We start from the raw sequence: 55,383 nt of genomic DNA, 5'->3' as shown, positions 1-55,383 counted from the left end.
ACGCCGGGGGCAACGACATTGACGCGCAGAGGCTTCAGTTCGACCGCCAGGATCGGCACCACCGTCAACAGCATGCCGTTGACGGCGGCAATGCCAGCCACGCCGGGCGCCGACAATTGTGCCGACACCGCCGAGATGAAAGTGACCGATCCCGATCTGTTGAGCGTCGGCAAGGCAGCCTGCAAACAGGACAGCTGCGGCCTGACTTTCTCGTCGACGCCGCCGGCGATGTCTGAGAGATCGAGGGTTTCGAACGGCCCAAGTCCCTTGCCGCCGCTGGCAGCCAGCACGAGGTGATCGAACGGTCCGAGTTCCCCAAAGAACTGGCGGACTTCGTCCGGCTTCGAAGCATCGAAGCCCGCTTTTTCGGCGGCGCCGCCGAGGCTCTTCCAGGCGCTGGTGAGCTTGTCCTGGTTTCGTCCGGTGATGGTCACCTTCATGCCTGGGCCCAGCAGTTTTCGCGCCGTTGCCAGGCCGATGCCGGATGAGCCGCCGACGACGACCGTGTGTTCGATCTTGCCGGTCATGAATGCTGTTCCTTCGATTGTGGGGAAGCCTGGCCGACGAAGTCGAGGCTCAGGGTTCGCAATTGCTGTCTGGCCTTGGCGTCATAGGCTTGTGCTTCGGCGCGGGATTCCTTTTGGCCATGAAATAGAGGCCACTGCGGCCCTCCAGGGCGGGCGATGTCGCGAGGTTGAGAATGGCGTCGGCGCCGGTCTCGACCGAGCTCCATGGCGTCACGCCGGCTTGGCGGACCATGGTGGTGTTCATGTAGCTCGCTGGATGCAGAGCGTTGACGGTGACGCCGCTGCCTTTCAACTCTCCGGCCAGGTCGATGGTGAACAGGATCTGCGCCAGCTTGCTCTGGCAATAGGCGCGCACGCCGTCATAGGAACGTGTCAGCATGACATCGCCGAAATCGATCGCCTGCTGGCCGGCCGAAGCGACGTTGATGATGCGCGCCGGCGAACTCGCCTTGAGCAGCGGCAGCAGTTCCGAGGTCAGCAGGAAACCGGCGAGATAGTTGACCGCAAAGCGCAGTTCGAAGCCGTCGGCGCTGAGCTGTCGCTTGGCGCCGGCCGTGCCGATGCCGGCATTGTTGATGAGGATGTCGAGCCGGTCGGTTTTTGCGCGTACGGCCTCGGCGAGGCGGCGGACCTCGGCTAGCGACGCGAGGTCGGCAGCAAGGAACTCGGCTTTGCCGCCGGCGGATTCGATTTCTGCGACGGTTGCCTTGCCTCTTGCTGCATCGCGGCCATGCACCAGCACGCGCGCGCCGCCGGCGCCAAGCTGTTGCGCGACGACACGGCCGACGCCATCGGTCGAACCGGTGATGAGGATTGTCTTGTCTTTCAGATCCATATTCAGAGCCTCCATCTTTCTGGATGGAAGATGGGGCGCCTGACGCAGCCCAAACAGTTCAAACTTTATCCTGGTATCAATACTGCTATAATAGCTCTCATGGATGCCCCCACGCACTCCGCTGAAGACAGCCGCCGGCGCGAGCTTGGCGCCTTCCTGCGCTCGCGCCGCGAAAGATTGACGCCGTCCGCCACCGGCATCGCGACCGGTCTGCGGAGACGTACGCCCGGCTTGCGTCGCGAGGAAGTGGCGATGATCGCCGGCGTCGGCACCACCTGGTACACATGGCTAGAGCAGGGGCGCGAGGTCAGACCCTCGGTGGAGGTGCTAGCGGCGCTCAGCGAAGCGCTGCGCCTCGACGCCGTCGAAAGGCGGCATCTGTTCATCCTGGCAGGCCGCCAGCAACCGGAGAACCGCGTGGCTGCGCCGGAAAAGGTCGATGGCCCGCTGATGCATATGCTGGAGAGCCTGGTGCTGCAGCCGGCCTATGTCGTCGGGCGGCGCTGGGACGTGCTGGCCTGGAATCCGGCGGCGGTAGCGGTGTTCGGTGATTATGGCCTGCTAGAGGGCGACGCCCGCAACATCGTCCACATGGTGTTCACCAATCCGCATCACCGGCGCCTGCTGGTTGACTGGGAGCAATTGGCGCGCACCGTGCTGGCCTCGTTCCGGGCGGAAAGCGCCCGCTATGTGGGCGATGCGGATTTCGAGCGGCTGATCGTGCTTATGACGCGCTCAAGTCCGGAGTTTCGCGACTGGTGGCCGCAACGCGACGTGGCACGCCGATTGTCGGGGGTGAAACATGTCCGACATCCGAGCGCCGGCGCCATGACGTTCGAGCATATGAGCCTGTCGATCGACGACGGCTCGGACATGAAGCTGATCGTCTACACGCCGCTGGCCGAACAGAATTCGATCGAGAAGCTGCAGAATTTGCTTGAGGCGATGCCGGCGGAGCGCCGCAGCGCCTGACGCCCAAGGTCAGCCCTTCGGCTTCAGCCCATCAATGAACAACTGCTCCAGAAACCGCGCCGCATCCTCGAAGCGGCCGTCGCCGCCGCGATCGGGCCCAAGCACCGCGCGGACCTGGACATCGAAATCGGCATAGTGCTGCGTCGTCGCCCAGATCGAAAAGATCAGGTGCCAGGGATCGGTGCGGGCGATTTTTCCTGCGCGCATCCAGCCCTTGATGACGTTGGCCTTCTCGTCGACCAGCGTTTTCAGCTCACCCGCCAGCAGCGGCATGATGCGCGGCGCGCCTTGCAGGATCTCGTTGGCGAACAGCCGGCTCTCCCTGGGAAAATCACGCGCCATTTCGAGCTTGCGCCGGATGTAGCTCCTGAGCTCGGTCAGGGGGTCGCCGATGTCGTCGAGTTCACGTAGCGGCGCCAGCCACGTCGCCAGCAGCCGCTCCATCAGCGTTTCGTGGATGTCTTCCTTGCGGCGGAAATAATAGAGCAGGTTCGGCTTCGACATCCCCGCGGCCTCGGCGATCTGGTCGATGGTCGAGCCGCGAAAGCCGTTGGTGGAGAAGACTTCGAGCGCTGCTTCCAGGATCAGTTCGCGCTTTTCCTGCTGGATGCGGGTGCGGCGAGGGGCTGAGCCTTCCATGGCGCCGCTCACCCCTGCAAGCCTTGGCCGAGCGGGTCATCTGGACCAATTCTCTGGACCAGTTTTTCTCTTACCCGTGGAGCGCACTTCGCAGGCCGCATTTCCGCTAGTAATCCCTTGACCGCCGACAGGGCGGTGCTAACGTTTGTCCAATCGGTCAAAAATTTGCGTAGCATGAAAACGCAGCAAAGACCAAGCTTTGGAAAGACCAAGCGTTAGCCGCACCGAAACAGGTTACAAGGGGAAGTCTTGGTCATGTCCAACCGGCTGAAAGTCACGCCGAACGATCTCAGCGCATTCTGGATGCCGTTCACCGCGAACCGGCAGTTCAAACAGGCGCCACGCATGTTCGTGTCCGCCAAGGACATGCACTACACCACCAGCGACGGCCGCAAGGTGCTCGACGGCACCGCCGGCCTGTGGTGCGTCAATGCCGGCCATTGCCGTCCCAAGATCACGGAAGCGATCCAGCATCAGGCGGCCGAACTCGACTATGCGCCGGCCTTCCAGATGGGACACCCGATCGTGTTCGAACTGGCAAACCGCCTGGTCGATCTGGCGCCCAAGGGCATGGACCATGTCTTCTTCACCAATTCCGGTTCGGAATCGGTCGAAACGGCGCTGAAGATGGCGATCGCCTATCACCGTGTGAAGGGCGAGGGCGCGCGCACCCGCCTGATCGGCCGCGAACGCGGCTATCACGGCGTCAATTTCGGCGGCATCTCGGTCGGCGGCATCGTCACCAACCGCAAGATGTTCGGCACGCTGCTCGGCGGCGTCGACCACATGCCGCACACGCATCTGCCGGAAAAGAACGCCTTCTCCAAGGGCGTGCCGGAATATGGCGCGGAACTCGCCAACGAGTTGGAGCGCATCGTTGCCCTGCATGACGCCTCGACCATCGCCGCCGTCATCGTCGAACCGGTCGCCGGCTCCACCGGCGTCATCCTGCCGCCGAAGGGCTATCTGCAGAAACTGCGCGAGATCTGCACCAAGCACGGCATTTTGCTGATCTTCGACGAGGTCATCACCGGTTTCGGCCGTCTCGGCGCGCCGTTCGCAGCGGATTATTTCGGCGTCACGCCCGACATCATGACCACCGCCAAGGGCGTCTCCAACGGCGTCATCCCGATGGGCGCGGTGTTCGTGAAGAAGGAAATCCACGACGCCTTCATGACCGGCCCCGAGCACATGATCGAGTTCTTCCACGGCTACACCTATTCGGGCAATCCGATTGCGTGCGCCGCGGCACTCGGCACGCTCGACACCTACAAGGAAGAGGGCCTGCTCACCCGCGGCGAGGAACTGGCGCCGTACTGGGAAGATGCGCTGCATTCGCTGAAGGGCGAGCCGCATGTCATCGACATCCGGAATATCGGCCTGATCGGCGCGATCGAACTGGCGCCGATCGCCGGCAGCCCGACCAAGCGGGCCTTCTCGGCCTTCGTCAAGGCGTTCGAGCGCGGCGCGCTGATCCGCACCACCGGCGACATCATCGCGCTGTCGCCGCCGCTGATCATCACCAAGGGCCAGATCAACGAATTGATCGACCATGTCAGAGAAGTGCTGAGGGCGATCGATTGACAAACCGGGCGCGGATAGCCCTCCCCCTCGAGGGGAGGGTGGCCGCGAAGCGGTCGGGTGGGGTCGGTGCGACCGGACGCCGACCTGCTCTTTTGTTCCGAGGCCGCTCCTGATGCCCCGTACCCGCGTGAGCTTCGAAATGCGCCAAAAGGCGCGAGCGCTTCGAATTCACGCGACCAAGGGAGAATCGCTGCTGTGGTATGAACTGCGGGACCTGAAATCAGCCGGCATCAAGTTTCGCCGTCAGTGCCCGATTGGCCCGTACATCGTGGATTTTGCCTGCTTGGCGGTGAAGCTGATCGTTGAGGTCGATGGCGACATGCACGAACACGACAGGGGTAGTCGGCACGATGCCGTTCGCGATGCTTATCTGCGATCGCTCGGATTTGAAGTCTTCCGTGTTGACGAGCCCGATGTCATAAACAGCGCTTGGCACGTCGCGCAGGTGGTCAAAGAGAAGGTCGCGCGCGTCGCGGGCGACCCCACCCGACCGCTTCGCGGCCACCCTCCCCTCGAGGGGGAGGGGGACGCCGCCGCCCCGCAACCGATGAGGTTTTAGAGCATGGCCGCCCCAGGCGAGAATCTGCGANACCATGTCAGAGAAGTGCTGAGGGCGATCGATTGACAAACCGGGCGCGGATAGCCCTCCCCCTCGAGGGGAGGGGGACGCCGCCGCCCCGCAACCGATGAGGTTTTAGAGCATGGCCGCCCCAGGCGAGAATCTGCGAATCAATTCAGACCGTTTGTGGGATTCCATCATGCAGATGGCGAAGATCGGCCCCGGTATTGCCGGCGGCAACAATCGCCAGACCGTGACCGACGAGGACGGCGAGGGACGGCATCTGTTCAAGCGCTGGTGCGAGGCGGCCGGGCTCGAAATGGGGCTTGACGAAATGGGCACCATGTTTGCCCGCCGGGAAGGCGCTGATCCCAGCCTGCCGCCGGTTTATGTCGGCAGCCATCTCGACACGCAGCCGACCGGCGGCAAATATGACGGCGTGCTCGGCGTGCTCGGCGGGCTGGAGATTATTCGCTCGCTTAACGATCTCGGCATCCAGACCAGGCATCCGATCGTCGTTACCAACTGGACCAATGAGGAAGGCTCGCGCTTTGCCCCGGCTATGATGGCGTCCGGCGTGTTCGCCGGTGTGCTCGAGCAGGCGGACGTGTATCAGCACACCGATAAACAGGGGAAAAAGTTCGGCGAGGAGCTGGAGCGCATTGGCTGGAAGGGAACCGAGAAGGTCGGCGACCGCAAGATCCACGCCTTCTTCGAACTGCATATCGAGCAGGGGCCGATCCTCGAGGACGAAGGCATCGACATTGGCGTCGTCACCCACGGCCAGGGCCTGAAATGGCTGCAGGTAACGCTGACCGGCAAGGAGGCGCATACCGGCTCGACGCCGATGCCCAAGCGCCGTAATGCCGGTCTAGGCATGGCGCGCGTGGTCGAGCTGGTGCATGAGATCGCCATGGACTACCAGCCCGACGCCGTCGGCGCGGTCGGCCACATGGAGGTGTTTCCGAACTCGCGCAACATCATTGCGGGACGCACCGTCTTCACCATCGACATCCGTTCGCCCGAGAAGGAAGTGCTGGACGCGATGGATGGGCGCATACGCGAAGGCATCGACACGATCTGTGAGGCGCTCGACATCCAGTACAAGGTCGAGCAGGTCGGCGCTTTCGATCCGGTCACCTTCGATGCCGGCTGCGTCAAGGCGGTCCGCGACGCCGCCGAGCGGCTCGGCTATTCCCACCGCAACCTCGTATCCGGCGCCGGCCACGACGCCTGCTGGATCAACCGCGTCGCGCCGACCGCCATGGTGATGTGCCCCTGCGTTGACGGGTTGTCACACAACGAGGCCGAGGAAATCACCAAGGAATGGGCCGGCGCCGGCGCCGACGTGCTGTTCCATGCGGTGGTAGAGACAGCGGGGATCGTGGCGTGAACTAAGATCTGTATTCAAAACGACGCTCACAAGAAGCGCGAAGAGAACAAGGGAACACGACAATGACCAAAGTCATCCGAAACGGCACCATCGTCACCGCCGACCGCACCTGGAAGGCCGATGTGCTGATGCAGCACGGCAAGATCGTCGCCATTGGCTCGAACCTGCATGGCGACCATGAGTTCGACGCCAGCGGCTGTTACGTCATGCCGGGCGGCATCGATCCGCACACCCATCTCGAAATGCCGTTCATGGGCACCTATTCGGCCGACGATTTCGAGTCCGGGACGCGCGCGGCCCTTTCCGGTGGCACCACGATGGTGGTCGATTTCTGCCTGCCGGCGCCGCAGCAGTCGCTGCTGGAAGCGTTGCAGATGTGGGACAACAAGACCTCGAAGGCTGCCTGCGACTACTCCTTCCACATGGCGATCACCTGGTGGGGCAAGCAGGTGTTCGACGAGATGGCCACCGTCGTCGACAGAGGCATTACCTCGTTCAAGCATTTCATGGCCTACAAGGGCGCGCTGATGGTGGACGACGACGAGATGTACGCGTCGTTCCAGCGCTGCGCCGATCTCGGCGCGCTGCCGCTCGTTCATGCCGAGAATGGCGACGTGGTTGCGGCGCTGTCGCAAAAGCTGCTCGCCGCCGGCAATAATGGCCCCGAGGGACACGCCTATTCGCGGCCGCCGGAAGTGGAAGGCGAGGCGACCAACCGCGCCATCATGATCGCCGACATGGCCGGCGTGCCGCTCTATGTCGTGCATGTGTCCTGCGAGCAGAGCCACGAAGCCATCCGCCGCGCCCGCCAGAAGGGCATGCGGGTTTTCGGCGAGCCGCTGATCCAGCATCTGACGCTGGATGAAAGCGAGTATTTCGATAAGGATTGGGACCACGCGGCGCGCCGCGTCATGAGCCCGCCCTTCCGCAACAAGCTGCACCAGGATTCGCTCTGGGCCGGCCTGCAGGCGGGATCGCTGCAGGTGGTGGCGACCGACCACTGCGCCTTCACCACCAAGCAGAAGCGCAACGGCGTCGGCGATTTCACCAAGATCCCGAACGGCACTGGCGGGCTTGAAGACCGCTTGCCCGTGCTGTGGACGACGGGCGTCAACACCGGGCGGCTGACGATGAACGAGTTCGTCGCGGTGACTTCGACCAACATCGCCAAGATCCTCAACATGTATCCTAGGAAGGGCGCCATCGTCGAAGGCGCGGACGCCGACATCGTGGTGTGGGACCCCAGCGCCAAGAAGACCATCACCTCGAAGAAGCAGCAATCGGTGATCGACTACAACGTCTTCGAAGGTTTTGAGGTGACCGGCCTGCCGCGCTTCGTCTTTTCGCGCGGCGAATTGTCGGTCGAGGAAGCGGAGGTCAAGGCCAAGCCCGGCCATGGCGAATTCGTCGCCCGCGAGCCGAACGCGGCGGTCAACCGGGCTCTGTCGACCTGGAAGGACATTACCGCGCCGCGCAAGGTGGAACGCACCGGCATTCCGGCGACAGGCGTTTGACGTTGCGGAGCCCGGGGGCGCTCATTTCACTGGTCGTGGCGATGGTGGTCGCTGGTCCGGCAACAGGGGCCGAGAGGCTGGCCGGCTCCTGGGGCAACGATACCGGCTGTGTCTTTGCAAAGGCCGGTTTTCAGGGCCGGGACGATTATATCGTGCTGACCGCCGAAGGCATCGAGACCTATGGCAGCGGCTGCCGGTTCGCGCAGCAATTGACGTGGGCGCCGGGCACGCAATCGCTTGATGCGACCTGTTCCGCCGAAGGCGAGGCGGGGACGACGGCTGAAACCGTTGTGGTCACCAACAAGGGCGAGGGTGGGTTCTTCGTGACCATTCCCGGTCTTGAAGAAATGGGGCCGTTGCAACCGTGTTCGTGACGTTGGAGCTGGGGGAATGAGCGCGCGCGGTTTGGGGCCGTCTGTTGCGATGGTAGTCGTTCTGGCTGCGGGTCAGGCCCTTGCGGCAGGCATCGACCTGACGAAACCCTATGGGGACAAATATGGCTGCATCAACCGCAACGGCCAGGAAGTCGCCGCCGATCGGATGCTGCTTTTGACCGACGAGGCATTGGTCACCGCCGCCAGCGCCTGCACCTTCACGGACAAGCAGGCGCAGGCTGATGGGTCGCTGGTGGTGACGGCAACATGCGAGGCGGAAGGCGAAGAAGGACAGGCGCCGACCAAATTCACCATCAAGCGCAGCGCCAAGAACGCCAAGAAGCTGACGGTCGCCGACGACGACGGCAATGTCATGGGCGAAGTGGCGCGGTGCAAATGACGGCAGTCCCGTCAGCGTCAGGCCACCAGCGCATCCAGTTCCGGCAACAGGACGACGCTTTCCTGTTCATTGGGATCGGTGCGGGCGATGACGGCCGAGGACGGGGCGTTGCTCAGATTGGCCGGCAGATGCGGTACGCCGGCCGGGATGTAGAAGAGGTCGCCGGCCTTGACGACGATGTGGTTCTCGAGCCTTTCGCCATACCATGTGTGGACCTCGCCCGAGAGCACATAGATCGCCGTCTCATGGCTTTCATGCAAATGCGCCTTGGCGCGGGCGCCGGGCGGCAGGGTGAGCAGATGCATGCAGATGCCGGACGAGCCTACCGTCTCGGCGGCAATGCCGGCAAAATAGGTCAATCCCTGCTTGCCTTCATAAGTGCTTTCAGGACGGATAAGGTGACAAGTGGGTTTGGGCGACATCGGCAAGGCTCCGGGCGTCGATTGGGTGGGATTGGACGAGTGGAAAGCAACATCAACGCGAATGCAACGGCATTTCATCCTGGGCGGCTGCGAGAAGCAGGCAGCAAGCGATGACGGGACGATCGCCAGCCGTTGTCTCGGCAAGCAAACTTGGCCTTACCTTTCAGACCAATGACGGTCCGGTAGAGGCGCTCTCCAATGTCGACCTGACCATCGGCAAGGGTGAGTTCGTCTCCTTCATCGGCCCATCGGGCTGCGGCAAGACCACCTTGCTGCGCGTCATCGCCGATCTGGAGAAACCGACATCGGGCACGATCTCGGTCAACGGCATGACGCCGGAACAGGCGCGCGAGAAACGCGCTTATGGCTACGTCTTCCAGGCGGCAGCCCTTTTCCCGTGGCGCACGATCGAGCGTAACGTGGCGCTGCCGCTGGAGATCATCGGCCTTTCGAGAGCGGAGCAGGCCGAGCGCATCAAGCGCACGATGGAGCTCGTCAACCTCTCCGGCTTCGAGAAGAAATACCCCTGGCAGCTTTCCGGCGGCATGCAGCAGCGCGCTTCGATCGCCCGCGCGCTCGCCTTCGACGCCGACCTGTTGCTGATGGACGAGCCCTTCGGCGCGCTGGACGAGATCGTGCGCGATCATCTCAATGAACAGCTTCTGGAATTGTGGGCGCGCACCAACAAGACGATCTGCTTCGTCACCCATTCCATCCCCGAGGCGGTGTATCTGTCGACGCGCATCGTCGTCATGTCGCCGCGCCCAGGTCGGGTTACCGACATCATCGAATCGACGCTGCCAAAGGAGCGGCCACTGGACATCCGCGAGACGCCGGAATTTTTGGCGATCGCGGCCAGGGTACGCGATGGCTTGAGGGCAGGGCACAGCTATGATGATTGAGGGGGCGAACGACCGGCTGGCTCCTCTCCCCAACGGGGAGAGGAGGGCGCCCCGCTGGCGAGGCGCGCTAGATGGACACCTTCCGCGAAAAACTCATCCCCGTGACCTNCTTGAGGGCAGGGCACAGCTATGATGATTGAGGGGGCGAACGACCGGCTGGCTCCTCTCCCCAACGGGGAGAGGGTGGCCGGAGCGAAGCGGAGGTCGGGTGAGGGGGCGGCGCCGACGGATCCGACCAAGAGAAATGTCGGGGCAACCGCTCGCGCCCGAAAGCTGCGGTTTGACGAGACCGAAGCTGAATACCGGCTTTGGGGGGAATTGAGAGGACGTCATCTCAACGGCTACAAATTTGTGCGGCAAGTGCCGCTCGGACCTTTCATCGCGGACTTCGTCTGCCGCGAGCAGGGGCTGATTGTCGAACTTGATGGCAGCCAACACGCGGATTCACTGACCGATCCCGCCAGGACAGCCTGGCTGAACGGACAAGGTTATTCGGTTCTGCGCTTCTGGAATCACGAAGTTTTGGCTGAGCGCCGAGCGGTCCTGGATACGATCTTGGCTTGTCTCGACGGAAAGATTTCTACCCCCTCACCCGACCTCCGCTTCGCTCCGGCCACCCTCTCCCCGTTGGGGAGAGGAGGGCGCCCCGCTGGCGAGGCGCGCTAGATGGACACCTTCCGCGAAAAACTCATCCCCGTGACCTNGGGGAGAGGAGGGCGCCCCGCTGGCGAGGCGCGCTAGATGGACACCTTCCGCGAAAAACTCATCCCCGTGACCTCCATCCTCCTGGGCGTGGTGGTGCTCTGGTATGTCTTCGCCGTCGTCCTCAACGCGCCGTTCCAGCGCGACCTCGACCGGCGCGCCGGGGAAACCCACGGCACCGTCGAATTCATCGGCAAGACGCTGTCGCAGCCCAAGCCGACGCTGCCGGCGCCGCATCAGGTGGCGGTGAACTTCTTCGAGAACACCTTCCTGCGGCCCATCACATCGAGCCGCAGCCTTGTCTACAATGCCTGGGTGACCCTGTCGTCGACGTTGCTCGGCTTTGCCTTCGGCACGGCGCTGGGCATCGTCATCGCGGTCGGCATCGTGCATGTGGCGACGCTCGACCGCAGCCTGATGCCGTGGATCATCGCCTCGCAGACGATCCCCATTTTGGCGGTGGCGCCGATGATCATCGTCGTGCTGGGGGCGATCGGCATCAGCGGTCTGATCCCAAAGGCAATGATCTCGACCTACCTGTCGTTCTTCCCGGTGACGGTGGGCATGGTGAAGGGCCTGCGCTCGCCCGAACTCATGCATCTCAACCTGATGCACACCTACAATGCCAGTGTCTCGCAGACCTTCTGGAAGCTGCGGGTGCCGGCCTCAATGCCGTTCCTGTTCACGTCGATGAAGGTGGCGGTGGCGGCGAGCCTCGTCGGCGCCATCGTCGGCGAACTGCCCACGGGTGCTGTCGCCGGCATCGGCGCCAAGCTTTTGGCAGGCGCCTATTACAGCCAGTCCATCGACATCTGGTCCGCCCTTGTGGCGGGCTCGGTGGTGGCGGCCCTTCTGGTCATGGTGGTCGGCATAGCCGGGCGCCTCGTTGACCGCGCGATGGGCGGGAGGCCGGCATGAACTGGCTGAAGCCCTCCTGGCAAGCCGTGCTGGCCGTTGCGCTGTGCCTCGTCGCCGTCGCGCTCGGTGCGATGTCGAAGCCGGAAGGGGCCGCCCTTGCAGACCCGGCGGCAAGCTTCGACTACCCCTATTTCGGGATAAAGACCCCGATGATCGGCCTGGCCGTGCTGGCAGGGCTGATCTCGATGATCAGAATTTCGCCGCTGGCCGAGGCTGCGGTGCTGTTCATCGGCGCTCATCTCGTCGCCTGGATGCTGATCTCGGGCATTACAGGTTTCGAAGGCACGGCATTGGCGCCGTATTTCCTGCTGGTCGCCGCTGCCTGGCTGCTGGCCTGGCGCTGTGTGGCGGTGCTGTCGGGGCTTCGCCCGATGGCAAAAGGGGCGCGGATGGCGCTGCGCCTCATCATCCCGGCGATCTTCGGCGCCTGGATCCTGATCATATGGGAAGCGGTGACGCGTGGCGCCGGCATTCCCTTCATCCTTTTGCCGCCGCCGAGCGCCATCGGTGTGCGCATTGCCAGTTCCCTGCCGGTGCTCGGCGCCGATATCAGGCAGACCATCTTCAAGGCGGTGATCTTCGGTTATGTCATCGGCAGCGGCGCCGGCTTCCTGGTGGCGATTGCGGCCGACCGCGTGCCGTTCCTGCGCCGCGGTCTGCTGCCGATCGGCAATATGGTCTCGGCGCTGCCGATCATCGGTGTGGCGCCAATCATGGTGATGTGGTTCGGCTTCGACTGGCCGTCCAAGGCCGCGGTCGTCATCATCATGACCTTCTTCCCAATGCTGGTGAACACGGTTGCCGGTCTTGCCGCCTCCGGCCATATGGAGCGCGACCTGATGCGCACCTATGCGTCGGGCTACTGGCCAACACTCTTGAAGCTCCGGCTGCCGGCGGCAGCGCCCTTCATCTTCAACGCGCTGAAGATCAACTCGACGCTGGCGCTGATCGGCGCCATCGTCGCCGAGTTCTTCGGCACGCCTGTGGTCGGCATGGGCTTTCGCATCTCGACCGAGGTCGGGCGGATGAACATCGATATGGTCTGGGCCGAAATCGCAGTTGCAGCACTGGCGGGTTCGGTCTTTTATGGCGTGGTCGCTCTCGTCGACAGAGCCGTCACGTTTTGGCATCCCTCTGTCCGTGGTGGATAGGGCGGTGGGTTCGGGTGTTAACTTCAGAGGGTAAAAACATGAAAAGACTGATCATTCCGATGCTGGCCGGCGCGATGTCGCTGGCCGCGTTCCAGGCAATGGCCGCCGACAAGGTGACCTTGCAGCTGAAATGGGTCACGCAGGCGCAGTTTGCCGGCTACTATGTCGCCAAGGCCAAGGGTTTTTATGAAGCAGAAGGCCTCGACGTCGACATCAAGCCGGGCGGTCCCGATATCGCACCCGAGCAGGTGATCGCCGGCGGTGGCGCCGACGTCATCGTCGACTGGATGGGCGGGGCGCTCGCCGCGCGCGAAAAGGGCGTGCCGCTGGTCAACATCGCCCAGCCGTTCAAGAAGGCCGGCATGGAGCTGGTCTGCCCGAAGGATGGCCCGATCAAGACCGAAGCCGATTTCAAGGGTCACACGCTCGGCGTCTGGTTCTTCGGCAACGAATATCCTTTCTACGCCTGGATGAACAAGCTCGGCCTGAAGACCGAAGGCGGCCCGGATGGCGTCACGGTTTTGAAGCAGAGCTTCGACGTGCAGCCGCTGATCCAGAAGCAGGCGGATTGCATTTCGGTCATGACCTACAACGAGTACTGGCAGCTGATCGATGCCGGCTACAAGCCGGACCAGCTCACCGTGTTCAACTACTCGGCGATGGGCAACGACCTGCTTGAGGACGGGCTCTATGCCTCGGAAGACAAGCTCAAGGATCCGGCTTTCGAAGACAAGATGGTGCGTTTCGTGCGCGCCTCGATGAAGGGCTGGAAATATGCCATCGACAACAATGACGAGGCCGCGGGCATTGTCATGGACGGCGGTGGCCAGGACGAAAACCACCAGAAGCGGATGATGAGCGAAGTCGCCAAGCTGATCGACAATGCCGACGGCAAGCTCGACCCGGCGACCTACGAGCGCACCGCCAAGGCGCTGCTCGACCAGAAGATCATCACCAAGGCGCCGACCGGCGCCTACACCACGGCCATCACCGACAAGGCGATCAAATAAGCCTGGCCAGGCAATTTCGACCTCGAGAGCGGCGCCTTTGACCAAATGTCAGAGGCGCCGTTCCTTTATGGTGTTCATGACGAAGCTGGTCTCGATCGAAGCGACGCATTTAAGCCGCGCGATCTTTTCCTTGATGAAGCGCTCGTACTGTTCGAGGCTGCCGGTCACCACCTTCAGCACATAGTCGCGCGACCCGGTGACGAGGTGGCATTCCAGCACCTCCTCCCAACCGCGGATGGCGTCCTCGAACATGACGATCTCGTCCTCGTTCTGGCGGCTGAGCCGAACGGTGGCGATGGCGACCATGTTCCAGCCGAAGGCGGAGGGATCAACCAGCGTGGTATAGCCCCGGATAATGCCGGCCTCCTCCAGCCGGCGTACCCTCCTCAAACATGGCGACGGCGACAGGCCGATGCGCTCCGCCAGCTCATTGTTGGTGATGCGGGCGTCGGCCTGCAGCTCGCGCAGGATCTTGCGGTCGAAATCGTCGGCTATCTTCTGCTGCACTTTTGCTCTCGCTCGGCAATTTGTTGCCGGGATGCAGCCATGCGAGGCCGAAAATAGCAAGGACTGGCGGACCGGGATCGCATAAATTGCTGGACGAGACTCCTCCAGATGCAGGAAAAGCCATGACCGCGCCGCGCCCGTCGAAAACCCACATCGGCAACCACAAGCTCCATCCGGAAACGTTGATGTTGAGCTATGGCTTCGATCCGCAACTGTCGGAAGGCGCCGTCAAGCCGCCGGTGTTCCTGACCTCGACCTTCGTGTTCAAATCGGCGGAGGAGGGGCGCGACTTCTTCGACTACACATCCGGCCGCAAGGAGCCGCCGAGCGGCACGGCGTCCGGCCTGGTCTATTCGCGCTTCAATCATCCCAACTCCGAGATCGTCGAGGACCGGCTGGCGGTCTATGAGGGAACGGACGCCTGCATCCTGTTCTCGTCCGGCATGTCGGCGATCGCCACCACGCTGCTCGCCTATGCCCGTCCGGGCGATGTCATCTTGCATTCGCAGCCGCTTTACGGCGGCACTGAGACGCTTTTGACGCGCACGCTGTCCGGCTTCGGCATCGGCGCTGTCGGCTTCGCCGACGGCGTCGACGAGAAGGCGGTGCGGGCCGCTGCTGATGCAGCGGTGGCGAAGGGGCGTGTCTCGGTCATTCTCATCGAAACGCCGTCAAATCCGACCAACAGCCTGGTCGACATCGCACTGATCCGGAAGTTTGCCGACGAGATCGGCGCAAGCCAAGGATCAACGCCGATCATCGTCTGCGACAACACGCTGCTCGGCCCGGTGTTCCAGCGGCCGATCGAACATGGCGCCGATGTCTCCGTCTATTCGCTGACCAAATATGTCGGCGGCCATTCCGACCTGATCGCCGGTGCGGCGATGGGCAGCAAGGCGGTGACCAAGCCAATCAAGGCGCTGCGCGGCGCAATCGGCACGCAGCTCGATCCGCATTCCTGCTGGATGCTCGGCCGCTCGCTGGAAACGCTGTCGATCCGCATGGAGCGCGCCAACGACAATGCGCGGCTCGTGGCTGAATTCCTGCGCGATCACGCCAAGGTGGGAAAGGTGCATTACCTGCCGTTCCTGGGCGAGGACACGGCAGCGGGACGGGCCTACAAAGCGCAATGCAGCGGCGCCGGCTCGACATTTTCTTTCGATATCAAGGGCGGAGAGAAGGCGGCCTTCGCCTTTCTCAACGGGCTGCAAATATTCAAGCTGGCGGTGAGCCTTGGCGGCACGGAGTCACTCGCCAGCCACCCGGCGGCGATGACGCACTCCGGCATTCCCTTCGACGTGCGCCAGCGCATCGGCGTGCTGGAGACCACGGTCAGGCTGTCGATCGGCGTCGAGCATCCGGACGATCTTATCGCCGACCTGACGCAGGCGCTGGCAGCGGTCTGACTGCTGACGAAAGTCGGCGGGACAGCACCCCCCTCTGTCCTGCCGGACAACTCGGCCTATACCTTTTGTCGGCACTCAGCTCTTGTCGCGGATCTGCGTCATCGTCCGCGTCGGCGTGATCGCCTCGGGATCGAGCCTGATTTCGACGATCGCCGGCTTGCCGCTGGCGCGGGCACGCTCGAAGGCAGGGGCAAAATCTGCCGTGTTCTCGACCGTCTCGCCGTGGCCGCCATAGGCGCGGGCAAGAGCGGCAAAGTCAGGGTTCTTCAGATCGGTGGCGACGACACGGCCGGGATAGTCGCGCTCCTGGTGCATGCGGATGGTGCCGTAGATGCCGTTGTTCACGACGATAACGATGATCGGCAGGTCGTGTTGCACGGCGGTAGCGAATTCCTGTCCGTTCATCAGGAAGCAGCCGTCGCCGGCAAAGGCGATCACGGTGCGGTCGGGATGGAGCGCCTTGGCGGCAACCGCGGCCGGCGTGCCATAACCCATCGAACCGGAGGTCGGCGCGCCCTGCGTGGCGAAGCGGCGAAAGCGGTGGAAGCGGTGCAGCCAGGTGGCGTAATTGCCGGCGCCGTTGGTGAAAATGGCGTCGTCGGGCAGAACCTTTTCCAGGTAATTCATGATCGGTCCCATCTGGACCGTGCCGGGGCCGGTCTCAGGAGGCGTCGACCAGTCGAGGTAGGCAGCGTGTGCTTTCGCTGTCTCATCCGCCCAGGCTGGCGCGGAGGCTGGCTTGCGCTTGGCGAAGGCTTCGACGAAGGCTGACGGCGCAGCGTTGATCGCCAGGGTCGGCCGGTAGACACGGCCGAGTTCGCCGGCATCGGCATGGACATGGACCAGCGTCTGGTCGGGATAGGGGCTTTTCAGCAACGTGTAGTCGGAGGACGGCATCTCGCCCATGCGGCCGCCGATCAGCAGCACCAGGTCGGCCTGCTTGATGGCGGTGGCCAGCGTCGGGTTGATGCCGATGCCGACATCGCCGGCATAGTTCGGGTGCAGATGGTCGAACAGCATCTGGCGGCGGAAGGAGCAGCCGACCGGCAGCGACCAGGCCTCGGCAATGGTGCGCATACGTGCCACCGCTTCCTCGTCCCAGCGTGTGCCGCCGAGGATGACGAAGGGACGCTTGGCTTTGGCCAGAAGCTTTTCCAAAGCATCGAGTTCGGCTTCGCCGGGCCGGGTTTCGACCGGCGTGTGCGGCAAGGCCGCGGGCGCGTCGACAAGACTGGTCAGCATGTCCTCCGGCAGCGAGACGACGACGGGGCCGGGGCGGCCCGATGTCGCGACAGCAAAGGCGCGGGTGACGAGTTCGGGGATGCGCGCGGCATCGTCGATCTCCACCACCCATTTGGCGATGTCGCCGAAGAAGCGCTTGTAGTTGACCTCCTGGAAAGCCTCGCGCTCCTTGGCGTGGCTGGCGACCTGGCCGATGAACAGGATGACGGGTATCGAATCCTGCATGGCAATGTGAATGCCGGCCGACGCATTGGTGGCGCCGGGGCCGCGGGTGACGAAGCAGATGCCGGGCTGGCCGGTCAGCCGCCCCTGGCAGTCGGCCATCATGGCGGCGCCGCCTTCCTGTCGGCAGACAATGGTGCGGATGGGCGAGTCATGCAATGCGTCGAGCACCGCGAGATAGGATTCGCCGGGCACGCAGAAGATGCGGTCGGTGCCGTTCGCCTCGAGTGCGTCGACAATCAGTTGTCCACCGGTCTTCATCGTCCAGACTTCTCCAGTTCGGCAAGAATTTCTTCGGTATGTTCGCCAAGGCGTGGCGAAGGGCGTTCATAGACCAGCGGTGTGCCGGACATCACCATCGGCGCGCGCACCGAGGGCAGACGATTGCCATGGCCATCGTCGAGGTCGAGGCGCATGCCGCGTGCGATCGTCTGCGGGTCGGCAAACATCTGGCCGATATTGTTGATCGGGCTCGCCGGCACGCTTGCCGCTTCGAGCTTGGCCAGCAACGGGTCTCGGTCCCAGTTCTTCAGCGTCTCGATCATGTGCTCGCGCAATTTCACCCGGTTGGCGACGCGGGCCGGATTGGTGGCGAAATCGGGATTCGCTGAGAGATGGTCGAGTCCGACGGCGGCGCAGAATTTGGCGAACTGGCCGTCATTGCCGACCGCCAGGATGATATGGCCGTCCCTGACCGGGACAACCTCATAGGGCGCAATGTTCATATGCGCATTGCCCATCTGCACCGGCGCCTTGCCGGAGACGAGATAGTTGAGGTTCTGGTTGCCGAGTGCGGAAATCTGCGTGTCGAACAGGGCCATGTCGATATGCTGGCCTTCGCCGGTCTTTTCGGCATGGCGAAGCGCTGCCTGGATGGCGATCACCGAATAGAGGCCGGTGAAGATGTCCGATATGGCGACGCCGGCCTTTTGCGGCTCGCGCCCGACCTCGCCGGTGATCGACATCATGCCGGCCATGGCCTGGATGATGAAATCATAGCCGGCGCGTGGGGCGTAAGGCCCGTCCTGGCCGAAGCCGGTGATCGAGCAGTAGACGAGCTTTGGATTGATCGCCTTCAGGCTCTCGTAATCGAGCCCGTATTTCTTCAGGCCGCCGAGCTTGAAATTCTCGATCAGAACGTCGGCCGTGGCAACCAGCCGGCGCACCGTCTCGGCCCCTTCCGATGTTGAGAAATCGACGGCGATGGAACGCTTGCCGCGATTGCAGGAATGGTAATAGGCGGCCGACAGGTTCTCGCCATCATGGCTCATGACGAAGGGCGGACCCCATTTGCGGGTATCGTCGCCGCCGTCGGGGCTCTCGACCTTGATGACATCGGCGCCGAGATCGGCCAGCAATTGTCCTGCCCAGGGGCCGGCCAGGATGCGGGCGAGTTCGACGACGCGGACGCCTTTCAGCGGAGGTTCAGCCATAAATCACCTAAAACGGGTCGGAACCGCAGCCTCTATCAACCCGGGATGCCGCTGTCACGGGCCTTGCGGTGGGCCAGCGATGTCAGCGTTTCAACACACCATCGGCCCACGCGGCAAAATCGTTCATGACGGTGTCGCGGTTCACCTCGTTCAGGCTTTCGTGGCGGGTGTCGGCGTAAATTTTTGAAACCAGATTCGAAAAGCCCATCGCGCGCATGCGTTTGGCGAGATGATCGATGCCCTTGCCATACTCGGAGGCCGGATCCTTCTCGCCGCCGACGATGCTGACGGGCAGGTCGCGCCTGATGCCGGCAAAGCCCGCATCCATGCCGCCTTTCTGCGTCATCTCCACGACGTCGCGCCACATCGAGATCGAGGCATCCCAGCCGCACAGCGGGTCGGCAATGTACTTGGCCACTTCAGCCTCGTCGCGCGACAGCCAGTCGAACAGCGTCTTGTGGTTGGGCACCGCCTTGCCCCAGGCCTGGAAGGTCAGTTTGGGCAAGACGCGTGAGGGAACATCGGAGCCGAGCCTGAAGCGCTCATAAGCGAGGATGGCGAGTGCAAGCTGACCAAGCAGGCCTTGTGAGAAATTGCCGTTCCAGATCGCCGCGGCGTGGACGCGCGGCGAGTGCGCCAGCAGGTAGTTGAGCGCCACCGACGCACCCATCGAATGGCCGAACAGGATGACCGGCAGGCCGGGCTGCTCCTTCGCAATCAAATCGTGGACTGCGTCGACATCGGAGATCACCTTGGCCGGGCCGCTTGTGCCGGCGAATCTGCCGAGCGGGGCATCGGGCGCCTTGGTCGCGCCATGGCCGCGATGGTCGTGGACGTAGACATGAAAGCCGCGGGTGCTGAGGTAATCGGCGAAGCGGGCATAGCGCGCGGCGTGTTCGGCCAGGCCGTGATTGACCTGGACTACCGCGCGTGGAGAGCCCCCCGCGTGCTTCACATAGAGATTGAGCGTGGCCCCGGTCGGTGAGGCCAGCGTCGTCTGCTTGTCAAATGCCATGTCTCGCTCCCTTGGCGACTGTTGGGCGACGGCGTGACCGACGTCAAGGGGAGGTCGAAATCAGCCGGCGTCACTATTGACAGTGTGCTGTCAATTTGGCTATATGACAGCATGCTGTCAAATTACATCGGGAATATGAGCATGAAAACCGTTTCGACCGTTTCGCGCCGCGCGTTTCTGCTGGCGAGCCTTTCATCCGCAATGCTCCTGCCCGGCATTGCTTCCAGCCAGACCAGGGAGACGACCATGAAGACCTCAACCATTGCCGGCCCGCAGGGCCAGCTTGCCGGCTACGACATCAAATCCGGCGGCGGCCTGCCGATCCTGTTCGCGCATGGCGATTGCAGCCGCGCCACACAGTGGAACCGGGTGATGCAGCTCACCGTAGGTGGCCGTGAGGCGGTCGCCTTCGATTTTCGCGGCCATGGCGCATCGGCGCCTGCAGCTGATGCCGACTACGGCTATGACGGCCGTGCCGACGATATTGGTGCGGTGGCCGATGCGTTCGGCCTGAAGCGGTTTGTCCTCGTTGCACATAGCGGCGGCAGTGGGGCCGCGCTCGCCTATGCCGCCGGCCATGCCGACCGTGTTGCCGGCATCCTGCTGGTCGATCCGGCGACCGATCCGCGCGCCCTGCCCAAAGAGATTCGCGACGGGTTCGTGCGCGATCTGGCGGGGCCAAACGGCGGCGATGTGCTAAGCGCTTATTACACCTTGATCGCCGGCTCCAACCCAGATGTCCGCAAACAGGTCATCGCCGATGCGGCGGTGGTCGATCCGGCGGCTCGGGCAGGCGTCGGCAAGGCGCTGGCGGAATGGAATCCCGAACCGACGCTCGACGCCTACCACGGGCCGATCTTCGTGCTGGCCACGGAGGCCAATGACAATGCGGCGGCCCTGTTTCGGCTGCGCAGCCGAATTGGCCACAGAACCGTCGCCGGTTCCGGCCATTGGGTGATGCTTGACGAGCCGGAGGCGGTGGCGGAAGCCGTCAACACCTTCGTTTCCACCATCGAGGCCGGCCAGAAATGACAAGCAGGACCGAAGCGGGAGATGTGCTCACCGAAGTGGTGCTTGCCGTGTTCCGGCTGAATGGCGGGTTTCTCGACGCGGCCGACCGGCTGGCGGAGCCTGCCGGGTTGACGGCGGCGCGCTGGCAGGTTCTGGGCGCGGTGCTGAAGGAGCCAAAATCGGTGGCCGACATTGCCCGCGACATGGGGCTTGCCCGTCAGAGCGTGCAGCGCCTTGCCGACATTCTGGCCGCCGAAGGGCTCGCCGCCTATGCGGACAACCCGGCGCACCGCCGCGCCAAGCTCCTGGCGATGACCGATGCGGGCCGGGCCGCGATCAGGGATATCGGCACGCGCCAGCATGTCTGGGCCAACCGCATCAGCGAGGGCATCGAGCCTCGCGTGCTTGAGACCGCGCTTGATCTGCTGCGTATGTTGACGAAGCGGGTCGAGGAGGGCGGGGTCTGATCGACCGAGCGATTGTTTTTTGCGGCGGACGAAAGAAATCGTAATTCTGACATGTCACACGTTTCTAGCTTGCGCTATGAAACGCTAGGAGTGCTGGAATGCGGATATCGGCGATATGGGGTGCGGTGTTGGTGGCGCTGGCCGGTGTCGGCCTAGCGCGCGCCGATGTGAAGATGAGCGGCTCCTTCGTGGCCGATGCTGCCTGTCCAGCAACCCAGGCAATCAAGAGCGGCAAGAACCCCGGCAATATCGCGACAACGGCTGGACAGAGCTACGACCTCCTGGCCGGCAACAAGGATGCGCCGACGCATTACCTCATCCGCGTGCCGGGCGCCGATCCTGAGCGTCGCTGGGTCAAGATCAGCTGCGGTCACGTCGCCGGCGGCAGCGCAGCCGCCCTGCCGGCCGCGCCCGCCGATCAGGGCAAGCCTGCGGCGCCGGCTTCAGGAAAACCCGAATATGTTTTCGCGCTGAGCTGGCAGCCGGCCTTCTGCGAAACCAAGTCGAGCAAGCCCGAATGCCAGGCGCAGACGGCGGGCGGCTTCGACGCGTCGCATTTCACGTTGCATGGGCTCTGGCCGCAGCCTAACGGCAATTTCTATTGCCAGGTGCCGGCGAGCGACAAGGCCAATGACAATCCGGCCCATTGGGCAGACCTGCCGCCGGTCGATCTCGATGCCGCTACGCGCGCCGAGCTCGACCAGGTTATGCCGGGCACCGCCTCCAAGCTCGAACGGCATGAATGGATCAAGCACGGCACCTGCTACGGCAAGAGCCAGCAGGAGTATTTTGCCGAGGCGCTGAACCTGATGCGGGCGGTGAATGCCTCGCCGGTGCGCGAGCTCTTCACCAGGAACGTCGGCAAGCAGCTGACTTCGGACCAGATCCGCAGCACCTTCGACAGCGCCTTCGGCGCCGGGGCGGGCGCGCGGGTGCGTGTCTCCTGCCTGGTCGATCCGTCGAGCGGCAGGCGGCTGATCGGCGAGCTGACGCTCGGCCTGACCGGCCCGATCGGCCCCGACAGTTCGCTGGGCACTCTCATGCTCGCCTCTGCGCCGACGACCAAGGCGGGCTGTCCGAAGGGTTCAGTCGATGCGGCCGGGTTCCAGTAGGATATCCGTCTGTCGCTTGGCAGTGACGCGGTGATATGGTCTGGATGTGTTTCATTCGGCGGGGGTGGCGATGAGTGGCATGACATCAGGCGCGCTGGCGCGGCTGGCTTTCTGGGCCAGGGGATGACCGCCATAAAAGACGGCCGCATGGAATGGCCGGGCTTTTCCTATACCGATGCCGAGTGGGCGCGCATGCGCGTGCTTGCCGCGCCGATCGGGGCAGGCCGCTACCAGCTGTTCACTTGGGTCAATGCCGCGATCTTCATCGCCATTGCCGCGCTCGGCATCGGCTGTGTCTTCCTGCCGCTGGCGACACTTTTGTTTCCGGTGCCGGCCGAGACCAGCGCGCTCAAATTCTCGGCTCTGCTGGCGGCGTGTGCCTTCCTCATAATCGGGCTCGGCTTGCCGATCTCCATGCGCCTGTCGAGCGCGTTGGCCATCTCCCGGGAGATGCGCGCCGGTCTTGTCGGCGAAGCCGGTGACGAAGCGCTGGCAGCAAAAGTGTCTTGGCAGATCAACCGCATCATGCTGGTCATGTGCGGCCTGCTGGTGCCCGGCATTCTGTTGTTCATCGCTTATGACATCGACGCCAGTCCGATCATCACCACGCTGAAATGGCTGGCCATCGCGCTGATAGCCGTTTCAGTTGCGGTCGGCGCGTTGCAGCAGCGCAAGCGGAGCTGACAACCTTATCCGCTGACGCCACGTGTGGACAATGTCCAGGCACTGAGGTCTTCGGCATCGTCATGCGCTTCGCCGACGACGCGGTCACGCCCGGTGGATTTGGCCCTGTAGAGACGCTCGTCGGCAAGGGCGAAGAGATCGGCAAGCGAGGCTACGGTCTCGTCGACAGTGGCGATGCCGGCGCTGACGCTGATGTCGAACCGGTTTACGCACGCCTTGACGGCCTGGCGGAGGTTTTCTCCGAGCAACCTGGCGACCGCATGCGGCTGCGAGCAAAGGATGGCGAACTCCTCGCCGCCGATCCTGAAAACCTGATCGTGCGCGCCGGCCGCCTGGGTCAGTACCTGGGCGATGGATCTCAGCACCCTGTCGCCCTCGGCATGGCCGAAGCGATCGTTGATCGACTTGAAATGGTCGACGTCGACGATCAGCAGGCTGAGCGGCTGGGCCGTGCGCAGGCTGACAGCAACCAGACGTTCGCCGTCGCTGTCAAAGCGTCCCCTGTGCAAGAGGCCGGTGAGGCCGTCGCGGCCGACATGTTCGACCAGGGCTTCGTAGCGCTCGCGATAGGTCAACGTGTCGAAGACGTCGGACAGCCCGCGGGGTGCCACGACCTGACGCGTTTCGAACCATCTGAGGTAGGCGACAAGCATGGCGCTGTAGGCAAAAGCGGCACCCATCTTGGCCAACCAGCCGCCGAAGAAGACCGCAATCGGTGCGCCTGCGACGAAATGCAGGGCGGTGAAAAATCCGGCCTGGTCGAAGGTGAGCACGCAGGCGACGCAAATCAGGATGCGGGAGAACGGCGCCTTGCGCAGATAACGCCCGAGCTTTTCGTAAAGCAGGATGATCAGGATGGCGTCGATGAAGAGCAGCGTCGTGCCCCACACCATCAGCCAGCCCAACTGGTCGATGAAACCGATATCGGGAAGCTTGCCGTCGGAAAGGGCTGAAATATCGTGCAGGCGCAGGATCAGGACCAGCCCGATCATCAAGGCGTTGCCGAGCAAAAGGCCATAGATCGGCTGGCGCACCGTGGCCGCATCTTCCTTCATGTAGAGCAGAAGCAGCATCACCAGCTTGCCGGAAAACAGCACCGCCGAGCCTGGCGAGACCATGCCGAAGGGCAGGGCGACATAGAAGACGCTGGCGAGATAGGTTTCGAGGAAATGCATGGCGCCCAGCGCGCAGACGAAGACGCCGAGGCCGATGCGATCCCTGAAGCGGAACAGCGTGACCATGACGCTGAAGTAGACGACCGCTTCGGCAAGGAGCAGGAAACTGTTCAGCACTACCTTCGGTCCGATCTCTACTTTCGATCGCGACAGGCCAGCGATCGATCCTGTTTTGACGCTGAAGGGTTAACCGGGGATTTCAACGCTCCCTACAACCGGCGGAAAACTTAACGTGCGGTGTACACCCGGCTTGAAATGGCAAAAGCGATTGCCGTTCGGCCCGGCATCGCCTACATAGCGGCCAACCTCCATTCAATCCGACATTTTCGGTCAATCATCAAGGAAAGCGCGCGTGGCACGCCAGTTCATCTATCACATGGCCGGCCTCAACAAGGCCTATGGCACCAAGAAGGTGCTTGAGAATGTCCATCTCTCCTTCTATCCCGACGCCAAGATCGGCATCCTCGGCCCCAACGGCTCGGGCAAGTCGACGATCCTCAAGATCATGGCCGGGCTCGACAAGGAGTGGAACGGCGAAGCGTGGCTCGCCGAAGGCGCCACCGTCGGCTATCTCGCGCAGGAGCCGGCGCTCGATGCCAACAAGACGGTGTTCGAGAACATCATGGAAGGCGTCGCCGCCAAGACCGCCATCATCGAGCGCTACAACGAATTGATGATGAACTACTCCGACGAGACGGCTGACGAGTCGGCCAAGCTCCAGGACGAGATGGACCGGCTCAATTTGTGGGATCTCGAACAGCAGGTCGAGATGGCGATGGAAGCGCTGGGCTGCCCGCCCAAGGATTCCGAGGTCACCAAGCTTTCGGGCGGTGAGCGCCGCCGCGTCGCGCTCTGCCAGCTGCTGCTGCGTCAGCCCGACCTCTTGCTGCTCGACGAACCGACCAACCATCTCGACGCCGAAACCACGGCGTGGCTCGAAAAGCATCTGCGCGCCTATCCGGGCGCCGTGATGATCATCACCCACGATCGCTACTTCCTCGACAATGTCACGGGATGGATCCTCGAGCTCGATCGCGGCCGCGGCATTCCCTATGAGGGCAACTACACCAAATACCTCGAAGCCAAGGCCAAGCGCCTCAAGCAGGAAGGTCGCGAGGACGACGCCCGCCAGCGCGCCATCGGCCGCGAGCGCGAGTGGATCCAGTCCAGCCCGAAAGCCCGCCAGACCAAGTCCAAGGCGCGTATCCAGGCGTTCCAGGAGCTGCTGGATGCAGCCGACAAGCGGCGTCCGAGCGATACGCAGATCGTCATTCCGCATGGCGAGCGGCTCGGCAATGTGGTGATCGAGGCGGAAGGCTTGTCGAAGGGCTTTGGCGACACGCTGTTGATCGAAGGCCTGGAATTCAAGCTGCCGCCAGGCGGCATCGTCGGCGTCATCGGCCCGAACGGCGCCGGCAAGACGACGCTGTTCCGCATGATCACCGGCCAGGAAACGCCGGATGCCGGCTCTGTCCGCATCGGCGAAACGGTGAAGCTCGGCTATGTCGATCAGAGCCGCGATGCGCTCGATCCGTCAAAGACCGTCTGGGAAGAAATCTCGGGCGGCGCCGAAGTGGTCAAGCTCGGCAAGTTCGAAGCCAACACCCGCGCCTATTGCGCATCGTTCAACTTCCGTGGCGGCGACCAGCAGCAGAAGGTCGGCAACCTCTCCGGCGGCCAGCGCAACCGCGTGCATCTGGCAAAAATGCTGAAGACCGGCGGCAATGTGCTGCTGCTCGACGAACCGACCAACGATCTCGACACCGAAACGCTGGCGGCGCTCGAAGACGCGCTGGAAAACTTTGGCGGCTGCGCCGTCATCATCTCGCACGATCGTATGTTCCTCGACCGGCTGGCCACCCACATCCTGGCCTTTGAAGGTGACAGTCATGTCGAATGGTTCGAGGGCAATTTCGAGGACTACGAGCAGGACAAGATCCGTCGTCTCGGCCCCGAAGCCGTCAACCCGCACAGGATGACCTACAAGAGGCTGACGCGGTAAGGGAGCAACCGGGGCGGCGAATTTCTCAACTGATACGAGGAAAGCTTGAATGACCGACTGGTCAGCCGCCCAATATCTGAAATTCGAGGATGAGCGCACACGGCCGGCGCGCGATCTTGTTGCGCAGGTGCCGGTGGATTTCCCGCGCCGGGTGGTCGACATCGGCTGCGGCCCGGGTAATTCGACCGAGCTGCTGGTCGAGCGCTGGCCGGATGCTGATATCAGCGGCTTCGACACCTCTCCCGACATGATCGAGAAGGCGAAGGCGCGCCTGCCCAGCGTCAATTTCGACCTCGCCGATGCCTCGACATGGCGACCGGCCGAGCCGGTCAACGTCATCTTCGCCAACGCGGTATTCCAGTGGCTGCCCACCCACCCGGTAGTGTTTCAGCGGCTGATGGGCTTTCTCGCCCCCGGTGGCGCGCTCGCCGTCCAGATGCCCGACAATCTGCTTGAGCCGTCGCATCAGGTGATGCGCGAGACGGCCGCCGAAATGCCGTTCGCCGCCAAGATGGCAGGTGCTGCGCGCGGACCGCTGCCGGCGGTGTCGTTCTATTATGATCTCTTGTCGCCGCTCTCCGACCGGGTGGATATCTGGCATACGGCCTACAATCATCCGCTGACCGACGCCGAGGCGATCGTCGAATGGGTGAAGTCGACGGGGCTGAAGCCTTTCCTCGATCCGCTGGACGCCGACGAGCGCAAGATCTTCCTCGACAGCTACACGGCCAAAATTGCCAAGGCCTATCCGAAGACCGCAAACGGCAAGGTGCTGCTGCGCTTCCCGCGCATTTTCATCGTCGCCAAGCGGGCCGGCTAGCACTCCCGATGACATCCGGCCACAGCCTATGGTTTAAGCCGGCGTAAACCGGTGGGGTGAGAAAAGTGTTGTGTCGCGCCCCCTGGTCGTTCACATGAGAACGACAACGCCTGCGCATGGACGGACTGGATATGCATCGCGTCATCATCAGCGGCATCGGCGTTGAAATCCCTGAAGCCAAGATCACCAATGAAGAACTGGTCGCCAGTTTCAACGCTTGGGTCGACACGGAGAATGCGCGCCGGCAAGGCCCGGATGAGACGCTGCTGCAGAAATCCGACAGCGCCTTCATCGTCCATGCCTCAGGCGTCCAGACCCGGCATGTCATCGAGCGCGAAGGCATTCTCGATCCGACCCGCATGGCGCCGCGCATTCCGGCGCGGCCCGATGATGCGCTGTCGCTGCAGGCCGAGTTTGGAGTGGCCGCGGCCCGGAAGGCGCTCGACCATGCCGGCCTGAAGCCGTCCGACATCGACCTGGTGATCTGCTCGGCCTCGCACCAGCAACGGCCCTATCCGGCGATCGCCATCGAAATGCAGGAGGCGCTGGGCACCAAGGGCGCCGGCTTCGACATGGGGCTTGGTTGTTCATCGGCCGCGGCCGCCTTGCACATTGCGGCCAATCTGGTCCGGGCGGGCGCGCACAAGCGCGTGCTGGTGGTCACGCCGGAGATCATCACCGGCCATCTCAATTTCCGCGACCGGCAGACGCATTTCATCTTCGGCGATGCATCGGTGGCGATGGTGGTCGAGGGGCTGGGCGAGGGCGAGAGGCGGCCGGGGCGTTTCGAGGTGCTGGACACGCGCACCTGGACGCAGATGTCGAACAATATCCGCACCAATCTGGGCTATCACACCCGCACCGCCCAGGACGATCCTTACATGATCAACCTCGAAGGCAATCTGATCAAACAGGTCGGCAACAAGGTGTTCAAGGAAGTCACCGTCGCCGGCCACAAATTCATTGTCGAATTCCTCGCCGAGCACGGGCTGACGCCGCAAGCCATCAGGCGATTCTGGCTGCATCAGGCCAATGCGCGAATGAACGCCATGATCCTGAAACTAGCCTTCGGCCACGAGGTCGACCATGACCGCGCGCCGATGGTGCTGGAGCGGCTCGGCAACACCGCCGGCGCTGGCGCCATCATCGCGCTGTCGGAAAACCACGCCGACATGAAGCCCGGCGATTTCGGCGTGCTGTGCGCCTTCGGCGCCGGCTATTCGATCGGCGGCGCGCTTTTGCGGATGCTGTAATCAGGCCGGCATGAACGGCACCAGCATCGGTACGCTGCGGGCATAATCGTCATAGGCGTTGCCGAGTTCTCCGCGCAGAAAGCGTTCCTCCAGCCTTGCCTTCATGACGATGCCGATGGACGCTATCAGCCGGTTTGATCGAATCATCATCGCTTTCGACTGGACCCGAGCCCACGGCTACGGCTATTTGCGACGTCATCCTGCAGAAGGAACGAAGCCATGCTGGACCTCTTCCCGGAGTCTGAGAAGCCGGTCGACATCATCCCCGCCAGGAAGCTGTCCGCCAAAGTGGCCGCTTTGTACGTCGCACCGTCGAATCACTTCCAGACGCGCCCGGTGGAAGCATTGCAGCTCGGTTTCGAAGGCATCGACGGCGACTTCCACGCCGGCGCCACCCGTCGTTCCGGCGGTCGCGAACCCTGGTATCCGCGCGGCACCGAAATCCGCAACGAGCGGCAGATATCAATCGTAGCAGCGAATGAACTCGGCGTCGTTGCCGAGCGGATGGGGCTGGCCGAGATCAAGCCGGAATGGATCGGCGCCAATCTGCTGATCGAAGGCGTGCCGCATCTCTCGATGCTGCCGTCAGGCACGCTGCTGTTCTTTAGAGGTGGCGTGACGATCAAGGTTGATGCGCAGAACGGGCCTTGCCGGCTTGCTGGACGTTCGATCGCCGAAAACGCCGGGATGGCCGATCGGGAGGCCGGCGCGCTGGCCTTCCCGAAGGCGGCGAAACGGCTGCGCGGCCTCGTTGCCTGGGTCGAGAAACCGGGTCGTATGACAACAGGGGAAGAGATCTCGGTGCGCGTGCCCGAGCAGTGGATTTATCGATCCTAGTACCGGGCTAGGGCACGGGCTGCGCCGCCGGGGCGACGCAGCCGAATTTCAAGACGCGCTCAGGCCGCCTTGCGGTTCTTCTTGGCGCCCTGCGCCTCGACGGAAAGGTGGTCCCACTTTTCCCAAAGCGCGATGCGGTTGGCGTATTCCTGCTTGATCATCGGCAGGCCACCATCGCCGAAGAAGACGCGCAGCGGCGGCTCGGCCGCGTCGACGATTTCAAGCATCGCCGGTCCGGTGGCCTCGGGGTCGCCGGCGACCGAGTTGGCGCGGCGTTCCGCCATCTTGGCGCGGGCCGGCGCGTAAGCCTCGATCGCTTTGGAGACCTTGGCCGAGGCGCCGGACCAATCGGTGGAGAAGCCTCCCGGTTCGACAAGCGTCACATGGATGCCGAATTCGGCGACCTCGATGCTGAGCGACTGGCTGAAGGCTTCGAGCGCCCATTTCGAGGCATGGTAAAGGCCGAGCGACGCAAAGGCGTTGACGCCGCCGATCGACGAGATCTGGATGATATGGCCGGAGCCCTGCGCCCGCATGATCGGCAAAGCCGCCTGGGTGACCCAGAGCGCGCCGAACACATTGGTTTCGATCTGGTCGCGGGCTTCCTGTTCGCTGACTTCCTCGATGGCGCCGAAATGGCCATAGCCGGCATTGTTGATGGCGACGTCGAGCCGGCCAAAGCGCTTGTGCGCCTCGGCGATGGCCGCATCGACAGCCTTCTTGTCGGTGACGTCGAGCTTGATCGCGGCGACATTATCGCCGTATTTCGCGACGAGATCGGCGAGCGTGCCGGCATCGCGCGCGGTTGCGGCGACACGGTCGCCGCGGGCGAGTGCGGCCTCGGCCCAGACTCGGCCAAAGCCTTTCGACGATCCGGTGATGAACCAAACCTTGCTTGTCATGACGTGGAATCCTTGCCCATGCGGGCCGTGAACTGGGAAGCGGAGGCTTCTCCGCTTCCGCGATATACGGTGCGTCGAGCGATTTTCCAGAGGCGAGGGGGAATCTTTTTGGTCACGACATCGTGTGGAGCAGGACCTTCGCCGGTCAGGGATAGCGCACCGGGCTCGACCAGGCCGGGTCGTCATGCTTTTGCCAGTAGAGCGCCATCAAGCGCTTTGTGATCCCGCCTATCTTGCCGTCGGCGACAGCAGCGCCGTCGATCACTGTCACCGGCATGATGCCGCCGGCGGTGGAAGTGATGAAGACTTCGTCGGCAGCCTTCAGCGCGGCAACGCTGACGTCGACGGCCGTGGTGGGAAGCGCTGCCTCGGCGCAGAGGTCGAAGACGGTGCGCCTGGTGATGCCGGGCAGCACGCCGGCGGCTGGCGTCGACAGCCTGCCGTCCTTGACGCAGAACACGTTGAAGCCGGGGCCTTCGGCGACATTGCCGTTGAAGTCGAGAATCAATGCGGTTTCGGCCCCACGGTCATAAGCGTCGTAGAGGCCGCGCACGAGGTCGAGCCAGTGGTAGTTCTTGATCGCCGGATCGATCGAGACCGGCGGAATGCGCACCTTGTCGCTAATGGCGACATGCAGGCCGCGCCGCAACTGCTCGGCATTGGCGACCGAGCCGAAGGGAACTGCGAAGGCCATGAAGCGGTTGACCGCCTGGCGCGGATCGCGGCTGAAGGTCGGCGAGGCGCCGCGTGTGCACAGCATTTCGACATAGGCGGCGCGATGGCCCGACAGCGCCACGCAATTGTGCAGAATCTCGGCCACACCATCGCGGTCGGACGGGATCGTCATGCGCAGTTTTTGCAAGCCGGCGAAGAAGCGGTCGAGATGCAGGTCGAGTCGGAAGAAGCTCCCGTCCCAGACATGCACGGTGTCGTAGGTGGCGTCGGAATGCAGAAAGCCCCAATCCAGCACCGAGATCTTGGCTTGCGACATCGGCAGATACTGACCATCGAGAAAGGCGATGCCGTCGGGATAAGAATGCGGATCGATATGGCGATCCGACAAAGCCGGCAATGGCACAATGCTACCGGCTGCTGCGCTTCGGTTCATGGCGATTGGTCCCTTCGGCTTGATGCGGCAGATTCAAGCTAGTGGTCCCCTGCAGGCGGCATAGGGCCACCCAACCATCGCTGTTTGTCCTAGGTAGCACATTCGATATGCCCTATGGTCCGGCTTGAAAATATCCGGCCGGGAGGGGCAAAATGGGCAGATCTTTTCGGACCATCAGCTTTGCAATTTTCCTCGTCTTCGTCACTGGCCATGCCTTCGCGCAATGCGCTCGCGAGGGCGAGGCGCTGTGCCAGAACGGCCAGACCTATCGTTGCGAGAAGACGGGCAGCGAGCTGACGCCGATCTTTCAGAACGTGCCTTGCGAGGTCAACGCGGCGGGGCTCAACGGCGTCTGGACCGGCAGCGGTCATCAAAGTCCGGCCGGTGCTGCCGGCGCCGATTGGGCGATCGCAATGACAATCGGCGATGGCGCCGCGTCGATCGACTATCCGTCGCTCGGCTGCGGCGGATCGTTGACCCAGATTTCTCGCGACGACAGTTCGGCGGAATACCGGGAAAACATCAGCTACGGCCAGGACAAGTGCATCGACGGTGGCGGCATCACCGTCCGATTTTTCAAAGGGAACCTGTCCTGGACCTGGGTTGGCCAGGCCGACGGCCAGCCCTACAATGCGGTTGCCGTATTGAAGCGACGGTAGCTGAAGTTATTCCTCTTCGTCCTCTGCATCGAGCAGGCGCGTGGCGCGCCAACGGGTCAGCACCATGTTTGTTTGCTCGATGACGAAGAACCGCGCCGAGTCGCGGTCATAGCCCTCGGCCAGCAGCTTTTCATAGTCGGTATGGCCGTGCCTGATATGGGCGATCGTCGCCAGCCAGACCGCGATGCCCGGCGGCAGCGTCTTCATGTGCACGGCGCCGGCCTCGGTGCGGATTTTCTCCATATCGGCATAGGGCGCCAGGGGCAGCAGTGCGGTCAGCGCCTTGGCGATGGCGCGGCGGCGGCCGGTGGGCGCGCTCATTTTTCGTCACGCCCGGCAATGGTCGCCTCGGGAAAGGCGTCGGTCGAGGCGAAATAGGGCTTGATGTCGATCACCGGGGTGCCGTCGAGCACATCGATGGCGTCGATGGCGATGCGGCCGTGGTCGATGTCGACGGCGATCAGGCCGGCGATATGCAGCCCGACTGGGTTCGGCCGGGCAGGGGAGCGCAGCGAGAAAACGCCTTTCGGCTCAGCCGCATGGCGGGGTCTCTGGACAATCAGTGCCCGCGGCGCGTGATGCAGCCAGGACAGGATGACGATGTGGCTGGCCCGCTCCAGCGCAAGCAGGCCGTCGCGATAGGCAGGGTCGATGAGAACCGTGGCCGCCTGTCCGGCCTCGCGCGCCGCGCGCATGTTCTTTGGGCAGGTTTGCCTGGATGTCCATGGCGAGGCGATGCGGCCGATGAACACGATATGGCCATCCGCCGGCATGTCAGCCGGGTCAGTCTGCCGGAGCTTTTCGCCGTCGCGCTTCTCGAACATGGCTTTCGCCCTAGCACAAGTTTCCAGCCGATCGTCAGGGAAAAGCGGTTCTCTCAGGCGGGGATCATCTGTGCGGCATTTTCTTGTCAGGAAGCGACATAGGCCTTGCCATGTCGTCAAAGCTGACATAAACATATGTTTATATCTTTTTCAACGAGAACGCGCCGATGCATGTTTCGCTCGATACGATGGTTGATACGTTGAAGGCTGCGGCCGAATCGAGCCGGCTCCGCATCCTGGCGCTGCTGTCGCGCGGCGATCTCACCGTGTCCGACCTCACCGAGATCCTCAGCCAGTCGCAACCGCGGGTGTCGCGGCATTTGAAGCTGCTGCTGGAGGCCGGGTTGATCGGCCGCTACCAGGAGGGCTCGTGGGCCTTCTTCCGGCTGTCGGATACGGATTCCGCGCGCGACTTCGTCATGGGGCTGGTCTCTGGCATTCGCGGCGCCGATCCACAGGTCGAGCGCGATCTCGAGCGGTTGGCATCGGTCAAGCGCAAGCGCCAGGACCGTGCCGCCGAGTATTTCTCCGAGAACGCCGCCAGCTGGGATCACATCCGCTCGCTGCATGTGCCGGACCGCGCGGTGGAAGCCGCACTCCTCAAGCTGGTCGGCAAGCGGCCATTCCAGTCGATGCTAGACCTCGGCACCGGTACCGGGCGGCTGCTGGAGATATTTTCGCCGCTCTACCGGCGCGGTGTCGGCATCGACATGTCGCGCGAAATGCTGACGGTGGCGCGGGCCAATCTCGACAAGGCAGGCATCGCCAATGCCCAGGTCCGCCAAGGCGACATTTTCGCGCCGCCGGTCGAGCGCGACGCCTTCGACCTCGTCACCATCCATCAGGTGCTGCACTATCTGGACGATCCCGCCCGCGCCATCCGCGAGGCGGCAAGGNGATCGTCGATTTCGCGCCGCATGCACTGGAATTCCTGCGCGACCAGCATGCGCATGTCAGGCTGGGCTTTTCCGACCGCCAGATCTCCGAATGGTTTGCCGATGCCGGGCTCGATCTCGAGGATGCCCAGGAATTCGAGCCGCGCGGCGGCAACGAAGCCAGGCTCACCGTCAAGCTGTGGCTCGGCCGCGACCGCCGCATGCTGATGGCCGAGCCTTCAAATGACACCCAACCCACCAAAGCGTACCCTATGGGGGAAATCGCCTGATGAACCAGTTCCGCTTTTCCCGCCGTCCCGACATCGGCGACAAGGTGCGCGTTTCCTTCGAGTTCTTCCCGCCGAAGACCGACGAGATGGAAGCCAGGCTCTGGGACACCGTCACCAGGCTGGAGCCGCTGAAGCCGAGATTCGTCTCGGTGACCTATGGCGCCGGCGGCTCGACGCGTGAACGCACGGCGCGCACGATCAAGCGCATCCTGAACGAGACGACGCTGACGCCGGCGGCTCACATGACCTGCGTCGACGCCGCCCGCCATGAGGTCGACGCCGTCGTCCGCGAATTCGCCGATATGGGCGTGAAGCGCTTCGTCGCCTTGCGTGGCGATCCGGCGGCCGGCGTCGGCACCGCCTACCGGCCGCATCCCGATGGCTATGCCAATGGCGCCGAACTTGTCGGAGCGCTGAAGGACGCCGGCGATTTCGACATCTCGGTCTCGGCCTATCCCGAAAAGCATCCGGAAAGTCCGGACTTTGCCACCGACTTCGACATGCTGAAGCGCAAGGCCGACAATGGCGCGACGCGGGCGATCACCCAGTTCTTCTTCGACAACGATCTCTACGAGCGTTACGTCGAGAAGGCGCGCCGCGCCGGCATCTACATCCCGATCGTGCCCGGCATCCTGCCGGTGCACAATTTCACCCAGGTCGCCAATTTCTCGGCACGCTGCGGCGCCCTGGTGCCGGCATGGCTGGCCGAGCGGTTCGAAGGGCTGCACAAAGATCCGCAGACGCATGCGCTCGTGGCGTCTGCCGTGGCGGCCGAGCAGGTGCTCGATCTCGTCGAGCGCGGCGTCAGCGACTTCCATTTCTACACCATGAACCGGGCCGACCTGGTGTTTGCCATCTGCCATATGATCGGCATCCGCTCCCACGAAACAGAGGCAGCTGGATCCGCCGCCGCCTGAGCTTCATCGTGGTATGAAATCTGAAATGCAAAAGGCCGGGCGAAACACCCGGCCTTTCGAATTTGTGGGCTATTGCTGCTGTTCTTCCGCTCCGGCGGTTACGGAAGAACACCTATGATAAGGGCGCCAATGAAGGCAAATGCAGCACAGATCATCAATGCGTTGATTGGCCTCGTAAGTCCCATGTCATAGTCTCCTCTTCAAGAGCTATGGGTGGAGTCTAGGGGCATTTGTGCCACAGGCAAGCGGAAAATATGCTGCAATGCGACGCGATTGTGGAATTTGCGACCTGCCACCTGGCGTTAGGCATTGAAACTCTTCGGCAAAACCCGCTGGTAGCCTGTGAATAAATTGTGACGTGGCTGTGACGAAAGCGAGGCATGGCAGCGCTACCAGACCTAAAGCGCGTCGTTGTTCCAAAACCGCTGCGCACTTTGGTCGACAGGCATTAGCGCCGACCAAACAACCGCCCGTCGATCGTCACCAGGCCAAGCGCGATCAGTGCCATGCCGCAGAACTCGAACAGAGCGAGCCGCTCGCCGAGGAACAGGAGGCCGAGCAGGATGGCGCTGGCCGGGACGATGAGCGTGACCAGCGAGGCGTTGGTGGCGCCGGCCGAGGCGACGAGGTTGAAATAGAGGATGTAGGCGAAGGCGGTGGAGAGCAGCGCCAGCGCCAGCACCGCCGTCCAGACCGGCGGCGAGGCCGAGAACAGGCCGGCCGGGCCATAGGTGAGCAGCACCACCGGGATCATGATGATAGTCGACGCCGTCAATTGTCCGGTGGCGATGACCGGCGAGGGCACGCCCTTGAAGCGGCGGGCAATCATCAGCGCGACGGCGTAAGACAGCGAGGCGCCGATCAGCGCGAATTTCGCCCAGACCGGGCCGCCGAGCCCGGCCAGCAGGCCGGGGCCGATCATGACAGCGGTGCCGGCGATGCCGAGCCCGATGCCGGCAAGCTTGTTCCAGGAGAGCTTTTCGTCCGCTGTCAGCGCGTTGGCGAGGATCAGCGTCCAGAACGGCGTCGTCGCATTGAGCACCGAGGCGACGCCGGCGCCAAGCGCGGTCTGGCCGGCAAAGATCAGCGAGAACGGGACGACATTGTTGGCGAGCGCCAAAAGGAAAAACAGGCCGGCATGCGGGAAGGCGAGGCGGAAGGACGGACCGCGAATGCCGAGATAGAGCTGCAGTGCAATGGCCCCAATGGCAACGCGAAACAGAACCAGCACCAGCGGGTGCATTTCGGCAACGGCGATGCGGGCAAAGAAGAACGAGCCGCCCCAGATGGCGCCGAGCAGCAGAAGCTGTCCCCATTCGCTTGCCGTCATCGGTCCGCGCTGCACGGCTGTCGTGGCTATTGCCATCGTGAACGTCCTTCCCCGCGGCATCAATGCCAGCCACTCAGACAGAAGGCATATCGGGTTCGGCGGCAAGGGCCACCCGAAACGTGATTGCTGGCAACAGTGCTGCCAGGAGGGTGCGCTGCTGCGTCAGTGCCCGCCAGACACAGAATTGTTTTCTTTGGCCGCTAGCTTGGATTAATTGTGCGCAGCCGAGAAGTCAGGGGATTCGTCCATGCAGCGATTCGAGAATGCCCGCGAGGCGGCGCTGGCGCTTCGGCCGGACGATCCGGTCTACTGCTTTCGCCCGCAGGTGCTGAAGGCGGATGCCAAACAGTTCATGGGCATGTTTCCCGGCAAGACCGCCTACGCAGTCAAGACCAATGGCGAGCAGATCGTGCTGAAGGCGCTGGTCGAAGCCGGCGTCACCGCTTTCGATGTGGCCTCGCCCGGCGAGTTCGCCGCAGTGCGCGCCGTCTCACCCGACGCCGAGATGCTCTACATGCATCCGGTCAAGGCGCAGTCGGACATCAAGCTTGCGCTGGAAAAATACGCCATCCGGGTCATTTCGCTCGACCATGAGGACGAGATCACCAAGCTGACGCGGGTGGTGCGGGCGCTTGACATCGATCCGGGCTCCATCAGCGTGTTCGTGCGCATCCAGACCAAGGGTTCGGCGGCCTATGAACTGTCGAAGAAATTCGGCGCCGGGCCGGCCTATGCGGTGGAACTCGCCGAGCGGCTCAACCGCACCGGCTACAAGGTCGGCCTGTGCTTCCATGTCGGCAGCCAGATCGAGGATCCCGACACCTATGAACGGGCGCTGGCCTCCGCCGATTGGGTGCGCAACCGGCTGACCTTCGACATTGCGGGCCTCGATGTCGGCGGCGGCTTTCCCGCCGAGTACGGCCATGACCCCAATCGCAAGCAGATCGAGATGCCGTCGCTCGGCCAGATCATGTCGCGGCTGTCGGGCGACCTGAGGGAATACCAGTTCGACCAGATCCCGTTGGTGGCCGAGCCCGGCCGGGTGATCGTGGCGCGCTGCCTGTCGCTGATCGTGCGGGTGCTGCTGCGCAAGGGCAAGCGGCTCTACATCAATGACGGCATCTGGGCGTCGCTGTCGGATTCTTGGACCGGCAAGATCACACTGCCGGCCCGCTTCATCCCCGATCCGGCGATCCGCTCGCGCAATGGCGAGGAGAAGAACATCGTGCCGTTCAAGGTCTGCGGCGCGACCTGCGATTCCGTCGACATCCTGTCGCGGCCGTTCTGGCTGCCGGAAACCGTCGACACCGGCGACTGGATCGAGATCGGCCATATCGGCGCCTATTCGCTGTCGCTGAGAACCCGCTTCAACGGCTTTTATCCCGATACCTTCGTCGAGGTGACGACGCCGTTTGACGAAGGCGATGCGCCGCAGGGATTCGCCAGCCTGGAGACGATGGCGGACTAAGCGACCCCGCCACCGGCCTGGATATTCTCGCCGGTCAGCCAGCGGGCCTCGTCGCTGGCCAGGAAGACCGCGACATCGGCAACGTCGCGGGGCGCGCCGATCCTGCCAAATGGAGACATGCCGGCCGCCACGGCGCGATCGCGCTCGGGAAGCAGGTCCGTGTCGGTGAAGCCAGGCGACAGCGCATTCACGGTGATGCCGCGCGGTCCGAGTTCACGCGAGAGCACACGGACGAATTGTTCGACGGCGCCCTTGCTGCCGAGATAGAGCGCCGTTTGCGTGAAGAACATCTTGGTGCCGCCGGTGGAGACCGCGATGATGCGGCCGCCGTTTCGCACACGGCGCGCTGCTTCCTGAAGCACGAAGAACGTGCCCTTGGCATTGGTGCCGAAGACATGGTCGAAATCGGCTTCGGTTGCCTCGGTCAGAGGCTTGATGACGGCGACGCCGACATTGGCAACCACGATGTCGATCGCGCCGAACTCACTCTCAGCCTCGTCAAACAGGCGATGAATATCCGAGACGCTTGATATGTCGGCCTGGACGGCGATCGCCTTTCCTCCCTTGCCGGCGATGGCGGCCACGACCTCGTCAGCGGCTTCGTGGTTGCCGACATAGTTGACGACGACGGCAGCGCCCTTGGAGGCGAGGCCTTCGGCGATGGCTCGCCCAATGCCGCGCGAACTGCCGGTGACGAGTGCGGTTTTGCCTTGCAAGGACTTGGGCATGATACGTTTCCTTCAATCATTCAGGCCCGTGCCGGATTCATCCGACGGGTCCGCTAGTCGAGAAATAGGGCCATGCAACTGATCAGATAATGGCCTATTATCTGACTAGCTTGTTAATCTAGGGATACACAATGCGCGGTTCTGAATTCGCCGAGCTCAAGGCATTTGCCGCAATCGTGGAAGAGCGTAGTTTCGTCCGCGCCGCCGCCCGGCTGCGTGTTTCCCCGCCGGCGCTCAGCCAGTCGATCCGGCAACTGGAGGCTCGCATCGGCGTCAGGTTGCTGAATCGCACGACGCGTAGTGTTTCACCCACTGGTGCCGGCGAGACGCTGTTTGCGCGCCTTGCCGTTGCGTTCGAAGAGCTAGAGGGCGCCGTAGCGGACATTCATGCCGCGCGTGATCGGCCGGCGGGTTCGCTACGAATAAACGTGCCGCGTGTTGCCGCGGTGCGGTTCATCGGCCCGATCCTTGGCGACTTCCAACGCGCCTATCCTGATATAGCGCTGACCGTCATCGTCGACGATACGCTGACCGACATTGTTCGAGGACGGTTCGATGCCGGAATCAGGCTTGGCGAGCGGCTGGAGAAGGACATGGTGGCAGTGAAACTGAGCGGGGATTTGCAGATGGCGGCGGTGGCCGCTCCCGTCTATCTCGAAAATCGGGCCATACCGCGCCATCCGCAGGAGTTGCATCAGCACCAATGCATAAAATTCCAGTGGCCTGGTGGCGGCAACCTCTATCGATGGGAGTTCGCGCGCGGCAAACGGTCTCTGGAAATCGCCGTCGAGGGCAGCCTGACTGTCAACGACACCGAGCTGATGCTGAACGCGGCGCTGGGTGGAGCAGGCGTTGCCTACATGATCGACTATCAGGTCCAGTCCTGGATCGATGCGGGCAGGCTGATGAGATTTCTAGAGCCCTGGTCGCCCAGCTTTCCAGGCTTCTTCCTGTATCACCCGAGTTCGAGGCACGTCCCCCCGGCTTTGCGGGCATTTATCGACTTCTTCCGGGCAAGGAGTAGGGAATAAGGAACCCAGCTTGGGCAGATTCTACTCACAGTTTCCCCAAAAGCTCCGGCGTCGGCCAGCCGTCTACCGGCATGCCGAGCCGCATCTGTTCCTTGCGGATGGCTTCGCGGGTGTTGGTGCCCAGAATGCCGTCGACGGTGCCGACGTCATAGCCCCTGGCTTCGAGCTTAGTCTGCAATTCCTTCATCTGGTCGCCATTGAGCCCGGTTTCGGGATTGCGCGGGTCGAACTGCTTTGCCCCGGCCAGCCGGCTGGCGAAGTTGGCGGCGGTTAGCGCGTAGGTGAAGGACTGGTTCCATTCGAGATAGACGTCGAAATTGTCGTAGGCGAGGAAGGCCGGACCTTTGCGGCCCATCGGCAGCGCCAGGCCGGCCTTCAGGCCATTGTCGATCAGCGGCGTGCCATCGGGATTGGTGACGCCCCAGGCGGCCCATTGCGACAGCGGCAACTTGTTGGTGCGGCCGGTCTGCTCCCAGGGCATGTCCTCGGGCACGCGCACTTCCTCGATCCAGGGCTGGTCGCGTTTCCAGCCGCGCGACAGCACCTTGTTGGCCGTGGTCATGATCACGTCGGGTACGCTGCGCCTGAGGTCGACGATGCCGTCGCCGTCGCCGTCGACTCCGCGCGCGAGATAATCGGAAGGCAGGATCTGGGTCTGGCCGATCTCGCCGGCCCAGGCGCCGGTGACGTCGGCCGGAACGACGCCGCGATCGATCAGCGTCAACAGCGGCACCAGTTGCGGCCGAAACAGCTGCGGGCGGCGGCAGTCATGCGACAGCGTCACCAAGGCGCTCAGCGTGTGGAAATCGCCCTGTACGGCGCCGAAATCGGTCTCCAGCCCCCAGAAGGCGGTGATGATCGGCGCCTGGACACCGAACTGCTGGTCGGCGCGCGCAAAGATTTCGGCGTATTTCTTCAGGTTGGCCGCGCCCTGCTTCAGCCGGTAGGCCGAGATCATGCGGTTGGAGAACTGAATGAAGGTCTGGGCGAAGACGCCCTGGGCGCGGTCACGCGCCAGCACCTTGTCGTCGATGGTGGCGGCTTCCAGCGCGTCAAGGCCGACAGCGCCGACACCGGCTGCCTTGGCTTCCGCCGCCACGCCTTGCTTCCAGGTTTCGAAGTCGCCGCCGCATTCCTGCGCCCCCGCCGGCATCGCCGTAGCGCCGAGCAGCAGAGCCGCGAGCAGCCCGGAGCGCAGGCGGCTCTTCGATCGTTTCCGGCGTAAATATCCCAGTGGTTGCAGGTAGGTGCGCATGGGACGTCGAAAAGCAGGCGGCAGAGCCGGTGTCAACGGGTGTTCTGCCGCAGCCACTTTTTCCAGGCTGCCTCAGTGCCGTTGAAGACGTTGATATCGGACTTGCCGGTCATGCCGGGAACGATACCGGTTCCGGTGTATTGCCAGAAGGTGAAAGGGTGGCTGCCGTACTTCTGGCGGGGGTGGCCGGCCACCGAGCGCAGCCAGTAGGGATAGCCGCGGAAGGTCGAAAGGTCGTTATCGTCGAAGAAGTCGACCGAGGTGTAGATGATCGGCTTCTTGCCGTAGTGCCGCTCGATCATCTCGAGAAAGGTGGTCATTTCGGCCCGCACCGTCGCCGAATCCGGGCGCAGCCGGCAGGTCGGCGATTGCGGGTTCCACTCCATGTCGAGCACCGGCGGCATGGCCGAGCGGTCGATGGGCACGTTCTGGATGAACCAGCGCGCCTGGGTGGCGGCAGGCGTGCAGAAATAGAAGAAATGGTAGGCCGCGCGCGGAATGCCATTGGCCTTGGTGCGCGACCAATGCTCGTTGAAATACTCGTCGAAACGGTCGCCGCCCTCGGTCGCCTTGATGAAGGCGAAGGAGATGCCGCTGGCCTTGGCCGTCGGCCAGTCGACCGAGGTCTGGTATTTGGAGACGTCGGTGCCGTGAACGGCATAGTTCCAAGGCGCGCCGCTATCCCATTCATGCGGCTTGGAGTCTTCGAAACGCGGTGCGCGCACGGCAACCGTCGGGCTGCTGGATGGCGACATCGAGGGCACGAGATCGCCGGCGGTCGAGCAGGCGGCCAGCAGCGTCAACGTGATGAGGGCCGCGAAACGGCGCATCGCATTTCCCGAGCCGGAATCAGCCGGTCGCTGTTGGGTTGTCGTTGCAGGTGCCCCTCAGGCGATCGCCCCACAGCATCGCCTGATACGCTATTTTCGTGCATGTCGTTGTTCCAAAACCGCTGCGCACTTTTGGGCGACATGCACCAGTGATCGCCGATCATGGTTGATAACAGGTTGACGGCGCTCGACAAGAACACCGATTTTGCGGAAGCAATGGCGGCAAATCGATGACATAAATCGGGCCGCAAGCCACGGGCAGCGGAAAAGCAGGGACGGAAAGATGCGGATCGCCGTGAAGATCATCAAATGGCTGCTCGGCCTGGTCGTGTTGGCCATAGCCGCCCTGTTTGCCTGGCTCTACGTCGCGCCGCCCGAACTGATCCGCGTCGGTTCCGGCTATTCCGCCAAGATTGTCTGCTCGAATGTTTTTATCGCCGGCCGTGATCCCAATGAGGTGCTGGCCATCGACGTGCAGGCGCCCGGCCATCCGCTTCTCAGGCTGATGAAGGTGTCGGTCGACAAGAACAGGGGGACCGTCTCGGCCGGGCTGCTTGGCTTCCTCGGCAAGAGCGTTGCCGTTGCGCGCGCCGGCCTGGGTTGCGCCTCGGTTCCAGATGGCGACGTCGGCAAGGCACGGCGCACGTCAATCCCTGCCGAGGCGTCGGCGGCCACCAAGGGCGATCTGTGGCCCGAGGGAGATCGAGTCGATGCCTCGCAAAATCCCGAAATCAACAAGATCCTCGACGGTGCGGCGATGACCGGCATCGGCATGCGCGCCGTGGTGGTGGTCAAAAATGGCCGCATTGTTGCGGAGCGTTATGGCGACGGCTTTTCGGCGAAAACGCCGCTGCTGGGCTGGTCGATGACCAAGACAGTCAACGCCGCGCTCGTCGGCACGCTGGTCAAGGACGGCAAGATGGCGGTGACCAATCAGGGCCTGTTCGGCTCATGGAAGGCGGACGGCCGCGCCGCCATCAGCCTTGCCGATATGATGGCGATGTCGAGCGGACTCGAGTTCAACGAGGATTATGGCGACGTTGCCGATGTGACGCGCATGCTCTACCTCGAACCGGATATGGCGGGCTTCGCCGAGGCCAAGCCGCTGACCGGCCACGTCGGCAAGGTCTTTTCCTATTCGAGCGGCACGGCGGTGATGCTGTCGCGGCTGTGGCAGGATGCTATCGGCGACAAGGACAAGGCGCTGATGTGGCCAAGGGCAGCGCTGTTCGGGCCGCTCGGCATGCAAAGCGCGGTGCTCGAAACCGACGAGGAGGGTACCTTTGTCGGCTCATCCTACCTCTATGCCACGGGGCATGACTGGGCGCGGTTCGGCCAATTCCTGCTGCAGGGCGGCGTCTGGAACGGCAACCAGATCCTGCCGGCCGGTTTCGTCGACTGGATGCGCGAACCGGCACCGGCCTCGAAAGTCTACGGCAAGGGGCAACTTTGGATCGAAGCCCCGGGGGACGAAGGAAATCCCGGCGCCGGCGTCGCCGCCGGCCTGCCCAACGATACCTACTGGATGGAGGGCCATGACGGCCAGACGGTCGCCATCATCCCGTCGGAGCAACTGGTGGTGGTGCGGCTGGGGTTGACGCCGGCCAAGCTCGGCTACCGGCCGCAGGTGATGGTCGGCGCACTGGTGAAGACGCTGCATTAGCTCCCTTTACCCTCCCCTTGATGGGGAGGGTCGGCGCGCAGCGCCGGGGTGGGGTGCCTAGCGTTTCANCCCGCGCCTTCGGCGCGACCTCCCCCATCGAGGGGGAGGTGAGGTCGTGCGACTCGATCACCGCCAGCCAGGCATAGCCGCGATAAAGCGTGCGGAAACGGAAGCTTGCGCCGGTTCGCCGAGATTCCGATTCCAGGACTTCACGCAGAGATTCACGTGGCGCGACGTGGAATTTTTTGAGCCAGCCGCGCAGCAATGTCCGGAACCAGTTGGGCAAGCCTTCCTGCTGGCCGAAATCGACGACATGCAGCGAGCCGCCGGGTGCGAGTGCCGCAAGGGCTGCTGAAACCGTCTTTTCCCAGCCGGGGATCATCGACAGCGAATAGGACACGAAGATGCGGTCGAAGCGCTCGATGCCGAACAGCGTCTTGGCGTCGAAATCGGTGGCGTCGCCGCGCGCCAGCACGACGCGGCCGGACAGGCCGTCGCGGCCGATCGCCTTGCCGGCGGTCTCCAGCATCTCGGCCGAGATGTCGAGGCCGTAGAGGCGGGCGTCGGGATAGCGGCGGGCGGCAAGCGCGATGTTGCGGCCGGTGCCGCAGCCAAGTTCGAGCACTCTGCCATTCGCCGGCACATCCAGCCCGGATATCATCTGGTCGCGGCCGAGCAGGTAATATTTGCGAGTCAGGTCGTAGATGTGGCGCTGCCAGCGATAGACGCCGTCCATCAGTTCGGCATGGTCGGCCGGCAGCTCGCTCGCGCTCATGCCGCGCGCTTCACATAGAGGTGGAAGCCGCCATAGATGGCCGAGCGGTCGCGGGCCGAACAGTCGCGCGAGGCCTCGTCCTCGTAGGTCCACTGGTCGAGCAGCGAGATCGAGACGCGGCCCGGCAGCAGGCTGGGCTCGGCGGCGGTACGGAAGATGACTCGGGCGCCGACCGAGGCGGTGCGGGTGATCTCCGACCAAAGGGCATTGAGCTGGTCGTTCGTCATCCAGTCCTGCGCGTCGAGCAGGACGAAACGGTCGACGGTGCCTGCGTCCTTGCCGGCCAGAAATTCGATCAGATTGGCGTGGTGGATGCCGACGCGATCGACATTGTTGCGGATCGCCTTGTAGTTGGCCTCTTCTAGATAGGCGGGCAGGGCGGCCTCACCCGGATTGGGATAGCGACGGGCGAAGGCTTGCCAAGCGAAGTAGTTGTTCTTCAGCGGAAAATCGCAAGCGAGCTTTTCCAGCCGGGCCTTCAGCACGCTGGCCATCGAACCATCGCCCGAGGTGATCAGCGAATCGTACTGCGCCGGCGGAATGCCGAGGCCGAACAGCGAAGCCTTGCGCGAGGTAGCCCAGCGCAACAGCTTCTTGTCGAAGACCGGCGCCAGCTCTTCGTTGAAGAAGCGGCGCTGGTCGGCGAGGCTCTTCGACGCCATGATACCGGCGGGATCGACGCCGAAGAATTTGGCGATGCGGTGGCCCATGGCGATGAACAGGCCGAGCAGGCCGGTCTGGTAGAAATTGCGGTCGAAGACGGTGATGCGCCGGCGGCCGCGCCAGCTGCGACGCTCCCAATAGTGGCGGCTGACCGGGTCGAGATGCGGCGCGATGAAGCGGTCATAGGCTTGCGAATTGTGGTTGGTGTCGGCGGCGCCGAAGAAACGGAACAGATCGCCCTGCGAGGGCAGATGCCGCACCGCCTCCAGCTTCATCCGGTTCAAGGCGATGTGGGCGGCGTTGAGGTCGACCGCATCGACGCGTTCAGGCGAGCGGGTGAGGTAGGCGAGGATGTTGCAGCCGCCCGACGCTATGGTGACGAGGCGGTGGCCCTGGCCAAGCTGCATGGCCTCCATGTCGACTTCAGGGTCTTCCCAGATCTGCGGATAGACAAGGCCGGAAAACAGCAGCGCAAACAGTCGTTCGGAAAGGCCGGCCTGCGAAAGCGGGCGGTTCTGGTAGACGGCTTTTCCAACTTCCTTGCCGCGGCGAAAAACGAGATCCGAGGAGACGTCCGTCATGGCAAAGTGATTCCCCATTTGCTTTGCCGCAAGCGGGTAACTCAGGGGCATGACAGGCGGGTGACAGCCTGTTGACGCGAGTTCAGGCCTTGCCAAACCCGCCCGGCGTCGGCGTCGTCAGGATGACGGCGTCGCCGGCGTCGAGCACGGTCTGGTCGCAGGCCTTCAGCGTCTCGACGCTGCCGTCCTGGCGGCGGACCTTGGTCGAGCCGACCTCGCCGTCACCGCCGCCATCAAGGCCTTGCGGCGGGCGGTTGCGGTGCGAGGACAGGATGGCGCATTCCATCTTTTCGAGGAAACGGATCGTCCGCCTGGTGCCGTCACCGGCATCCCATTTGCCTTTGCCGCCGGAGCCTTCGCGAATGTGAAAATCCTCGAGCAGCACGGGAAAGCGCAATTCCAGCACCTCCGGGTCGGTCAGGCGCGAATTGGTCATGTGGGTGTGGACGCCGGATGTGCCGGCAAAGCCGCGGCCGGAGTTCATCCGGCCTGCCGGCGAACCGGAGCAGATGGTCTCGTAATACTGGTACTGCTTGTTGCCGAAGGTCAGGTTGTTCATCGTCCCTTGCGCATTGGCCATGGCACCCATGGCGCCGAACAGGGCGTTGGTGACATGCTGCGAGGTCTCGACATTGCCGGCGACGACCGCGGCGGGGTAGGCGGGCTTCAGCATCGAGCCGTCGGGGATGATGATGTTGATCGGCCGCAGGCAGCCGGCATTCATCGGGATCATGTCCTCGACCATGACACGGAAGGCGTAGAGCACGGCTGCGCGGGCGACGGGCTCGGGCGCATTGAAATTGTTCTTCTCGACCTTCGAGGTGCCGGTGAAGTCCACGGTCGCCTCGCGCTTTTGCCGATCGACGGTAATCTTCACCTTGATCACCTGGCCGGTGTCGGTCGGGTATTCGTACTCAGAACTATCGGGCAGCCGCTCCAGCACGCGGCGCACGCTTTCGGCAGCGTTGTCCTGGACATGGCCCATATAGGCTTCGACGACGTCGAGGCCGAAATGTGTGACCATCTTGCGCAATTCCGCCACGCCCTTTTCGTTCGCGGCGATCTGCGCCTTGAGGTCGGCGATGTTCTGGTGCGGGTTGCGGGCGGGGTAGGGGTGGTCGGTGAGCAGCGTTTGCAACTCCGTCTCGCGGAATTTTCCACGATCGACAACGCGGAAATTGTCGAACAGCACGCCTTCCTCGTCGACCGTGGTGGCAAGCGGCGTCATCGAGCCGGGGGCAGTGCCGCCGATATCGGCATGATGGCCGCGTGAGGCTACGTAGAAGATTACTTCCTCCCCCCTTGAGGGGGAGGTGGCGGCGGAGCCGCCGGAGGGGGTCGTTGCGGCAGTGCTCGACGCTCTTGTGGTGCCTTCTGAGAGAACCCCACCCGGCCGCTGCGCGGCCACCCTCCCCTCGAGGGGGAGGGAAAACACCGGCGTCACCACGGTGATATCAGGCAAATGCGTGCCGCCATTGTAAGGGGCGTTCAGCGCAAAGACGTCGCCGGGATGGATGTCGCCGGAGTTCAGCCTGATGACGGTTTCGACCGAGCGGTCCATGGAGCCGAGATGCACCGGCATGTGCGGCGCGTTGGCGACCAGCGCGCCATGGCGGTCGAAGACGGCGCAGGAAAAGTCCAGCCTTTCCTTGATGTTGACGGAATAGGCGGTGTTCTGCAGGGTGACGCCCATCTGCTCGGCGATCGACATGAAGAGGTTGTTGAAGACCTCCAGCATCACCGGATCGGCTTCGGTGCCGAGGGCAGCCGTGCGCACTTTCCGTTCCGTGCGGCGGATGACGACGTGATTGACATCAGTGATTTCGGCCTGCCAGCCCGGCTCGACGACGATGGNGACGATGGTCTGGTTCGGCTCGATGATCAAAGCGGGGCCCGGGACCAGATTGGATGGGCGCAGGTTTTCGCGGCGATGGATGCCGGCTTCATGCCAACGTCCCTCGGTATAGATGCGCCGCGTTCCGGACGCACCGGCTTCAACCCTTGCCGGTCCGGCGGGCGCAACGGCTTCGGCCGTGGTCTCGACGATCTCGGCGCCTTCCACGCCAACGGTCTCGACGATCATCGGCTTGTCGTCATAGACGAACCCGAACTGCGCCTTGTGGGCCACTTCGAAATCGCGCCTGGCCTGGAAGATCGAGTCGCCTTCGAAATTCACCGGCAGCGTGGTGTCCGTGCCGTCATAGCGGATGTGCAGCACCGGCTTTGCCGCAATCTTGTCCTCGGCGATGCCTTGCGCTGCCAATTCGGCGATGACGGCTTTTTTCAACGTGCCGATGAGGCTGCCGATCTCGGTCCTGGATTCTTCGGCAAGCGGCTTCAGGAGTGCCTGCTGGCGTGACGCGAAAACCGACGACAGGCCGATACCATAGGCTGAGAGCAGACCGGAAAAGGGGTGGATCAGTACCGCCTCCATCCCGAGCGCGTCGGCAACCAGGCAGGCATGCTGGCCGCCAGCGCCGCCAAAACAGTTCAAGAGATATTCGGTGACATCGTAGCCGCGCTGCACGGAGATCTTCTTGATGGCATTGGCCATGTTTTCCACCGCGATGGTAACGAACCCTTCGGCGACGGCTTCCGGCGTGCGGCCATCGCCGATTTCGGCGGCGAGCGCCGCGAATTTTTTATGCACGGCGGCGACGTCCAGCGGCTGGTCCTGGCCTGGGCCGAAAATTGCCGGGAAGAAATCGGGCTGCAGCTTGCCCAGCATGACATTGGCGTCGGTGACGGCAAGCGGGCCGCCGCGCCGGTAGGCGGCGGGGCCGGGATTGGCGCCGGCGGAATCCGGCCCGGCGCGGAAGCGGCCGGCTTCGTAATGCAGGATCGAGCCGCCGCCGGCAGCGACGGTATGGATGCGCATCATCGGCGCACGGATGCGCACGCCGGCAACCTCGGTGTCGAAAGCGCGCTCATACTCGCCGTCAAAATGGGCGACATCGGTGGAGGTGCCGCCCATGTCGAAGCCGATGACTTTCTCGAAACCGGCGAGTTTCGCCGTTTCGACCATGCCGACGACACCGCCGGCCGGGCCGGACAGCAGCGCGTCCTTGCCCTGAAACATGTCGGCGGCGGTGAGCCCGCCCGACGACATCATGAACATCAGGCGAGGGTTTTCCCTCCCCCTCGAGGGGAGGGTGCCGGCGGAGCCGCCGGGTGGGGTTGGATCGACCGGGCTCAGCGCATTGGCGGTGCCTTCCGAGAGGACCCCCTCTGTCGGCTTTGCCGACTGCCCTTCGCTATGGCTCCGGGCGTTCGTCGCTGAAAAAGCCAAATCGTTGGCTTTTTCTCGGCCTTTGGCCGACCGCTCCTCACCCCCCACAAGTGGGGAGATTGGCGTCGCGCCCAGTTCTCCCGCCACCCTTTGCACATAGCGCGACAGGATCGGCGACAGATAGGCATCGACCACGGTGGTGTCGCCGCGGCCGACCAGCTTGATCAGCGGCGAGACCTCATGGCTGACCGAGACTTGGCTGAACCCGATCTTGCGGCAGACTTTCGCCACCGCCTTCTCGTGGTCGGGATATTTCCAGGCATGCATGAAGACGATGGCCACCGCATCGATGCCGTCAGCCTTCGCCTGTTCGATGGCGGGGCGGCAGGCGGTGATGTCGAGCAAGCGCTCGACCTCGCCATTGGCGCGCACGCGTTCGTCGATCTCGATGACCCGCTCGTAGAGCTGTTCCGGAAGGATGATCTCCTTGGCGAAGATGTCCGGCCGGGCCTGATAGGCGATTTTCAGCGCATCGCGAAAGCCCTTGGTGATGAGCAAAAGCACACGGTCGCCCTTGCGCTCCAGCAGCGCATTCGTGGCAACGGTGGTACCCATCTTGACGTCACCGACCAGGCCCGGAGGAATAGCGGTGCCGGATTTCAGCCCCAGAAGCTCGCGGATGCCGGCTATGGCCGCGTCGGGATAGGCTTCGGGATTTTCCGACAGGAATTTCCTGGGATGCAAACCCCCTTGCGGATCACGTCCGATCACGTCGGTGAAGGTGCCGCCGCGGTCGATCCAAAAATCCCATTTCTTGTCCACGCAGAACTCCGGCATTGCATTTGGGTCCAGACTGTTAGTTCGGCATCGCCCGGCCCGCAATCGATAGTGCGCGGATGTTACATCAGGAAACGCAACGTTACGAAACTCATGGCCGTTTGATGCATTTTGCCTCCGACCGTTCACCGCAACGTGAGCGTGTGTTGAAGGAGAGATGTCATGAAAAAGCTCATTCTTGCTTCCGTTTCCGCCCTGGCCCTGTTCGGCGTTGCCGCCTGCAGCGACAGCGGTACGGATAACACCACCACCCAGAGCACCAATCCGCCAGCCGCCGAGCCCATGAAGCCGGCGACGCCGGATGCACCGAAGCCTGCAGAACCGGCTCCGGCAACACCTGCTCCTGCCCCCGCGCAGTAGCAGCAGTCTCGGTCACTTTGACGTGACGAGAGAGGAGGCCGGCTTCGCGCCGGCCTTCCTGCGTTTAGGTCGATTCGGGGCTCAAGGGCCTTGAACCGGCTCTTTCCTACGGTTTGGGATCTGGCGCGTCGGTTGCTTGCGTAAATTCGATCCACTCTGCGGCGCTGTCTTGGCTTGATAGCAATGGCCGGCGGCCCTAATAAGCGCTCATGTCGATTTGGGATCGCCTCGGCGACTTCATCACCCGCGTTTCATCTTCAGCCACGTCCGGCGTAGCCGATGTGGTCGAGGCCGTGCGCACGGTTTTCTCCGGTGACGCTGATCTGCGCCGGCGTGTCGCCTTCTCTGTGGCGATGATTGCGCTGTCAGCCAAGATGGCCAAGGCCGATGGCATCGTCACCCAGGACGAGGTTCGCGCGTTCCAGGAAATATTCGAGGTGCCGCGAGAACAGACCCGCAATGTGGCGCGGCTTTACGATCTGGCCAAGCGCGACGTCGCCGGGTTCGAGACCTATGCCGAGAGTATGGCGCAGATGTGCGGCTCGGGCCATTCGAACTGCGTCATGCTGGAAGACATACTCGACGGTCTGTTCCATATCGCCAAGGCGGATGGGCTGGTGCATGAGCGCGAAGGCGTTTTCCTGCACCGTATTGCCGAGATTTTTCGCATCGACGAGGTGCACTACGAGGCCATCATGGCCAGGCACGTCAATCTCGGCGCCGGCGATCCCTATATCGTGCTCGGCATTGAGCGCGGCAAACCGTTCGAGGAGGTCAGGAAGCGGTACCGCAAGCTGGTCTCCGACAATCATCCGGACCGGCTGATCGCGCGCGGCCTGCCGCAGGAATTCATCAAGATTGCAACGACCAGGGTCGCGGCGATCAACGCGGCCTATGAAATGATCGAGCGGGGCCTCAGGCACGCATGAGCGGCTTCCCGCCCGACGAGCCAAGCGCGGAGGTCAGGGTATCGCCGAATTTCGGCCCGCGGCGCGAAACGCTCAGGCCCGACATGATCGTGCTGCACTATACCGGCATGGCGACGGGTGCTGCCGCGGAAGCCTGGTTATGCGACCCCGCAAGCGAAGTCTCGTCGCACTACCTCGTCCATGAGGATGGCCGCATTATCCAGATGGTGCGCGAAAGCGACCGCGCCTGGCACGCCGGTGCAAGTTCCTGGTTCGGGCGTCGCGACATCAACTCCTGTTCGGTCGGCATCGAAATCGTCAATCCCGGCCATTCGCTCGGCTATTCGGCCTTTCCCAAGCGGCAGGTGGAAGCGGTGATCGGGCTTTGCCTTGGTGTCATCGAACGCCATTCCATTACGGCGCAAAGGGTGCTTGCCCATTCCGACATCGCGCCGGGGCGCAAGATCGACCCGGGCGAGAAATTCCCCTGGAAGGCGCTGTTTGCGGCCGGGGTCGGCCATCTCGTGCCTGCGGCGCCGGTCCGGCGCGGCGCGGTGCTGAAAGCCGGCGATACCGGCGCCGAGGTCGAGGCACTGCAGTCGATGCTGGCGCTCTATGGCTATGGCGTCGAGATATCAGGTGTCTTCGACCGCCAGACCGAAATCGTCGTCGAAGCTTTTCAACGGCATTTCCGACCACGCCTGGTGGATGGCGTCGCCGACGGCTCTACGTCTAGCACGCTGCAAAGCCTGCTGACTTCCCTTAGGTCAGTTGCGTCTAAATAATCTTTTCCTGATATTCAAGTTACAGCCTGTCACTGAAAGTGAATTGCCTCGCCTTGTTCGACACAAATTCCGCCCTCAAAGGCAGTTCGTGCAAGTTATCGGACCTCCAGCCCCCCGGATGCTCCGATATTGATTAGGCGTTGCTGCGTGAAGATCTTCGCGCGGCCAAACAGAACGGGACCACATGCAGAAATTGACCGTTGTAACGGCAGCTATTGCTGCCGGCGTAATGACTTTTACCTTCAGCACGGCCGATGCCGCACCACTGAGCCAGAGGGCAGACCAGGGCTTGATCGCCGCACCCGCCAAGGCCACCATGACGAAAGCAAACCCGAAAGCAAAAAGAGCAACCACCGCGAATGTGCGCAAAGCAGCCGTGGTGAAGGCCAGAAAAGCCACGGCCAAGAGGCATTTTAAGCGCAACAGGAAGAGCGTCGACCTGACGACGACCGCATCGATCCGCCCAAGCACCGCTGCGGAGTCGACTGCGGCAGCCGCGCTTGGCGGCCAGTATTCGGCAATCATTGCCCGCTATGCTGCGGCCGAAGGCGTGCCGGTGTCGCTGGCCCAGGCGGTCATCAAGATCGAGAGCAACTACCGGCCGAACATCGTCGGCAGCGCGGGTGAAATCGGCCTGATGCAGATCAAGCCGGCAACGGCGCGGATGATGGGGTATAGCGGCTCCGCCAAGGGTCTGTTCGATCCCGACACCAACATCAAATACGGCATGAAGTACCTTGCCATGGCGCGCAATCTCGGCGGCGGCACCACCTGCGGCACGATCCTGAAATACAATGCCGGCCATGCCGCGACGAGGATGAACCCGGTGTCGGCGGCCTATTGCGGCAAGGTCAAGGTGCAGTTGGCGGCATTGGGATCGCCGGCATAAGTCTGCTTTTTCATTTGCGTTTTGGAACGTGAACCCCTTTATACGCTCTGCCAGCTGGCCGGGCGGCCGCACCCGCAAAGCCGAAAGGCTGCGGGTGAGGAAAGTCCGGGCTCCATGGAAACACGGTGCCGGTTAATGGCCGGCGGGGGCGACCCCAGGGAAAGTGCCACAGAAAGCAAACCGCCACGATTTATCGGGGCAAGGGTGAAAGGGTGGGGTAAGAGCCCACCGCGCGACTGGCAACAGGAGCGGCACGGTAAACCCCACCGGGAGCAAGACCGAATAGGGACGGTGCGAGGGGAAACCTTCGAGGGCTGTTTCCGGCTCACCGTCCGGGTAGGTTGCGTGAGGCGCATGGCAACATGCGCCCAAGATGAATGGCCGCCACGTTCTCGCCCCGAAAGGGGCGAGGGCCATACAAAACCCGGCTTACAGGCCAGCTGGCAATTTTCTCCCCCATATCGCGATTAATCCTTTGGATCAGCAGTCTGCGCCTTCGGGCGCAGCTGGCGATTCAGGTGCTTGAGCGATTGAATCAAGTACGCATGCTGGGGTCGAGACAAACGCATCCTTGAAGCTGGTACGATTTAATCGTACCATGATTGTCATGGTTTGATCAGGAGCGCATCATGGGTCACGTCGACAAACGCAGCATCACGCTTTCGCCGGAACTGGCGGCGGCGGTCGACGATGTCGTGGCCGCCGGCGAATATGCCTCGGCCAGCGAAGTCATCCGTGATGCGCTGCGGCAATGGAAAGACCGCCGCGATCTTCTCGGCTACACGGTCGAGGAATTGCGCAGGCTGGTTCAGGAGGGGATCGACAGCGGACCGGCGGTGGACGGCCAGCCCTTCATGGACCGGCTGCGAGCCAAATATCACAGGATGTCGGAAGCTGCAGGCTCGGAAGAGTGAAATATCGGCTGCTTCCTCAGGCGATATCAGATGTCGAAGGCATCGGTGACTACATTGCGGAACATAGCCCAAAGGGAGCCATGCGCCTTGTGGACGCTTTGGAGAGGCGCTGGACACTGCTCACCTTGCACCCGTTCTCAGGTGCGCCGCGCGATGATATCGCGCCCGGCATTCGTCATCTGATCGTCGGCGAATATGTCACTCTGTATCGCATGGGCGAAGACGCGATCGAGATCGTCCGCGTTTTGCACGGCAGGCGCGATATTGGCGCCGACGACTTGGTGACCTAACCGCCAGCTCAGATGCCGATCTTGTCCAGCGATGCCTCGATCGCCTGCCAGAGTTCTTCCACCGGCTCGCAGCCCACCGACAGGCGCACGAAGCCGGGCGGAACCGAATCTCCTCGCTTGGCCCGCCGCTCGGCGGAGGTGTGGACACCCCCGAACGACGTTGCCGCCTGCATCAGCGTGCAGTTGTTGATGAAATCCTCGGCCTTCTCCTGGGAAGCGAGTTCGAAGGACACGAGGAAGCCGAAGCGCTCCATCTGCGCCCGGGCGAGGTTGTGCAACGGGTCGCCCTCCAGCCCCGGGGTAGCGCAAGCCGCTAACGGCGCGATGGTTTTTCAGGCGCTTCGCGATCACCTCGGCAGAAGAACACATGCGGTCGAAGCGTACCTCCAGCGTCTCCAGGCCGCGATGCACCAGCCAAGCCTCGAACGGGCCGGGAATGCCGCCCGCGGTCTCGCGCCAGCCGGTGACGTCCGCGATGATGTCTGGATTGCGGCTGGCGACATGGCCGAACAGCACGTCGGAATGCCCGTTGGCCGCCTTGGTGTCGGCAGCAACGACGATGTCGGCGCCGAGATCGAGCGGGCGCTGGCCGAACGGCGTCATCGTGGTGTTGTCGACGACGACGATCGCGCCCGCTTGGTGCGCGGCCTCGGCGACCGCTGTGATGTCGCAAATGTCCAATCGCGGATTTGACGGGGTTTCAACGTAGACAAGGCGGTAGCCGTCGAAGCCGCCGTCGAGGAATGTAGCTGTCGGCCGCAGATCATAGGCGACGCCGAAGGGCTTGAGGAAACGTTCGGCCAGCGCGCGTGTGGCATGGTAGCCGTCCGAAGGCAAAAGCACGCGGTCGCCGGATTTCAACAGGCCGAAAAACACCGCCGAGATTGCCGCCATTCCTGAGGGGAAGCCGACGCATGGCGCGTCTTCGAGATGCGCCAGCATGTGCTCGACTGCATCCCAGGTGGCGTTGCTGTAACGGCCGTACTGACTGTAGCCGGCGCCGTCGCCCGGGTTGTGGAAAATAGCGGCCATGGTCAGCGGCAATGGGATGGGGTCGCCTTTGGCAAGTCCGTCGCGACGCAGATGGGCAAGGGAGGCCGCGCGGGACCTGGCTGTTTCGGACATGGATTTCTGACCTTGTTGCTCAGCGAAAAGACTGACGACGCTATTCGCGGCAGTGATGCGCGGCAAGCCGCTTCCGCTTGGGCCAGCCCGCTCTAAACGGTTCGTTAGGCTTAATGGGAGATAAAGACGGGAGTGTTGTCAGAGCTGCTCTCACCGGTTGTGGCGCGCGCGTTTGTGAAGCCTGTTCCCGTTGACGCCCATTGTGCCCCATGATATCCCATTTCGATACCAAAGCCTTCGTTCCGCGTCAGGGTAAAGCGTACGCCAATCGGGCAGCCGCGGCGGCTGTGCGTTTGCGGCGTTTTGCCGCTGGGATCGAAGCGGATTTTCGGCAGGGGACGCGCTTCGGCGCGGACGAAAACATGGAGAGGGGTGCGGCGGCGGAAGCGGCTGCAGCGTGTCATGGACCGGTTTCTGTCAAGCGCGGTGAACAGGATCGATGCGAAGGGGCGGGTCTCCGTTCCGGCGCATTTCCGCGCGGTCGTGCAGAAGCGCGGCTATTCGGAACTCTATGCGCTGCGCGGCCTGGACGTGCCTGCGATGGATGTCGGCGGGCTCGATCTGCTCGACCGCTACGAGCAGCGCATCGCGCTGGAAGACCCTTTTTTGCAGACGGCGGACGATATGTCGTTCTTCTGCCATGGCGACGGGACGTTCCTGAAGCTCGATCAGGATGGCCGCATCACGATGAGCGATTTCATCCGCGAGCATACGGGCATCACGAGCGAAGTGGCCTTTGTCGGCCGTGGCAATTTCTTTCAAGTTTGGGAGCCTGGACGGCTGGCCGCCTATGGGGCGCAGGCGCGCGCTCGGCTTTTGCAGCTTCGGCAGGGGACGAAGGCTCACGAGGCCAAGGCTGGGGAGCGGCCGGAATGATGGCGGATCACGGCGATGATCTCAGCGCCGTTGGCGGACCGGTCCGCCACATTCCGGTCCTCCTCGCCGAAGTGCTGGAGGCGCTCTCACCCAAAGCCGGCGATGTGATCGTCGACGGCACGTTTGGCGCCGGCGGCTACACCAAGGCGATCTTGGCGAGCGGCGCCTCGGTGGTGGCGATCG

Annotated in this window: 54 protein-coding genes, 1 other RNA gene and 4 pseudogenes (2 of these 59 cut by a window edge); 36 read left to right on the top strand and 23 right to left on the bottom strand. The window is 63.2% G+C overall.

Going from position 1 to position 55,383, the window contains the following annotated elements:
* Positions 1 to 527, bottom strand: partial view of an SDR family oxidoreductase gene (locus tag X757_RS159430; RefSeq protein ID WP_023725397.1) — the 5' portion only. Its footprint begins 196 nt before the window's first position; the window shows 527 of its 723 coding nt (coding positions 1–527); its start codon is at positions 525 to 527; its stop codon lies beyond the left edge, outside the window.
* Positions 524 to 1,362: pseudogene (locus X757_RS01000000164550) on the bottom strand (SDR family oxidoreductase). Before X757_RS01000000164550 ends, X757_RS159430 begins: the two are co-directional and overlap by 4 nt.
* A gap of 99 nt (positions 1,363 to 1,461) precedes the next feature.
* On the opposite strand from X757_RS01000000164550, the gene X757_RS159435 reads away from it, so the two are divergent.
* Entirely contained in the window at positions 1,462 to 2,334 is an 873-nt protein-coding gene (locus X757_RS159435; protein ID WP_023697054.1) for a helix-turn-helix transcriptional regulator, read from the top strand.
* A gap of 9 nt (positions 2,335 to 2,343) precedes the next feature.
* On the opposite strand, the gene X757_RS159440 is transcribed toward X757_RS159435, so the two are convergent.
* Complete coding sequence (locus X757_RS159440) at positions 2,344 to 2,973, bottom strand: TetR family transcriptional regulator C-terminal domain-containing protein (RefSeq protein WP_023687993.1); 630 nt, start codon at positions 2,971 to 2,973, stop codon at positions 2,344 to 2,346.
* Between the two features lie 255 nt (positions 2,974 to 3,228).
* On the opposite strand from X757_RS159440, the gene X757_RS159445 reads away from it, so the two are divergent.
* The 6 genes from X757_RS159445 (at position 3,229) to X757_RS159470 (ending at position 8,797) form a co-directional block, all read left to right on the top strand.
* Positions 3,229 to 4,557, top strand: coding sequence for an aspartate aminotransferase family protein (locus X757_RS159445; RefSeq protein WP_023687994.1), 1,329 nt, complete (start codon positions 3,229 to 3,231; stop codon positions 4,555 to 4,557).
* A gap of 112 nt (positions 4,558 to 4,669) precedes the next feature.
* On the top strand, positions 4,670 to 5,116 hold the full coding sequence (locus tag X757_RS159450) for an endonuclease domain-containing protein (RefSeq protein WP_023725396.1): 447 nt from the start codon (positions 4,670 to 4,672) through the stop codon (positions 5,114 to 5,116).
* A 142-nt stretch (positions 5,117 to 5,258) separates the two neighbouring features.
* On the top strand, positions 5,259 to 6,509 hold the full coding sequence (locus tag X757_RS159455) for a Zn-dependent hydrolase (protein ID WP_023725395.1): 1,251 nt from the start codon (positions 5,259 to 5,261) through the stop codon (positions 6,507 to 6,509).
* Positions 6,510 to 6,571: 62 nt separating this feature from the next.
* Positions 6,572 to 8,023, top strand: coding sequence for a dihydropyrimidinase (gene hydA, locus X757_RS159460; RefSeq protein ID WP_023682186.1), 1,452 nt, complete (start codon positions 6,572 to 6,574; stop codon positions 8,021 to 8,023).
* Positions 8,020 to 8,397: a hypothetical protein gene (locus tag X757_RS159465; RefSeq protein WP_023697052.1), complete on the top strand. Its 378-nt coding sequence runs from the start codon at positions 8,020 to 8,022 to the stop codon at positions 8,395 to 8,397. Before hydA ends, X757_RS159465 begins: the two co-directional genes overlap by 4 nt.
* Before the next feature lie 16 nt (positions 8,398 to 8,413).
* Positions 8,414 to 8,797 (top strand): hypothetical protein, encoded by a 384-nt coding sequence (locus X757_RS159470; protein ID WP_031251092.1) that lies wholly within the window; start codon positions 8,414 to 8,416, stop codon positions 8,795 to 8,797.
* A gap of 17 nt (positions 8,798 to 8,814) precedes the next feature.
* Here X757_RS159470 and X757_RS159475 read toward each other — a convergent pair whose 3' ends face one another.
* A complete protein-coding gene (locus X757_RS159475) occupies positions 8,815 to 9,219 on the bottom strand; it encodes a cupin domain-containing protein (RefSeq protein ID WP_031251090.1) in 405 nt (134 codons plus the stop codon).
* A gap of 110 nt (positions 9,220 to 9,329) precedes the next feature.
* Between X757_RS159475 and X757_RS159480 the strand changes: the two genes are divergently transcribed.
* The 5 genes from X757_RS159480 (at position 9,330) to X757_RS159500 (ending at position 13,902) form a co-directional block, all read left to right on the top strand.
* Entirely contained in the window at positions 9,330 to 10,121 is a 792-nt protein-coding gene (locus X757_RS159480; protein WP_023725392.1) for an ABC transporter ATP-binding protein, read from the top strand.
* 129 nt (positions 10,122 to 10,250) lie between these two features.
* Positions 10,251 to 10,787, top strand: coding sequence for an endonuclease domain-containing protein (locus X757_RS159485; protein ID WP_023705579.1), 537 nt, complete (start codon positions 10,251 to 10,253; stop codon positions 10,785 to 10,787).
* 75 nt (positions 10,788 to 10,862) lie between these two features.
* Positions 10,863 to 11,741, top strand: a complete 879-nt coding sequence (locus tag X757_RS159490) for an ABC transporter permease (protein WP_023725391.1) — start codon at positions 10,863 to 10,865, stop codon at positions 11,739 to 11,741.
* Complete coding sequence (locus X757_RS159495; protein WP_023725390.1) at positions 11,738 to 12,892, top strand: ABC transporter permease; 1,155 nt, start codon at positions 11,738 to 11,740, stop codon at positions 12,890 to 12,892. The genes X757_RS159490 and X757_RS159495 overlap by 4 nt, the downstream gene beginning before the upstream one ends.
* A gap of 38 nt (positions 12,893 to 12,930) precedes the next feature.
* Entirely contained in the window at positions 12,931 to 13,902 is a 972-nt protein-coding gene (locus X757_RS159500; RefSeq protein WP_023682178.1) for an ABC transporter substrate-binding protein, read from the top strand.
* A gap of 48 nt (positions 13,903 to 13,950) precedes the next feature.
* On the opposite strand, the gene X757_RS159505 is transcribed toward X757_RS159500, so the two are convergent.
* Positions 13,951 to 14,409, bottom strand: coding sequence for an Lrp/AsnC family transcriptional regulator (locus X757_RS159505; RefSeq protein ID WP_023690839.1), 459 nt, complete (start codon positions 14,407 to 14,409; stop codon positions 13,951 to 13,953).
* A gap of 122 nt (positions 14,410 to 14,531) precedes the next feature.
* Between X757_RS159505 and X757_RS159510 the strand changes: the two genes are divergently transcribed.
* Positions 14,532 to 15,815 (top strand): cystathionine gamma-synthase family protein, encoded by a 1,284-nt coding sequence (locus tag X757_RS159510; RefSeq protein WP_023725389.1) that lies wholly within the window; start codon positions 14,532 to 14,534, stop codon positions 15,813 to 15,815.
* A gap of 75 nt (positions 15,816 to 15,890) precedes the next feature.
* Here X757_RS159510 and X757_RS159515 read toward each other — a convergent pair whose 3' ends face one another.
* The 3 genes from X757_RS159515 to X757_RS159525 all read right to left on the bottom strand — a co-directional run bounded on the left by X757_RS159515 (position 15,891) and on the right by X757_RS159525 (position 19,727).
* Positions 15,891 to 17,540: a thiamine pyrophosphate-binding protein gene (locus tag X757_RS159515; protein WP_023725388.1), complete on the bottom strand. Its 1,650-nt coding sequence runs from the start codon at positions 17,538 to 17,540 to the stop codon at positions 15,891 to 15,893.
* Positions 17,537 to 18,712: a CaiB/BaiF CoA-transferase family protein gene (locus X757_RS159520; protein WP_023725387.1), complete on the bottom strand. Its 1,176-nt coding sequence runs from the start codon at positions 18,710 to 18,712 to the stop codon at positions 17,537 to 17,539. The genes X757_RS159515 and X757_RS159520 overlap by 4 nt, the downstream gene beginning before the upstream one ends.
* 82 nt (positions 18,713 to 18,794) lie before the next feature.
* Positions 18,795 to 19,727 carry an alpha/beta fold hydrolase gene (locus X757_RS159525; RefSeq protein WP_023725386.1) on the bottom strand — a complete coding sequence of 311 codons (933 nt, stop codon included), beginning with the start codon at positions 19,725 to 19,727 and terminating at the stop codon, positions 18,795 to 18,797.
* A 141-nt stretch (positions 19,728 to 19,868) separates the two neighbouring features.
* Between X757_RS159525 and X757_RS0133425 the strand changes: the two genes are divergently transcribed.
* The 4 genes from X757_RS0133425 to X757_RS159540 all read left to right on the top strand — a co-directional run bounded on the left by X757_RS0133425 (position 19,869) and on the right by X757_RS159540 (position 23,001).
* Complete coding sequence (locus tag X757_RS0133425) at positions 19,869 to 20,759, top strand: alpha/beta fold hydrolase (protein WP_198024389.1); 891 nt, start codon at positions 19,869 to 19,871, stop codon at positions 20,757 to 20,759.
* Complete coding sequence (locus X757_RS159530; RefSeq protein ID WP_023725383.1) at positions 20,756 to 21,205, top strand: MarR family winged helix-turn-helix transcriptional regulator; 450 nt, start codon at positions 20,756 to 20,758, stop codon at positions 21,203 to 21,205. The genes X757_RS0133425 and X757_RS159530 overlap by 4 nt, the downstream gene beginning before the upstream one ends.
* Positions 21,206 to 21,303: 98 nt before the next feature.
* Positions 21,304 to 22,317: a ribonuclease gene (locus X757_RS159535; protein ID WP_023725382.1), complete on the top strand. Its 1,014-nt coding sequence runs from the start codon at positions 21,304 to 21,306 to the stop codon at positions 22,315 to 22,317.
* Between the two features lie 123 nt (positions 22,318 to 22,440).
* Positions 22,441 to 23,001, top strand: a complete 561-nt coding sequence (locus X757_RS159540) for a hypothetical protein (protein ID WP_023725381.1) — start codon at positions 22,441 to 22,443, stop codon at positions 22,999 to 23,001.
* Positions 23,002 to 23,006: 5 nt separating this feature from the next.
* Here X757_RS159540 and X757_RS159545 read toward each other — a convergent pair whose 3' ends face one another.
* Positions 23,007 to 24,293, bottom strand: coding sequence for a diguanylate cyclase (locus tag X757_RS159545; protein WP_023725380.1), 1,287 nt, complete (start codon positions 24,291 to 24,293; stop codon positions 23,007 to 23,009).
* Between the two features lie 235 nt (positions 24,294 to 24,528).
* Here X757_RS159545 and ettA point away from each other — a divergent pair, with 235 nt between their 5' ends.
* The 3 genes from ettA (at position 24,529) to X757_RS159560 (ending at position 28,251) form a co-directional block, all read left to right on the top strand.
* Positions 24,529 to 26,178 (top strand): energy-dependent translational throttle protein EttA, encoded by a 1,650-nt coding sequence (gene ettA / locus X757_RS159550; RefSeq protein ID WP_023725379.1) that lies wholly within the window; start codon positions 24,529 to 24,531, stop codon positions 26,176 to 26,178.
* Between the two features lie 49 nt (positions 26,179 to 26,227).
* Positions 26,228 to 26,998 (top strand): trans-aconitate 2-methyltransferase, encoded by a 771-nt coding sequence (gene tam, locus X757_RS159555; RefSeq protein WP_023725378.1) that lies wholly within the window; start codon positions 26,228 to 26,230, stop codon positions 26,996 to 26,998.
* Positions 26,999 to 27,129: 131 nt separating this feature from the next.
* Positions 27,130 to 28,251, top strand: a complete 1,122-nt coding sequence (locus X757_RS159560) for a beta-ketoacyl-ACP synthase III (protein WP_023714787.1) — start codon at positions 27,130 to 27,132, stop codon at positions 28,249 to 28,251.
* Here X757_RS159560 and X757_RS1000000166210 read toward each other — a convergent pair whose 3' ends face one another.
* The gene (locus tag X757_RS1000000166210) at positions 28,252 to 28,398 is read right to left on the bottom strand and encodes a hypothetical protein (protein ID WP_245262584.1); all 147 of its coding nucleotides are present in this window, start codon (positions 28,396 to 28,398) and stop codon (positions 28,252 to 28,254) included. It lies immediately after the preceding gene.
* Positions 28,399 to 28,470: 72 nt separating this feature from the next.
* Here X757_RS1000000166210 and X757_RS159565 point away from each other — a divergent pair, with 72 nt between their 5' ends.
* Complete coding sequence (locus X757_RS159565; protein WP_023725377.1) at positions 28,471 to 29,088, top strand: MOSC domain-containing protein; 618 nt, start codon at positions 28,471 to 28,473, stop codon at positions 29,086 to 29,088.
* Positions 29,089 to 29,147: 59 nt separating this feature from the next.
* On the opposite strand, the gene X757_RS159570 is transcribed toward X757_RS159565, so the two are convergent.
* Together X757_RS159570 and X757_RS159575 are read right to left on the bottom strand one after the other, a co-directional pair.
* On the bottom strand, positions 29,148 to 29,990 hold the full coding sequence (locus tag X757_RS159570; RefSeq protein ID WP_023688012.1) for an SDR family oxidoreductase: 843 nt from the start codon (positions 29,988 to 29,990) through the stop codon (positions 29,148 to 29,150).
* A gap of 145 nt (positions 29,991 to 30,135) precedes the next feature.
* A complete protein-coding gene (locus X757_RS159575) occupies positions 30,136 to 31,098 on the bottom strand; it encodes a D-amino acid aminotransferase (protein ID WP_023668243.1) in 963 nt (320 codons plus the stop codon).
* A 152-nt stretch (positions 31,099 to 31,250) separates the two neighbouring features.
* Here X757_RS159575 and X757_RS159580 point away from each other — a divergent pair, with 152 nt between their 5' ends.
* On the top strand, positions 31,251 to 31,757 hold the full coding sequence (locus tag X757_RS159580; protein ID WP_023725376.1) for a hypothetical protein: 507 nt from the start codon (positions 31,251 to 31,253) through the stop codon (positions 31,755 to 31,757).
* A 6-nt stretch (positions 31,758 to 31,763) separates the two neighbouring features.
* On the opposite strand, the gene X757_RS159585 is transcribed toward X757_RS159580, so the two are convergent.
* Positions 31,764 to 32,078: a DUF2293 domain-containing protein gene (locus tag X757_RS159585; RefSeq protein ID WP_023668245.1), complete on the bottom strand. Its 315-nt coding sequence runs from the start codon at positions 32,076 to 32,078 to the stop codon at positions 31,764 to 31,766.
* Positions 32,075 to 32,581, bottom strand: a complete 507-nt coding sequence (tsaA, locus tag X757_RS159590; protein WP_023725375.1) for a tRNA (N6-threonylcarbamoyladenosine(37)-N6)-methyltransferase TrmO — start codon at positions 32,579 to 32,581, stop codon at positions 32,075 to 32,077. The genes X757_RS159585 and tsaA overlap by 4 nt, the downstream gene beginning before the upstream one ends.
* Positions 32,582 to 32,748: 167 nt before the next feature.
* Here tsaA and X757_RS01000000164545 point away from each other — a divergent pair.
* Positions 32,749 to 33,746 (top strand): annotated as a pseudogene (locus X757_RS01000000164545) (ArsR/SmtB family transcription factor).
* A complete protein-coding gene (gene metF, locus X757_RS159595; protein WP_023725374.1) occupies positions 33,746 to 34,663 on the top strand; it encodes a methylenetetrahydrofolate reductase [NAD(P)H] in 918 nt (305 codons plus the stop codon). Before X757_RS01000000164545 ends, metF begins: the two are co-directional and overlap by 1 nt.
* Positions 34,664 to 35,111: 448 nt before the next feature.
* Here metF and X757_RS159600 read toward each other — a convergent pair whose 3' ends face one another.
* The gene (locus tag X757_RS159600; RefSeq protein WP_023725373.1) at positions 35,112 to 36,029 is read right to left on the bottom strand and encodes a DMT family transporter; all 918 of its coding nucleotides are present in this window, start codon (positions 36,027 to 36,029) and stop codon (positions 35,112 to 35,114) included.
* A gap of 211 nt (positions 36,030 to 36,240) precedes the next feature.
* Here X757_RS159600 and X757_RS159605 point away from each other — a divergent pair, with 211 nt between their 5' ends.
* Positions 36,241 to 37,461: an alanine racemase gene (locus X757_RS159605; protein ID WP_023668250.1), complete on the top strand. Its 1,221-nt coding sequence runs from the start codon at positions 36,241 to 36,243 to the stop codon at positions 37,459 to 37,461.
* Here the strand turns inward: X757_RS159605 and X757_RS159610 are convergent.
* A complete protein-coding gene (locus tag X757_RS159610) occupies positions 37,458 to 38,189 on the bottom strand; it encodes an SDR family oxidoreductase (protein WP_023690857.1) in 732 nt (243 codons plus the stop codon). The genes X757_RS159605 and X757_RS159610 overlap by 4 nt on opposite strands.
* Positions 38,190 to 38,320: 131 nt before the next feature.
* Between X757_RS159610 and X757_RS159615 the strand changes: the two genes are divergently transcribed.
* Positions 38,321 to 39,220 carry a LysR family transcriptional regulator gene (locus tag X757_RS159615; protein WP_023690858.1) on the top strand — a complete coding sequence of 300 codons (900 nt, stop codon included), beginning with the start codon at positions 38,321 to 38,323 and terminating at the stop codon, positions 39,218 to 39,220.
* Between the two features lie 25 nt (positions 39,221 to 39,245).
* On the opposite strand, the gene X757_RS159620 is transcribed toward X757_RS159615, so the two are convergent.
* Together X757_RS159620 and X757_RS159625 are read right to left on the bottom strand one after the other, a co-directional pair.
* Positions 39,246 to 40,475 (bottom strand): lytic murein transglycosylase, encoded by a 1,230-nt coding sequence (locus tag X757_RS159620; protein ID WP_023688020.1) that lies wholly within the window; start codon positions 40,473 to 40,475, stop codon positions 39,246 to 39,248.
* Between the two features lie 32 nt (positions 40,476 to 40,507).
* On the bottom strand, positions 40,508 to 41,305 hold the full coding sequence (locus tag X757_RS159625) for a GH25 family lysozyme (RefSeq protein ID WP_023688021.1): 798 nt from the start codon (positions 41,303 to 41,305) through the stop codon (positions 40,508 to 40,510).
* Between the two features lie 283 nt (positions 41,306 to 41,588).
* Between X757_RS159625 and X757_RS159630 the strand changes: the two genes are divergently transcribed.
* The gene (locus X757_RS159630) at positions 41,589 to 42,968 is read left to right on the top strand and encodes a serine hydrolase (RefSeq protein WP_023725371.1); all 1,380 of its coding nucleotides are present in this window, start codon (positions 41,589 to 41,591) and stop codon (positions 42,966 to 42,968) included.
* Between the two features lie 121 nt (positions 42,969 to 43,089).
* On the opposite strand, the pseudogene X757_RS159635 reads toward X757_RS159630, so the two are convergent.
* The 3 genes and pseudogenes from X757_RS159635 to X757_RS24300 all read right to left on the bottom strand — a co-directional run.
* A pseudogene (locus X757_RS159635) lies at positions 43,090 to 43,743 on the bottom strand (class I SAM-dependent methyltransferase); the annotation flags it as partial.
* Complete coding sequence (locus X757_RS159640; protein ID WP_031251085.1) at positions 43,740 to 45,038, bottom strand: DUF3419 family protein; 1,299 nt, start codon at positions 45,036 to 45,038, stop codon at positions 43,740 to 43,742. The pseudogene X757_RS159635 and the gene X757_RS159640, both read right to left, overlap by 4 nt.
* A gap of 31 nt (positions 45,039 to 45,069) precedes the next feature.
* Positions 45,070 to 49,038, bottom strand: a complete 3,969-nt coding sequence (locus tag X757_RS24300; protein WP_023725368.1) for a hydantoinase B/oxoprolinase family protein — start codon at positions 49,036 to 49,038, stop codon at positions 45,070 to 45,072.
* Positions 49,039 to 49,215: 177 nt separating this feature from the next.
* Between X757_RS24300 and X757_RS159645 the strand changes: the two genes are divergently transcribed.
* The 7 genes from X757_RS159645 to X757_RS159670 all read left to right on the top strand — a co-directional run bounded on the left by X757_RS159645 (position 49,216) and on the right by X757_RS159670 (position 53,199).
* A complete protein-coding gene (locus tag X757_RS159645) occupies positions 49,216 to 49,413 on the top strand; it encodes a hypothetical protein (protein ID WP_023668260.1) in 198 nt (65 codons plus the stop codon).
* A 209-nt stretch (positions 49,414 to 49,622) separates the two neighbouring features.
* Positions 49,623 to 50,342, top strand: coding sequence for a DnaJ family molecular chaperone (locus tag X757_RS159650; RefSeq protein WP_023725367.1), 720 nt, complete (start codon positions 49,623 to 49,625; stop codon positions 50,340 to 50,342).
* On the top strand, positions 50,339 to 51,106 hold the full coding sequence (locus tag X757_RS159655) for an N-acetylmuramoyl-L-alanine amidase (RefSeq protein WP_023725366.1): 768 nt from the start codon (positions 50,339 to 50,341) through the stop codon (positions 51,104 to 51,106). Before X757_RS159650 ends, X757_RS159655 begins: the two co-directional genes overlap by 4 nt.
* A gap of 184 nt (positions 51,107 to 51,290) precedes the next feature.
* Positions 51,291 to 51,995, top strand: a complete 705-nt coding sequence (locus X757_RS159660) for a lytic transglycosylase domain-containing protein (RefSeq protein ID WP_023725365.1) — start codon at positions 51,291 to 51,293, stop codon at positions 51,993 to 51,995.
* 50 nt (positions 51,996 to 52,045) lie between these two features.
* Positions 52,046 to 52,443: RNase P RNA component class A (gene rnpB / locus X757_RS1000000165700), an RNA gene on the top strand.
* Positions 52,444 to 52,624: 181 nt separating this feature from the next.
* Entirely contained in the window at positions 52,625 to 52,909 is a 285-nt protein-coding gene (locus X757_RS159665) for a type II toxin-antitoxin system ParD family antitoxin (protein ID WP_023668264.1), read from the top strand.
* Positions 52,906 to 53,199 carry a type II toxin-antitoxin system RelE/ParE family toxin gene (locus tag X757_RS159670; RefSeq protein WP_023668265.1) on the top strand — a complete coding sequence of 98 codons (294 nt, stop codon included), beginning with the start codon at positions 52,906 to 52,908 and terminating at the stop codon, positions 53,197 to 53,199. Before X757_RS159665 ends, X757_RS159670 begins: the two co-directional genes overlap by 4 nt.
* Before the next feature lie 8 nt (positions 53,200 to 53,207).
* On the opposite strand, the pseudogene X757_RS01000000164540 reads toward X757_RS159670, so the two are convergent.
* Positions 53,208 to 54,324 (bottom strand): annotated as a pseudogene (locus tag X757_RS01000000164540) (cystathionine gamma-lyase).
* A gap of 110 nt (positions 54,325 to 54,434) precedes the next feature.
* Positions 54,435 to 54,728, bottom strand: coding sequence for a hypothetical protein (locus X757_RS1000000168455; RefSeq protein WP_198024388.1), 294 nt, complete (start codon positions 54,726 to 54,728; stop codon positions 54,435 to 54,437).
* Between X757_RS1000000168455 and mraZ the strand changes: the two genes are divergently transcribed.
* Both mraZ and rsmH read left to right on the top strand, forming a co-directional pair.
* On the top strand, positions 54,727 to 55,200 hold the full coding sequence (gene mraZ / locus X757_RS159675; RefSeq protein WP_023682144.1) for a division/cell wall cluster transcriptional repressor MraZ: 474 nt from the start codon (positions 54,727 to 54,729) through the stop codon (positions 55,198 to 55,200). The genes X757_RS1000000168455 and mraZ overlap by 2 nt on opposite strands.
* Positions 55,197 to 55,383, top strand: partial view of a 16S rRNA (cytosine(1402)-N(4))-methyltransferase RsmH gene (gene rsmH / locus X757_RS159680; RefSeq protein ID WP_023712431.1) — the 5' portion only. Its footprint extends 830 nt past the window's final position; the window shows 187 of its 1,017 coding nt (coding positions 1–187); it begins with the start codon at positions 55,197 to 55,199; its stop codon lies off the right edge, out of view. The genes mraZ and rsmH overlap by 4 nt, the downstream gene beginning before the upstream one ends.

Origin of the sequence: Mesorhizobium sp. LSHC412B00 (genome assembly GCF_000503035.1) — a bacterium.
Lineage (GTDB): Bacteria > Pseudomonadota > Alphaproteobacteria > Rhizobiales > Rhizobiaceae > Mesorhizobium.
Note: the sequence above shows the minus strand (reverse complement) of the source record. Positions and strands in the feature narration are given on the sequence as shown.

Excerpts from the sequence above, each read along its gene's own strand:
- X757_RS159515 (WP_023725388.1), bottom strand. The coding sequence starts at position 17,540 with ATGAAGACCGGTGGACAACTGATTGTCGACGCACTCGAGGCGAACGGC.
- X757_RS159435 (WP_023697054.1), top strand. The coding sequence starts at position 1,462 with ATGGATGCCCCCACGCACTCCGCTGAAGACAGCCGCCGGCGCGAGCTT.
- X757_RS159625 (WP_023688021.1), bottom strand. The coding sequence starts at position 41,305 with ATGCGCCGTTTCGCGGCCCTCATCACGTTGACGCTGCTGGCCGCCTGC.
- X757_RS159450 (WP_023725396.1), top strand. The coding sequence starts at position 4,670 with ATGCCCCGTACCCGCGTGAGCTTCGAAATGCGCCAAAAGGCGCGAGCG.
- X757_RS159655 (WP_023725366.1), top strand. The coding sequence starts at position 50,339 with ATGAGCGGCTTCCCGCCCGACGAGCCAAGCGCGGAGGTCAGGGTATCG.
- X757_RS159475 (WP_031251090.1), bottom strand. The coding sequence starts at position 9,219 with ATGTCGCCCAAACCCACTTGTCACCTTATCCGTCCTGAAAGCACTTAT.
- X757_RS159560 (WP_023714787.1), top strand. The coding sequence starts at position 27,130 with ATGCATCGCGTCATCATCAGCGGCATCGGCGTTGAAATCCCTGAAGCC.
- X757_RS159630 (WP_023725371.1), top strand. The coding sequence starts at position 41,589 with ATGCGGATCGCCGTGAAGATCATCAAATGGCTGCTCGGCCTGGTCGTG.
- tam (WP_023725378.1), top strand. The coding sequence starts at position 26,228 with ATGACCGACTGGTCAGCCGCCCAATATCTGAAATTCGAGGATGAGCGC.
- X757_RS159565 (WP_023725377.1), top strand. The coding sequence starts at position 28,471 with ATGCTGGACCTCTTCCCGGAGTCTGAGAAGCCGGTCGACATCATCCCC.
- X757_RS159485 (WP_023705579.1), top strand. The coding sequence starts at position 10,251 with ATGATGATTGAGGGGGCGAACGACCGGCTGGCTCCTCTCCCCAACGGG.
- X757_RS159615 (WP_023690858.1), top strand. The coding sequence starts at position 38,321 with ATGCGCGGTTCTGAATTCGCCGAGCTCAAGGCATTTGCCGCAATCGTG.
- metF (WP_023725374.1), top strand. The coding sequence starts at position 33,746 with ATGAACCAGTTCCGCTTTTCCCGCCGTCCCGACATCGGCGACAAGGTG.
- X757_RS159575 (WP_023668243.1), bottom strand. The coding sequence starts at position 31,098 with ATGAACCGAAGCGCAGCAGCCGGTAGCATTGTGCCATTGCCGGCTTTG.
- X757_RS159480 (WP_023725392.1), top strand. The coding sequence starts at position 9,330 with ATGACGGGACGATCGCCAGCCGTTGTCTCGGCAAGCAAACTTGGCCTT.
- hydA (WP_023682186.1), top strand. The coding sequence starts at position 6,572 with ATGACCAAAGTCATCCGAAACGGCACCATCGTCACCGCCGACCGCACC.
- X757_RS159510 (WP_023725389.1), top strand. The coding sequence starts at position 14,532 with ATGACCGCGCCGCGCCCGTCGAAAACCCACATCGGCAACCACAAGCTC.
- X757_RS159530 (WP_023725383.1), top strand. The coding sequence starts at position 20,756 with ATGACAAGCAGGACCGAAGCGGGAGATGTGCTCACCGAAGTGGTGCTT.
- X757_RS159455 (WP_023725395.1), top strand. The coding sequence starts at position 5,259 with ATGGCCGCCCCAGGCGAGAATCTGCGAATCAATTCAGACCGTTTGTGG.
- X757_RS159605 (WP_023668250.1), top strand. The coding sequence starts at position 36,241 with ATGCAGCGATTCGAGAATGCCCGCGAGGCGGCGCTGGCGCTTCGGCCG.
- X757_RS159470 (WP_031251092.1), top strand. The coding sequence starts at position 8,414 with ATGAGCGCGCGCGGTTTGGGGCCGTCTGTTGCGATGGTAGTCGTTCTG.
- X757_RS159440 (WP_023687993.1), bottom strand. The coding sequence starts at position 2,973 with ATGGAAGGCTCAGCCCCTCGCCGCACCCGCATCCAGCAGGAAAAGCGC.
- X757_RS159445 (WP_023687994.1), top strand. The coding sequence starts at position 3,229 with ATGTCCAACCGGCTGAAAGTCACGCCGAACGATCTCAGCGCATTCTGG.
- X757_RS159650 (WP_023725367.1), top strand. The coding sequence starts at position 49,623 with ATGTCGATTTGGGATCGCCTCGGCGACTTCATCACCCGCGTTTCATCT.
- X757_RS1000000168455 (WP_198024388.1), bottom strand. The coding sequence starts at position 54,728 with ATGACACGCTGCAGCCGCTTCCGCCGCCGCACCCCTCTCCATGTTTTC.
- tsaA (WP_023725375.1), bottom strand. The coding sequence starts at position 32,581 with ATGTTCGAGAAGCGCGACGGCGAAAAGCTCCGGCAGACTGACCCGGCT.
- X757_RS159660 (WP_023725365.1), top strand. The coding sequence starts at position 51,291 with ATGCAGAAATTGACCGTTGTAACGGCAGCTATTGCTGCCGGCGTAATG.
- X757_RS159645 (WP_023668260.1), top strand. The coding sequence starts at position 49,216 with ATGAAAAAGCTCATTCTTGCTTCCGTTTCCGCCCTGGCCCTGTTCGGC.
- X757_RS159665 (WP_023668264.1), top strand. The coding sequence starts at position 52,625 with ATGGGTCACGTCGACAAACGCAGCATCACGCTTTCGCCGGAACTGGCG.
- X757_RS159600 (WP_023725373.1), bottom strand. The coding sequence starts at position 36,029 with ATGGCAATAGCCACGACAGCCGTGCAGCGCGGACCGATGACGGCAAGC.
- X757_RS159640 (WP_031251085.1), bottom strand. The coding sequence starts at position 45,038 with ATGCCCCTGAGTTACCCGCTTGCGGCAAAGCAAATGGGGAATCACTTT.
- mraZ (WP_023682144.1), top strand. The coding sequence starts at position 54,727 with ATGGACCGGTTTCTGTCAAGCGCGGTGAACAGGATCGATGCGAAGGGG.
- X757_RS0133425 (WP_198024389.1), top strand. The coding sequence starts at position 19,869 with ATGAAAACCGTTTCGACCGTTTCGCGCCGCGCGTTTCTGCTGGCGAGC.
- X757_RS159620 (WP_023688020.1), bottom strand. The coding sequence starts at position 40,475 with ATGCGCACCTACCTGCAACCACTGGGATATTTACGCCGGAAACGATCG.
- X757_RS159580 (WP_023725376.1), top strand. The coding sequence starts at position 31,251 with ATGGGCAGATCTTTTCGGACCATCAGCTTTGCAATTTTCCTCGTCTTC.
- X757_RS159495 (WP_023725390.1), top strand. The coding sequence starts at position 11,738 with ATGAACTGGCTGAAGCCCTCCTGGCAAGCCGTGCTGGCCGTTGCGCTG.
- X757_RS159525 (WP_023725386.1), bottom strand. The coding sequence starts at position 19,727 with ATGGCATTTGACAAGCAGACGACGCTGGCCTCACCGACCGGGGCCACG.
- X757_RS159540 (WP_023725381.1), top strand. The coding sequence starts at position 22,441 with ATGACCGCCATAAAAGACGGCCGCATGGAATGGCCGGGCTTTTCCTAT.
- X757_RS159520 (WP_023725387.1), bottom strand. The coding sequence starts at position 18,712 with ATGGCTGAACCTCCGCTGAAAGGCGTCCGCGTCGTCGAACTCGCCCGC.
- X757_RS159500 (WP_023682178.1), top strand. The coding sequence starts at position 12,931 with ATGAAAAGACTGATCATTCCGATGCTGGCCGGCGCGATGTCGCTGGCC.
- X757_RS159490 (WP_023725391.1), top strand. The coding sequence starts at position 10,863 with ATGGACACCTTCCGCGAAAAACTCATCCCCGTGACCTCCATCCTCCTG.
- X757_RS159585 (WP_023668245.1), bottom strand. The coding sequence starts at position 32,078 with ATGAGCGCGCCCACCGGCCGCCGCCGCGCCATCGCCAAGGCGCTGACC.
- X757_RS159570 (WP_023688012.1), bottom strand. The coding sequence starts at position 29,990 with ATGACAAGCAAGGTTTGGTTCATCACCGGATCGTCGAAAGGCTTTGGC.
- X757_RS159610 (WP_023690857.1), bottom strand. The coding sequence starts at position 38,189 with ATGCCCAAGTCCTTGCAAGGCAAAACCGCACTCGTCACCGGCAGTTCG.
- X757_RS159535 (WP_023725382.1), top strand. The coding sequence starts at position 21,304 with ATGCGGATATCGGCGATATGGGGTGCGGTGTTGGTGGCGCTGGCCGGT.
- X757_RS1000000166210 (WP_245262584.1), bottom strand. The coding sequence starts at position 28,398 with ATGATTCGATCAAACCGGCTGATAGCGTCCATCGGCATCGTCATGAAG.